This window comes from Corynebacterium sp. LK33, from assembly GCF_014334955.1.
Classification (GTDB): domain Bacteria; phylum Actinomycetota; class Actinomycetes; order Mycobacteriales; family Mycobacteriaceae; genus Corynebacterium; species Corynebacterium jeikeium_D.
In genome coordinates this window covers 57672-115342 of the sequence record NZ_PDGU01000007.1, presented here as the reverse complement: position 1 = coordinate 115342, position 57671 = coordinate 57672, and the positions used below count along the sequence as shown (strand labels likewise).

The following is a 57671-nucleotide window of genomic DNA, read 5'->3' as shown; positions in this document are numbered from 1 at the left end:
CGGAGCGCCTGGAACGTCGGCTGGTACGAGAGCTCCACCAGACGGCTCCGGGGATTCCCAGCCAGGGGGGTTGTACTCGTCATTGCGATCGAAAGTGCGTGTCCGCCCCGCATCCGGGTCGTCGAAATCATCGAAAACGTTTGGTGGTCCCGGTGGTCGGGAAGAAACGGGGCTACCGGGTGCGTCCGTCGAGAAGCCATAGCCGTCGTGACCGAAGCGCTCGGGTGCCGTCTCTGCGGTGCCGTGTCTGTCATCGAAATGGTCGTTGCCCGGTCGGTGGAAGTCCTCTGTGAGCCCCTCCATGGCGGCAGCGTTGGCGGCTGCTGAATTGACGGGCGACGGCACGCGGAATGGTGGCAGCGCGAGTTTGTCCGCAATGTCTTCGAGTGCGTCACCGAATTCCTCGGCCGTCTCAAACCGATCCTCCGGCCTGCGGGAACAAGCGCGGGCGACCAACTCGTCGAACTCCTCGGGAACGCCGTCGATGAACTCCGAGGGTGGCGGGACATCTTCGTTCAATCGCTTCATGGCAACGCCGAGCGAAGAATCGGCGATGAATGGCGTGGTGCCGGTAAGCAGCTCAAAGAGCAAAATACCCGCCGCATACACATCGGATGCAGGGGAGATGGATTCACCCGTGACCTGCTCCGGAGCCAGATAAGCGACGGTGCCGACGATGACCGAGTTAGAGGTCACCTTGGCATCAGCGGCCGCGCGCACTAGACCGAAGTCCGCCAGCTTCACTCGCCCGTCCGAGGCAATCAGCACATTTTCCGGCTTGATATCTCGGTGCACCATGCCGCGGGAATGCGCCACCGATAGGGCGCGTAGAACTGAGCGCATCACGACGGCAGCTGCATGCGGAGGCATCGGACCGCGCTGACGGAGCAGTTCGCGGAGGGTCCCACCGTCGACGAATTCCATAATGAGGAAAACATGCCCCGCCGGGTCCGTGCCCTGGTCGTAGACGTTGACGAGCGACTCGTCATTGAGGTGCGCGACCGCGCGGGCCTCACGTTCGAAGCGGATGCGGAAAGACTCGTCGTCGACAAAACGCGGATCCATGACCTTTGCGGCCACCCTGCGATCGAGCCGCAAATCGGTGGCGCAGTACACGGTGCTCATGCCACCGTGTGCGATGGTGGCTCCGATGCGGTAGCGACCATCGAGAATCTGCCCCTCGACAAGCTGCGACATAAACCAGCCTTCCCTGTTCCAATCAGTTGCTTCTAATAAGTATATGGGGACGTACCTACTGCAAGGCCAACGCGCTAAAGTGACCAGTGTGAGAAAGATTCCAACTTGCCACGATGTCCTGAGCGCCGACGAACCCACTCTTGCGCTGCCCGATGCCGCTGACCTCATTGGCGTCACCGTCACCCGAATTCACGCGTTGCTGCAGGAGGGTCGCCTTATTGCAGTCCACCGCGACGGCATTGCACAAATTCCCGCCCGCTTCTTTGAAGATGATGAGGTCGCGCGTTTTGTACCTGGCGCACTCGCATTGCTTGCCGACGGCGGCTACACGCGAGAAGAAACGCTGGAGTGGCTATTCACCGAAGATGAATCTCTGCCTGGACGTCCGGTGGACGCCCTGCACGGTCACCTTGCACGCGAAGTAATGCGCCGCGCACAGGCTATGGCGTTGTAAAGACCCGGACGGCGTCCTACGCCCGCCGTCCTACGCCCGCGATAGCTCCTGTCGTAATCGCCCGGCCACTGCTGTGAAAAGCAGCGGGAGGGCGATTTTTGCTTTTCGAGCGCGTCCCACTTGAGCGCGTTGCGCAAAGACGTTGTAGTTCATGCGCTCAATTTCGCCGAGAATGTCTGAGTAGAGAATCTCCGCGGCACGGATAGCCTGACGCCCTGGCACCTCTAACATGTCCACGCCGCTGCTGGCTTCGGCATAGAGTGCGCGGTTGCGAGCGATGAAGAAGGCCAATGCCTGACGTACCGCCGGGGTCGCCTGTCCCGTGGCGGCACAGTAGCCGATCTCCTCGGTACCCACTCCGAAGGCCTCCCACTCATTCAGTGGTAGGTAAATACGGCCACGGCGAAAATCCTCGGCGATGTCGCGGAGGAAATTCGTCACCTGAAAGGCTTTTCCCAGGAGCTCTGCGTAGGGAGTGGCTTCCTCGCGGGAGACCCCTGCGCGGGTGCCTAGGATGGGCATCATCTCAAGGCCGATGACTGCTGCGGAGCCCCACATATACGAGTCGAGTTGCTCCCATGTTTCAAAATGCGCAATGTGGCACGATGTGTCGGGCACGTCCATCAACATGGAGTGAACAAAGTCCGCAGAGAGCTGTGGATCGATGTCGTAGTCGCGAAAAGTCTGTGCGGCCGCCGAGATGACGGCACGGTCGCGGTCGCGGTGGACGTCGTCAAGCGAACCGATGACGACAGCTGAGTGGAAAAGCTCGCTTAAACGTGTGACCGTGGCTTCGATGTGCGTGGGGGAGCGGTCGGCGTCGGCGGGGCAGTCGACGTAGTCATCGACGATGCGTGCCCAGGCGTAGAGAGACCACACCGCACGCTGTTGGCGGGGTGCCAATAGTCGCGTGGCCAGGGAATACGTGCGACCGTGGGAGGCCATAATATCGCGGCAGAGCTCGTAGGACTGTGGCAGCGCGATGGTCGAGAGAGGCTGTGGGGTGGGCATGGACAACTATGCGACCTCGGTTGACCGCGACAGGGGTGCCACCGTGGAATCCGTGTCTGCGGCGGTTTTATCGTCGCGCCACGGGTACTTCCAGCTGAATTTTCCAGTGGTCAGCCAGCCGACGGCCAGCCAGCCGAGAACGGTAATGATAACCATCCAGGGCACGTCGTAGAAGCGGTGATTGCCGCCGCCGGCGAAGGACAGCGACAGGATGAATGTGAACAACACGGTGCCTTGAACCACCCATCGTGGCGGGCGAATCGTTCCCATGGGAGTCAATAAGCTGGCGTAGTACCAGGGAAGTGCCACGGCATTAAATACGCAGGCCACCACGTAGGCGGCAATCATGCCAGCGACATTGTTACGAGGGGTGGCTCGGAAGTAGAACCAGGAGATCACGAGTCCCACCAGCATGATGATAGAGGAGACCACGCGTGTGTGGCTGACGATGACATTGAAACCGATGTCGTCGTTGAACCACGCCATGACGCCCGAGATCACACCAGCGACCGCTGACGGTGCTGCCAGGGGGTTAATCACCTTGGTATTGCCACTGATCTCGGAAATCCAGCCCCAGCTCGAGCCGGTCAGCCACGTCACCACTGCAAGCGTGCCGACGCAGACTGCGACCAACACGATGCCCACACCGGCAATCGCCGGAATCTTGCGCAGCATCTCTTGAACCGTGGCGATGGGCTCGCGCCTGGTCAACACAATCCACACGACGAAGGGCAGCGCCAGGACAGCGGTGGCTTTCAGCGCGACGCCGATTCCGATGAGGACAGCAGCGACTAGGCCGCCCCGCATGTGCTCCATGTGCAGTGCGGCGACTAGTGCCAGGCTGACCAATCCGACCATCAGTGCCTCGTTGTGCATACCCGCAATCAGATGCAGTAGCACCAGTGGATTGAGCACACCGAGCCACTGTGCGAAAGCCGGATTTGCTCCAAGCTCCCGGGCGATTCGCGGGATCGACCAGACAATGGCGGCGAAGCCCAGCAGACACACAATGCGGTAGAGAATCACGCCGACGGTGATGTTGTCGCCGACAATCCGCGTGATGACCTCGCCAATTCCCAGATGCAGCGGGCCATACGGGGTGGTGGTATTCCGCCAATCTGCGGATACCTCCAGCAGCATCGGCCCTGGATTAGCTGCAGCTCCCTCGGTGTAGGGATCAAACCCATCGCGGACCATCGCGCCCTGCATGAGATACGAATAGACATCGCGAGAGAACAGCGGTGCGGCCAGCGCGAGGGGAATTGCCCAGGCCAACAGGATTGAATTGAACCGACGCAACGTGGACTCATCGCCGCCAGCGTTCGCTGGAACCGCAGCGTCTGCTGCGTCGCCAGCATGGGCAGAACCGGCCACAATGTCCCGGGTGGTCCCCTTCGAGAACAGCAGTTCCCGCCCGATGCGCAGCCACGAGATAAGCAGCAGGGCGATACCTACCCAAATCACAATCTCACAGAAAATCTGACCGTGACCGTAGGTGATCCAGTCGAGTCCCAGAGCGTGGACAAGGCCGCCACGGTAGCGATTCGCACCGGAACCGTAGGAGCCCAGAGCAATGAGGATGCCACCGTAGACACCCAGCTGAGCACTCCGCGATAAATTCATGTCAACCTAAACAATCGATACATTGCTGATGCATTAATCCTAGTTGGTCAGTGACCACCGGCAGACATCCGGGAGACATTCATGAGCTAAGGCGTTTCAAACCGCTGTGCCGCAAGTCGTCCCGAAATCATGACCGTCGGCACGCCAACCCCCGGCACCGTCGTCGATCCCGCCAGCGTCAGATTCTTTGGCATCTTCGGAGAGAAGTTGCGGGGACGGAACGGCCCCGTCTGTCGGAACAGATGCGCCAGCCCAAACGGCGAGCCAACGCCCATGTCGCGTTCTTGCCACTGCTGAGGGGTATCGATCCGACCGACTCGCCACTTCGTAGAAATCCCGGTCAGTCCGCGCCGCTCCAGCTCAGCGGTTATTTTCGCAACGTAGTCCCCACCGATTCGTGACCAGATCAGATTGGCCGACTGCAAGTTGGGGCACGGCGCGAGCACACTGACGGGCTCCCACTGCACGCCGTTCGCATCTGTGACAATACGCTCCGGCGCGCTCACCGCAGGCCGGGTGACCAGCAATGATGGGTCCGACATTAGCTTTCCATGGCGCGGTGACGAGATCTCCTCAAAGGTTTCGTTCCACTTTTCGCCAAACGAAATCAGGTGATGCCGCTTCGGCCACGTCGCAGTCTCCGAAACCGGAATCAGCCCGTGCGCCACCACCGCCGATGGAGAAAATCGAACTGGGAACAACCGTCGCGCTCCCGTCCGCTTTACGACGCTCCGAAGGCCTCGCCGCTTCGATGAGCTACCGGCGGCAGAGGTAGCCGCGTCGTGAAGCCAGCTCTGCACCACAGGTAAATCGGTCGTAGCGATGACGGCATCGGTGGGACGCTCGCCAGTTGCCGTGGTGATGGCGGAGACAAAGCCTGCTTCGTCAACTTTCAGCCCAGTGACATCAACGCCGAAGTCGATGGTTCCGCCAGCTCGACGGACGGCCTCGGCGAGCAACTCGCTGACGGCGCCTATACCCGAACCAAATGCGGGGGAGTGCGGATAGTAAACCCCCATCGAGGTATCCATGTGGGAAATGCAGCCGTAGACCGCACGGGCCTTAGCGGGAGGCACACCTGCGTAAAGCGCCTGGAAGCTGAAAACGCGAGCGAGATCATTATCTCCGAGGAAGGCACGAATCTTAGGTTCGAGGGCGCCGAAGGCACCGAGTCGGAGGAGCGTAGTGAGGTCGCGAAGCGCGCCGGGCCCGGTGAATAGGTCCGTAACGCGGTCAAAGCTGCGGGACATGAAGTTGTCGAAGCAGGCATTGAAGAGAGTTTGCAGCCACGTGCGAAGTTTGCGGTAACCGGCGACGGTGGAGTCAGAGGCACCGAAGCGCGCGAGTTCATCGGCCATCATGTCTTCGTTGGAAAACACGTCGAGTCCGCCGCGGGTGGCAAATTCCGCACGGTAGGTGGGCGTGATTGGGGAGGCCGAAAAACCCGGGTCGATATCGCGCGCGTAGAGGCCGACGGCGGCGAGGGCATCGTCGACAAGCGAGGGCATGGTCCATACAGTTGCGCCAGTGTCGAAGACTGCGGTGAGCGATTGCTCGTCGATATCGACTGTGATGGGTTCACTGGCGCAGCGTCCGCCGACGAAACTTCCCCGCTCGACAACGGTGACATCGTAGCCATCGGCGATGGCGTAGAGCGCGGCGGTAAGTCCGGACAGGCCTGCGCCGATGATGGTCAGTCGTGGTTTGGAGCCCTTATGAGGACGAGTGACCGCACGTCGCAGACGCGGGGAATTAATGGGGGCACGAGTGGGGGAAGCAGCGGGCATGACTACGCAACACCTGGTCTAATGCTGACGAGCGGTGGCGCGAACGCCCATAGCAATGAGGTTCTCGCGCGACGTTGCAGGCAGGTCGGCATTCTCGATAGTGGAGAAAGCGCGGCTGGTCAGGCGGTCAATTTCACGTTCGACGGCATCGGCAGCGCCGGAATCAGCGATGAGATTTCGTAGCTCATCAATATCTGCAGCAGACGAGACCGCTCCCAGGCGTTCATCGATAAAGCGGGCCTTTTCAGGTGCGGAATCGAGGTAGAGGCTTAAAGCCTGGCCGACCAGTACGGTTCGCTTGCCCTCGCGGAGGTCATCGCCGGCAGGCTTGCCCGTGACTTCGGGATCGCCGAAAACACCCAGCTGATCGTCGCGGAGCTGGAATGCCACACCGATATCGCGGCCGAAGCTGCGGTAGGCCTCAACCAATTCCGCTGGGGCGCCGGCAATCGCAGCACCAATGTGGAGCGGCCGCTCGATGGTGTAGGCGGCGGTCTTGAACAGATTGATTTTCTCAGCGGTCTCGACGCGACTGTCCCGGCTGGCTTCGGCCGTGATATCGAGCAGTTGGCCGCCAAGTACTTCAGTGCGCATCGCCCGCCAGGGGACAAGTGCGCGGGTTAGCGCCTCCGAGCTGAGGCCTGAAGAGTGCATCATGTCATCAGCCCAGGTCAGAGCAACATCGCCAATGAGGATTGCGGCCGAAATACCGAAGCGGTCGGCGGCTCCATTCCAGCTATTGGCCTCGTGCTTGGCCTCGAATACCTTGTGGATAGTCGGTGCGCCACGGCGCGTATCAGCGTCATCGATGATGTCGTCATGAATGAGTGCACAGGCTTGAATGAGTTCCAGGGCGCTCACCGCGTTCATCACAGCCTGGGAATCCTCGGCTGGGGAGAAACGGCCTTCGAGGCCGCCTGCTCCCAACCACCCCTGCCAGGCGAAGGCTGGACGCACGCGCTTGCCCCCATTGAGGACGAAGGAATGGAGCGAATCTATGGCCTCGGTGTACACCGCATCGACCGACGCGACATCGTCGCCACGGCTTTTGAGGTAGTTCTCCAGCGTTTTGGTAACAGCAGCTGGTACTTCGCGGGGCTGCAGCGCGGCCAAATCCAGTTCTTCGCTCATGTGAGCCTCTCGTCGATGACGGGTAATGCTGACTCAAGAATAGGACACCGCTTAGTATGAGTGACTATGTCCTCAACAATGCCACCGTCGCCAGGCCGCCAAGTGACGATCCGCCAGGCGCTTTCAATGCCGAGCGCGGGCAGTATTCCCTTCTCGGTCGAGTTCATGCCCCCGCGTGACGACGCCGCCGAGGAACGTCTTCTTCGAGCAGCTGAGGCTTTCCATGATCTTGGTGCCTCCTTTGCATCCGTGACCTACGGCGCCGGTGGTTCTAGCCGCGACCGCACCCTGCGAATCGCCCAGCGCGTTTCGAGGCAGCCGCTTACAACGCTTGTGCACCTGACATTGGTAGAGCACACTGTCGACGAGCTGCGGGAAATCCTGCGCTCTTATCTCAGCGCGGGGCTGACGAATCTGCTTGTTCTGCGTGGTGACCCACCGGGAGACCCGCTTGGTCCTTGGGTGGAGACCGAGGGCGGTCTGCACTACGCCAGCGAGCTGATTGAGCTGATTAAGGCCGAGCCGGAGTTCGAGAAGTTTGAAATCGGCATTGCGTCGTTTCCGGAAGGACACTACCGCTCGCCGGATTTGGACCATGATACGCAGTACACGCTGGCCAAGCTGCGCGCGGGAGCCGAATACTCGATTACGCAGATGTTCTTCGATATTGAGCACTACTTACGCCTTCGAGACCGCCTGGTGGAAGCCGACCCAGTGCACGGTGCCAAGCCCATCATTCCGGGGCTGATGCCGATTACATCGCTGCGCTCAGTGCGCAGGCAGGTTGAGCTCTCCGGGGCACAGTTGTCATCCGATTTGGAGGAACGCCTGATTAAGGCAGCAGATGGTGACGAGCAGGCCAATAAAGATGAGATTCGCAAGATTGGTATCGAGTTTTCGACCAACATGGCAGAGCGGCTCATCGCCGAAGGCGTGCCGGGGCTGCACTTTATGACTATGAACTTCGCTCGCGCCTCCCAGGAAGTTTTGCACAACCTCGGCATGGCGCCCGAATGGGGCACCGGCCAGGATATGCTGCGCGGCGGTTTTTAATTGCTAAAAGTCCTGCATGTCGCGAACTCTTCGCGCCCACAGGACACCTAGCACTGAGGCTAGGACACCGGCGGCTGTGGTCACACCGGCAAATAATAGGAATTGATTCCGCTTGGTGGATCCAGCCGGCGACGAAGCCCATACATTATGGTTCTCGCCACTGGCGAGCTGCCATTCCACCTTGTTCGGTTCGGTCTGGCGGCCATTGGAGTCAGTAACCTGCTCCGGGAACGCGACGACGAAATCAACCTTCGCGCCGGGCAGGTGAGTCAAATCCATGTGGCCGTTCATCGAAATCTTGCCGCCACCGGTACGGTCTAGGTCGATGTCTACGCGATCGTCGGAAAGCTGTCGGAGCGTATCGGTGAGTTCAATGAAGTGCAGCTCGTTGAACGAGACTTCCATCTTTCCTGTGGAGGAGTCGATTACTCCCTGCGAGACGCGGTCGGAGAGATCTTCCGGTACTTGCCACTGCTCAAATTGGGAACGGACTTCCTCCGTGGGTGTTACGTGAATTGTGCCCGAGACCCTGTCGTCGCCGGAAATGGTAATGCCAGCCTGTGCGTCAAAGCAGCCGCTGAGCGGCAAGATGGCGGCAATTCCGGCCATTGCTGTGGCAATGCGCAGAGGCGAAAGCCGTCGACGTGGTGTGGAAGGTTCACTCGGTGATGATGTCACGGGGAAGATCTACTCCTAGAACTGCGAAGGGACGGGAGTCCCCTGTGAAATAAAAGTTCCTTAAAACATCCTTGAAACCAAATTGGCGGTAGAGCTGCCATGCCCTATTGGCCTCATTCGGGTATTCCGGGGTTGACAACAGAACTCGCGTCTCTGGGCGGGAATCGACCAACTCGCGGAGCAGTCGTTTACCGAGTCCCCGCCCCTGAAAGCTGGGGTGTATGTGAATCTCAGACAGTTCGGCGTAGTTGCCCAAGAGCTTGACGACGTCCGGTAGCGAGCGCCCGTCCATGAGCAGTCCATCTCTTACCTGGCGATACCACCAGTGCGTGTCCAATCCTGTACGGCAGTAGCCGATGCCAACCAACCTGCAGCGCGGGTCGCGGAGAGCCTGGGCAGGGGAGAGCTCTTTGGGGTGAGCTATGGCTGCAGCAGCCATGAAGCCGGGTTGAGTGGTTTGCTTCTGCCATTCGTGGAGACGACCGGGCAAGATTGCGGGGTTGTACTGCATCGCGGTGATGTAGAGAGCCACTGCTTCTTGCAGGCGGAGATTGAAGTCTCCTGCTGTCATCGGAACCACGCTGTATTTCACAGTGACCAGATTAGCGACTTGGACGAACTTAGTTGTGAGATTACTGCAATAACATCGAGTCGAACAGGTGTGCGAAAGTGCGCATGGCGTAGTCCGGGCTTGGGGATAGATTGCAGTCAATCCCGCTAAGGAGAAGCGGAAAATCCGTGCTCATGTGAATGCTGTGTGAAAGGAGAAGCAGGGTGGTGGCAAGGTCGAACGTGGTGGAGTTTAGGGCGATTTCGCAGTCGGGTTCGGTCGCCCCGGTCGGTGTCTCAAGGCAATCGCTGGAGCTGCTGGGGCGGGCAGAGGCTCTGCTAGCGAATGCTCGGAATGCCAGCTCTGATGAGATGTTGGAGCTTTCCTACTGTGCGGCGCTGCGTTGCGCAGGCGCGCTGTTGAATCGCGACGATGTGTCGGTGGCTGGGGGTTCTGGCTCGGGCGCTCGTTCGGGCTCGGTAGTTAAGCGTCGTCGTTCGGCAACACAGAGTGCCTGGTTGCGTTTAAAGAAAGAGCAGCCCGAATTTGATAGCTGGGTCACCAAGTTTGAGCAGTTCACCGCGCTGCGTGAGGAAGTCCGGTTGGGTATTTCGCGTCGCATTGACTCTCGGCGGGCGCAGGAGTTGTGGGATTTAAGTTGTGCATTCTTGGGGGCTGTCCGGGCTGAGCTGGGTGTTCTGCCCGCAGCTGCGTAAGCCGGTGGGGGCGTGTTAGAGCGTTGCTTTCCTAAATAAATGGGGGATTGTTCGGATTCATGGAACAATAGAGGTGAGTCGCCCGTTGAAGGGGTAAGAATGAAGCTAACGGACGCCGCGTTAGCAGCACGTGGCCTGTAATTAACTTTGTTGTATCGGCATTGTTAGTTGAGGGGTCAAGGCTCGCCAGTATCGCGGTGGGCAATGCTCAAGTAGGCGATGGAGGAATTGTGGGACTATCTGAGCACGAACAGCGGATGCTCGACGAAATCGAGTCTGCACTCTACGCTGAGGATCCTAAATTTAGTTCGACGATGGCCGGAAATGCGTTCAGCTTTCCGGAGGAAAACAGCGCACCTCGTGGGTTTTCCATCCAGGTTTTTGCGCTCATGCTCCTCGGTCTGCTGATGTTGATTGGCGGCGTCGCTCTTTTCTCTGTGAGCAATTGGTTCATTGTGTTATCGGTTGCCGGCTTTGGCCTTATGTTCGGTTCCGGCGTTTGGGCTCTGACCGGCGCCGGTAAGCAGGAGAAGGCTAGTTCTGCTTCGGGGCTGAGCTTTGGAAAGACTAAGTCCGGGGCGGCAAAGAGTCGTCGAGGGACCTCGGGTAGCCGTGGCTCCTCTGGTGATTCCACGTTGGAATCGCGTTTCCGTGGCCGCTTCGAGGGGCGTTAGGGGATAAGCCTCAAGAATTAACAAGTGAGGGCAAGCCAGCGATGGCTTGCTCTCACTTTTTTGTTTTTCTAGACGTGAATCGTCTCCACAAGATCTCACCCACTTTGCCCCACCCCGAGTCTCCACTTTCCCCCACTTAGCTATTGGGATGGAGGAATTCTTATCTGCGGTCGTTGTTGGTATCTCCGAAAGTTTGGCTCTGGCGACATAAAATTGCAGGTCAACGCGCTAAGTCTGGCGACCAGGTTGAATCTGGATGGTTTTTAGCAGGTAAGTGGTGGGTAGTGGGGCGTAAACTGCTTTCTGTTAACAATGTGGTTGGTGTGGCGTCGTTATCGGCGTGGTTGCGGGTGGGTGCCCCACTTTTTATTCGCGCTTTAATTGTCGAGGTGATTCTTTAAAAGTCCAGGTCAATTGGGTTAAAGTGGATGTCCTGGCGGCGGGGTTGCGCTGATTCTGTGACTATTTTTCTTCTTCTTGTGTTGATAGTGGAAGATAGTGGGGTAAAGTGGGGCGTGATGTTGATTGAGGTTGGTCAACATTGCAGAAGTGAATATCCGATTTGCGCTTAAAGTTTGGCGAGATTTTGGCACTGCGGTAAAGCACAGCCCTCCGGCTCTGCTTGAAGGCAACGCCTAAATCCCTGAATTCGGTAAGCGTTTGTGCGTTGACATTGAGGTTGACACGGGGATAGGAGGCCAGTGACGCATGTTTCTGGGCACCTATACGCCGAAGCTTGATGACAAAGGGCGCCTGACGTTGCCAGCGAAGTTCCGTGAGGATCTCGCAGGTGGCCTGATGGTCACTAAAGGGCAGGATCATTCTCTGGCGGTGTATCCGAAAGAGGAGTTCGTCAAATTAGCTCAGCGGGCTACTAAGGCCTCTCGTACGAATGCCAAGGCGCGAGCTTTCATCCGAAATCTTGCGGCGAGCACCGATGAGCAGCGTCCTGATGGCTCGGGGCGAATCACGTTATCGATGGATCACCGTCGGTACGCGAATCTCTCCAAGGAGTGCGTGGTTATCGGCTCTATTGACTTTCTGGAGATCTGGGACAAAGAGTCCTGGGAGGCCTACCAGGCGGAGCATGAAGCTGATTTCTCCGAAGGTGAGGATGACTCGCTGTTCGGCGTTTTATAAACCGCTTGGAATAACCGAAAAGAGGGAATGTCCGCATGGACTCTGCCTGATAGCCCCTGGTGTACTTCCCCGATACCAGGTTCTGTCAGGCGGGGCCCTGTGAACATCCCCGCTTTTTGTTTTAAGCACCGATAGCAGCATTCCCAGTAGTGCTCATGAGGTGCGGTCTGGTTGCTGGCGCGGCACTCGTCGTTAAGCAAACCGGGAATACACTCGATAGATTCTCTGACCAGTGCGAACATACCCGGTGAGGAGGGGAAATGAACGGATCGGCACCTGCGGATGATCGCAAGTCCGGCGAGTTTGGTCATGTCCCCGTTTTGCTTCATCGAGTAACTGATTTGTTGCGCCCGGGCATCGAGGCACTGGGTGACGACGCAGTAGTTGTCGACGGCACTCTTGGTGCCGGTGGACACACGGAATACCTGTTGGAGCAGTTCCCGAAGCTCTGCGTTGTTGGACTCGATCGCGATGACAATGCATTGCGAGGGGCAGAAGAACGTCTCGCGCGCTTCGGTGATCGCTTTGTAGGGTTCCGTGTGCGTTTCGATTCGCTCGCCGAGGTGCTCAGTGGTGAAATTTCTGCAGCCGCGGGTGGAAGTGGCGCGGAGGACATTCTCGCCCGCGCCGCTGAGAAGGGCATTGCAGGTGCGCTTTTCGATCTCGGTGTTTCCTCGATGCAGCTTGACCAAGTCAATCGTGGATTCGCCTACCGAGTCGACGCCCCGCTGGACATGCGCATGGATGCAAGCCAGGGGATTACCGCAGCGGATGTGCTCAATACCTATTCGCACGGTGATATCGCGCGCATCCTATCGACTTACGGCGACGAGCGCTTCGCCGGCAAGATCGCCTCGGCAGTCCTGCGTGAGCGGGAGAAGGAACCGTTTACGACCTCCGGTCGTCTGGTCGAGCTGCTCTACGAAACCATTCCGGCGGCATCTCGCCGCAAGGGCGGACACCCGGCCAAGCGTACGTTTCAGGCTCTTCGTATCGAGGTAAATCGTGAGCTTGAAGCTCTGGAAAATGTACTGCCACAGGTCTGCAATGCACTCGCAGTCGATGGGCGTGCAGTGTTCATGAGCTACCAGAGTCTGGAAGACCGCATCGTCAAGAAGGACTTTGCGGAGCGCGTGAAGTCGACAACCCCACCGGGGCTCCCGATGGAGCTTCCGGGGCATGAACCGCACTTTGCTCTCATCACGAGAGGTGCGGAGAAGGCGTCGGCAAGCGAGATCGAAGACAACCCCCGAGCCGCACCGGTGAGAGTTCGCTGTATCGAGCGGATTCGAGCCGATTGACCCAAACCTTTCAACCGCACCAAACGCACCCTTAACGATCTAAGTACTGGGAGAACTTTCGAGCATGGCAACGACAATCACGGAGCACGCCCCCACCCGGCGCACCTCCCGCGGCGCATCTGCAACCGTCGCCGGTGCCAAGACGAAGACTCGTCAGCGCGGTCGCAGCGCCCGCACGAAACAGGATCTTTATCAGCGCCGGCGGTTTGGGCGCACAGGTTCTCAGCAGGTCATCTCGGTGCGTGGGCGTCGCGTTACGACGTCCTCGAGGGATAACCACAAGTTTGCCGGTGCGGCCGTGATGATCATTCTCGTCGTTGCCGGAATCGTGGCGGCGATGTGGCTGTCGGGTATTTCGACCTCGACATCCTTGCAGCTGGATGCTGCGCAGACCAAGGAAAAGGAGCTGCGTAACCAGCTGGAGGTGCTCGAGCGGGATGTTGCTTACATGAAGTCAACCGGTGCTATCGCGCAGCGTGCTGTGGAAGAGGGCATGGTCAATCCGGAGCAGCCTGCCGTTTTGACGACCGATCCGGAAGGCAAGGTCGTGGAAGTGCGACCGGGCGATGAGAAGCAGCAGAAGATTGTCGACCTCAATAACGAGTCGCCGAATATTCCGCATGCGCCGTCGTCGAACCCGAAGGACACCGAGAATGTTCCGGGGATGCAGGCACCGGCCATTGAGGAAGCGCACCCACGTCCGAACGGGTTGCCGGCAACCGCTCCGTATGCGCCGCAGAACCATGAGCCCGCACCAGCACCTGCGCCGGCTCCGGCACCCGCGCCTGAGGCTGAAGCGCCAGCGCCAGCCCCAGAAGCGCCAGCCGCGGCGCCGGAAGCACCGGAAGCTCCGGCACCCGAGCCAGCTCCAGCACCGTAGGAACTTAGAAAACAAACTGGGCCAAACTGGCCAACTGTCCGATATTCTGGCGGTTCCACTGTTTCTGGTCAGTCGACTGTAGACTAATTAATTCAGTACTCGCGATGGCAGGGAATACCGCCTAACGTTATCGCGCGCGGGAGAATCGACTTAGTAGAAAGCACTAGCGCATGATTCGATCTGAAGACGACTACCCCAACCGTGGAGGGGGGTATGACTTCGGCGAACGTGCTTACCGAATTACATCCCGTGAGCGCAGAGGCCAAAGTCGCGTTCGGGATGGTCAGCGCAGCCGGGGGCTCGATGCTAAAACCAACCGAAGCGTGCCCCCGCGCGAAAAAATACGCATTAGTAATAAGGACTTCATCCGACGTCGCAACTGGCTGCAGTTTATAGGCGCTATCGCAGTTGTAGTGCTGGTCTCCCGTTTGGCTTGGGTGCAGCTCGTCGCAGGTCCTGACCTGTCGGCGGCGGCGCAGAATCAGCGCACGGTGGAAGTTGTTGATGCAGCTCGGCGCGGTGCGATTCTCGATCGTAACGGAGCTCAGCTTGCCTTCACTATGGAGGCACGCAGTATTACCGTTCACCCGAACACTTTGCGCAAGTGGATTGGGGACGCCCATAAGCAGCGCCCGGATGATGTCGCTACCTACGATGAACGCCTCGAGCAGATCGCCAAGGATTTGCCGAAGCTACTCGACGTGGCCGACATCGACGCGGAGAAGTCGGGAAGCAGTCGCCGTCGTCAAGCGGAACCCGAAACCGAGGAGAACTCGGTGATGAGCGCGCCGTCCCGGGTGAGCTCGAAGGACATTCTGGAGAAGCTGCGCAATGAGGACAGCACCTATGAGGTGCTCGTGCGTAATGTCGACCCGGACAAGGCCGCTGCCATCGTGGAAAAGTATCCGGAACTGGTGGCGGAGCGTCAGGATATTCGCCAGTACCCGAATGGGGCGACGGCGGCTAACGTCATCGGCAAGATTGGCATGGATGGCGTCGGCCAGTTCGGCTTTGAAGCCTCTCGTGATGCCACTTTGCAGGGTATTAACGGTGGCAAGACCATTGATATCGCCTCTAACGGTGTGGCAATCCCGGGATCCACGCGCGATGTCCACGCAGCTGTGGACGGTACGACTTACGAGCTGACCCTGGACCTCGACATGCAGTACTTTGTCCAGCAGCAGGTCAACCAGGCGAAGGCCAACTCGGGAGCGAAGGATGCGTCGGCAGTCGTGCTCGACGCGAAGACCGGCGAAGTGCTTGCAATGGCGCAGGCGGACACGGCTAACCCGAATAAGGATATGGGGGCCGAGCTCGAAGAGGGGCGCACTATCGGAAACTCCGCTGTATCGAACCCATTTGAGCCGGGCTCTGTAGCAAAGATCATTACCGCCGCGGCCGCTATCGAAGATGGCAAGACCACACCGGATGAGGTTCTGCAGGTCCCGGGCACGATTGATATGGCGGGTGTCACCGTGCGCGATGCATGGGAGCACGGCACGGAAGCTTTCACGACGACCGGTGTATTCGGCAAGTCCTCCAATGTCGGCACCCTAATGCTGGCAGAGCGTTTGGGTCAGGACCGCTTCGCTGAGATGCTGCATCTCTTCGGGCTGGGGCAGTCCACGGGTATCGAGTTGCCCAGTGAATCGTCCGGCTTTGTGCCACAGCGTCCGCAGTGGTCCGGCGGTACATTTGCGAACCTGCCCATTGGTCAGGGTATGGCCATGACACTGCTGCAGATGACAGGAGTTTTCCAGGCAATCGCCAACGATGGCGAGCGCATCCCGCCGCGTATGATTCGTTCGACAATTTCCCCGGACGGCACGAAGACGGCAACAGAGCGCCCGGAAACAGTGCGTGTGGTTAGCCCGGAGACCGCCCAAACTGTGCGCGCTATGTTTGAAGGCGTTATGCAGTCTGATCCCACGGGGCAGCAGTCGGGTACCGCGGCCGGCAATAGTATTGAGGGATACTCGCTCACAGGCAAGACAGGTACGGCGCAGAAGTTTGACCCCGACACCGGCGCGTACTCGAATTCCAAGTACCACATCACGTTTGCAGGCATCGCGCCTGCCGACGATCCCCGTTTTGTCATTGGCATTATGCTTGACGAACCCCAGCGTGGTGTCCATGGTGACGGCGGTCAGTCAGCAGCCCCACTGTTTAAGGACATCGCCGCTTGGGCGCTTAACCGCTACAACGTACCGCCGTCGCCACCCCGCGAGGGCAAGTTGTTGCTGCAGCCGTAACGAGGTCACCACCACAATGAAGTTACCGCGACAGCACTAATACACAGACTTTTATTACTTTGGTTTCTGCAAAGTGAATCTCTTGAATTTTTCCAACCTGTTGTACACCAACGACTGACTTGAAAGAGGGAACAGCCAATGACCGCCACCCTTGCGAAATTGTGTAACCTCGCGCATGGCCGACTTGACGGCATTACCGAATCCGCGGCGGCAGGAGCGGATATCGCCGCAATCGAACTCAACGCTGCCGAAGTGCCTGAAGGCGGAATGTTTGCTGCCGTCCCAGGTACTCGCACGCATGGTGCGCGCTACGCGCAGCAGTCGGCTGCTACAGCGATCCTGACTGATGAGGAAGGTCTGAAAATCCTGCGGGAAGCAGGGGAGACTCGACCAGTCCTGGTTGTCGACGATGTCCGGGCCGTCATGGGGCACGTTGCTGCAGAAATCTACGATCACCCCTCGGATTCACTGACCATCATTGGGGTTACCGGCACCTCTGGCAAGACCACCACGACCTACATGCTGGAGGGCGCGCTCCTGGCAGCTGGATGCTCGACAGGCATCATTGGTACTACCGGCACGCGCATCAATGGCCGTGCCGTTCCGTCGAGCCTGACTACCCCAGAAGCTCCGGCCCTCCAGCGCCTGTTCCACCAGATGCTCTCCGAGGGGGTGACGCACGTTGTCATGGAGGTTTCTTCTCACGCACTGTCGTTGGGGCGTGTAGACGGAGTCAGTTTCGAGGTCGGGTGTTTCCTCAACCTCTCGCAGGATCATCTGGACTTCCACAAGACCTTGGAAGAGTATTTCCAAGCCAAGGCCAAGCTCTTTGATCCCGCAGGTCCGACACATGCACCGAAGGCTGTCGTGTGCATCGACGACGACTGGGGTGTCCGCATGGCAGATATCGCTGCCGGCGACCCGGATGTCCAAGTCACCACTGTCCATACTCAGCATCGCGTAACCGACAAGACGCCAGCTGCCGAGGTCTTTGCAGAATGGCACGCCGCTGCAGCCACTGTCGCCACCAACGGTGTCCAACATGTGGAGCTAACGCGAAATAACACTGACACAGTTGAGGTGGAAGTTCCTCTGCCGGGTGCTTTCAACGTTGCCAATGCCGCAGTCGCATGGGCTGTGCTCGATGCGATTGGGCATGCCAATCACGCGGCCAAGAGCGGTCTGGCACAGGTGCGTGTGCCAGGCCGCATGGAGCGCATCGATCGCGGACAGGACTTCCTGGCTGTGGTGGACTATGCCCACAAGCCAGCCGCAGTAGCTGAAGTGTTGGCCACCTTGCGTGCACAGACCGAAGGTCGCGTGCTGGTTGTCGTCGGCGCCGGTGGCGACCGCGATAGTGCCAAGCGTCCAATTATGGGAGCTGAGGCTGCATACGGTGCCGATGTCGTCATCATCACCGATGACAATCCACGCTCCGAGGTGCCCTCTGAAATCCGTGCGGCCGTGGTCGCCGGTGCGAAGGAAGCGGTTGCCAGCGGCAAGGCCAGTTCTGACACGGTTGTTGAGGAAATCGGCGATCGCGGCCAGGCAATTCGCCGTGTCGTCGAGCTCGCCCACAGCGGCGACAGCATCGTGGTGGCAGGCAAGGGACACGAAACCGGCCAGAATATCGGTGGCGTAATTCACCCGTTCGATGACCGTGAACAGCTGGCCGAAGCACTCACACAGCGACTGGAGGGATCCGCTGATTGAGATTGCTGAAATCGCTGAGGAAGCGCACCACCTGACATGCCTACCGCGAACCATTCGCGGTAGGCGAATAAAATCAAGAAATCATCCTTTACTAGGCGCCTGGAACTCTAACCAACAAGGACTATAGACATCATGATTGCCCTGACCGCCGCGGAAATCGCTCACATCGTGGGAGGTGAACTCGCCCACGTCAATGATGACGCCACAGTGACTCAGCCCGCAGAATTCGACTCCCGAAAGATTCGCGAAGGCTCGCTCTTCCTCGCCCTGCCGGGCGCGCGTGTCGACGGCCACGACTTCATCGATCAGGCTGTAGCAGCTGGAGCGCCGATGGCACTGGCGGCACGAGATGTTGGGCAACCTGCGGTCGTCGTCAAGCCCCTTGGTAAGCAGGACTCCAATGCCGACGCATTTGCACACGATCCGGATGGTTCCGGGGCGGCGGTGCTGGAAGCGCTTGGTAAGTTGGCGCGTTACGTCGTCGACGAGTTGAAGAAGGATCAGCTGCATGTTGTCGGTGTGACGGGTTCGGCGGGAAAGACGTCGACGAAGGACATGATGGCGACGCTGCTGCGTACCGACGGTCCGACGGTGGCGCCGAAGGGGTCCTTTAACAACGAAATTGGGCATCCGTATACGGTGCTGCAGTGCACTCCGGAGACGAAGTACCTGGTTGCGGAGATGAGCGCACGCGGAATTGGGCATGTGGCCCACCTGGCGCGCATTGCGCCACCGACCATTGGTGCGGTGCTCAATGTTGGCACGGCGCACCTTGGTGAGTTTGGCTCGCGCGAGGCAATCGCGCAGGCTAAGGGCGAGCTCGTGGAAGCGCTGCCGGCTGCGGAGCAGGGCGGTGTGGCCGTACTCAATGCCGACGATGACTACGTCACTGGCATGGCTCCGCGTACCCAGGCGAAGGTGGTGTTCTTCTCTGCCGATGAGAACTCCGAACGCCACGCAACCGCGGATTACCGCGCCACGAATGTGCAGCTCGATGATTTTGCTCGTGCATCTTTTGACCTGCATGTACCGGATGGGCGTACATTCCCGATCCAACTGCAGGTCTATGGTGCGCACCAAGTGGCCAATGCCCTGGCGGCGATTGCGGTGGCAGTGGAGTCCGGTATTGATGCTGAGCAGGTCGCAAAGGCGATGGCTGCGCATGTGGCAGCGTCAGAGCGGCGCATGGATGTCCAGCAGCTCACTGGCAATATCGTCGTTATTAACGACTCCTACAATGCCAACCCTGATTCGATGCGTGCGGGGATTGACGCTCTGGCACGTACAGCAGCTGGCCCAACGCACCAGGACGCCTCATCGTGGGCGGTGCTTGGACAGATGGGTGAGCTTGGCGATTCCGCTGAAGATGAGCACTCGTCGCTTGGCGAGTACCTTGTGGGCCGCGGCATCGATCGACTAATTGCAGTCGGAGAGAGTTCTAATGTGCATGCCCTGGCCGACAAAGCGGAAGAGTTGGGGTTAAATACTTCTAGGGTGCCGGATACATCCACTGCCGCGGATTTGGTGGCGGCCGAGGTGCGTCCGGACGATGTGGTGTTAGTCAAGGCCTCCTATGCGGACGGTATGTGGCGGGTCGCGGACTCGCTGGCTGCCAAGGTTGGGACTACGCCCGAAGGTGAAAGCGGAGAGGAAAAGTAAGTGATTCAACTTATTCTCAGTGGTGCGATTGCATTTCTGGTGAGTGTCTTTTTAACACCAGTGCTTATTCGCAAATTCTCTGCTGAAGGTCTTGGCCAGGAGATCCGTGAAGAAGGGCCGAAGAGCCACCTGCGCAAGCGGGGAACTCCGACTATGGGCGGCATCGCCATCATCGCCGCAATCGTCGCTGGCTATTTCCTCTCACACCTCGTTACGTATATCCAGACTGGCGTGGGGCCGTCCGCCTCCGGTCTGTTGGTGATGTTCCTTGTTCTGGCGATGGGCGCATTGGGTTTTGCCGATGACTTCATCAAACTCTACAAAGGACGCAACCTGGGGCTGAACAAGACAGCGAAGCTGGTTGGGCAGCTGGCGGCAGCGCTGATTTTCGGCGTGCTGCTGCTGCAGTTCCCGGATGCGTCTGGCTTGACTCCCGGTTCGACGAGCTTGTCGCTGATTCGAGATATTCCGTTCCTGAATCTGGCACCGGGGCCTGTGTGGTTCGGCATGATTGTCTTCCTGGTATTTGTCTTCATCGTCATTGCCGCATGGACGAATGCCGTCAATCTCACTGATGGCCTTGACGGCCTGGCCGCTGGCGCCACCGCACTGCTACTGGCCACCTACACGCTGATTTCCTTCTGGCAGTTCCGTAACTCTTGCGAGGCTTCGCTGGGCAGCGGTTGCTACAACGTCCGCGATCCACTGGATATCGCCGTTATTTCCGTCGCGGGTCTGGGCGCCTGTTTGGGCTTCCTGTGGTGGAATGCAGCGCCGGCAAAGATCTTCATGGGAGATACCGGTTCGCTGGCTCTTGGCGGTTTGGTAGCGGGTCTGTCATTTGTCACCAAGACTGAGCTGCTGATGGTTATCATTGGCTTCATCTTCGTGATGGAAGTTGCTTCCGTGGCAATCCAGATCGCGGTTTTCCAAACGACTGGCAAGCGCGTATTCCGCATGGCTCCTCTCCATCACCACTTCGAAAACGGAGGTTGGGCGGAGACAACTGTTGTCGTTCGCTTCTGGCTACTCGCAGGCATTTTCAACATGATTGGCGCAGCCATCTTCTACAGTGACTGGCTCTCTCAGGTAGGCGTATTTCAATGATTAACTCACCAGACCCGACCAACCTCACCGATATCCGAAATCTCGACTTAGTCGCTACGGTGCGCTCTGGTCGAGTTCTGGTGGCAGGTGCCGGGGTTTCCGGTCGCGGTGCCATTGCGATGCTTAAGGACATCGGCTGTCCGGAAGTTGTCGTCGTGGACGACTCCGCGCTCGGCGCACTGGTTGCCGCTGACTTTTCGGTTCGGCATGTCACGACCGCAGACGCTCGCGACGAGCTTGCCGACGCGGTTGCGATCGTGACCTCCCCGGGGTGGCGTCCGACCAGTCCGCTGTTCGGCGCCGCCGCTGAGGCCGGTGTCCCGGTATTCGGTGATGTGGCGCTGGCTTTCGCCGGCGACTGTGCCCAGCTGTGGGGTCCGAAACGGACCTGGTTGGTAGTCACCGGCACTAACGGCAAGACCACAACCACCTCCATGCTGGCCGCCATGCTCGGGGAGCAGGGCGCAGCTGTGGGCAACATTGGTGTGGCTCTGTACGACGCACTGACTGCTGAGCCTCGTATCGAGGTGTTGGCCGCAGAGCTGTCCAGCTTCCAGCTGCACTGGGCTCCAAACATTCGCCCAGATGCGGGAGTACTGCTGAACCTGGCGGAAGACCACATCGACTGGCACGGTTCTTACGAAAACTACGGTCTGGACAAGACCCGTGCGCTGCGCGGTACTGTCGCAATCTACGGTGCGGATGACGCAGATGTCGTCGAGCACGTGGAAAAGATGCTGAAAAACGACGAGCTCGGCAACTCCGTCGTGGGCTTTACCGATGGTCCCCCGGAGGCACACCAGGTCGGAGTTCGCGACGGCATGATTGTCGACCGTGCTTTTGGCGGCGGCGATGCCGCAGCTGACGACTCTGGTCCGGGCATTGTCATCGCACCGGTAGCGGGAATTTCTCCTCCCGGCCGGGCAGGTGTTCTCGACGCGGTGGCCGCCACTGCGATGGCGCGCAGTATCGGTACCTCACCGGAGCAAATTGCAGCGGCATTGGAGACTTTCGAAGTTCGGGCACACCGCGGTCAGATTGTCCATAAGGCAAATGATGTCGTGTGGATTGATGACTCCAAGGCCACCAACCCCCACGCTGCCGACGCTGCACTGTCCGGTCATGAGCGTGTCGTTTGGATCGTCGGTGGTCAGCTCAAGGGCGCGGAAATCTCGCCGCTAGTGGCGAAGCATGCTCATCGCCTGCAGGCCGCCGTGGTTCTGGGCGTCGATAGGCAACTAGTCAGCGATGCGCTCTCCCGCATCGCACCTGCTGTGCCGGTCGTTGTCATTGATGACACTGACAAGGTCGATGCCATGGCAAAGGTCTGTATGGCAGCTAGTGAATATGCCAACCCTGGGGATGTGGTGCTGTTGGCACCAGCTGCCGCCAGCTTGGACATGTACTCCGGTATGGCTGAACGCGGCGACTTGTTCGCGCAATGGGCGCAGAAGGTGACGTCAACTGATGGATAACTCCCGCAAGGCTCGTAATTTAAGCGCTAGCGCCGCGACGGCACAAAAGGGGACGAAGGCTACCAGTTCACAGCGGCCCTCGTCGTCAAGCTCTAGTGCTCGAGAGCGGCCGGCGTGGGTGGAGCGTTTTAACGACTGGAAGTCGCGTCCGCTGTTCGACTACCACCTACTGATGATCATCGTCGCGCTGCTGACGTCGATAGGCCTGGTGATGGTGCTGTCGGCATCCATGGCCAGCGCGGGTAACGACTCGGGCAGCGTGTGGTCGGTGTTCATCCGTCAGCTGGTCATGGTGGTGGCGGGTCTTATCTCCATGTGGATCGTGCTGCGAATGCGGGTGGAATTGATTCGCTCGCTATCGACAGCAGCGCTGATTTTGTCCTTTGTGCTGCTGGTTTTGGTGATTATCCCTGGTATCGGCATCGGCCTGGAGGAAACCGGTGCGCGTTCGTGGCTGAGTATTGGTGGTATCACCATGCAGCCATCAGAAATCGCGAAGATCGCGCTGGCACTGTGGGGTTCGAAGCTGCTGGCTGAAAAGGTCCGCACTGCTGTGTCCTATACCGATTTGTTCGGGCTGTTCGGTGCGGTCAGCTTCGTGGTATTGGCACTGGTGATGCTGCAGCGTGACCTCGGCATGGTTGCTTCCATGGCGTTCGTCGTGGTGGCGTTGGCGTGGTTTGCTGGCCTGCCGCGAGTATTCATCACCGGGCTGCTTGCCGCTGCGGCTTTCGCCCTGGTGATTTTTACCGTCACCGCGGGGTTCCGTTCGGCGCGAATCAGGGTCTACTTGGACTCGCTGCTCGGTAACTTCAACGATGTGCAGGGAGATGCCTATCAGTCCTACCAAGGCTTTCTTTCGCTTGCCGACGGATCTCTCACCGGTGTCGGTCTTGGTCAGTCGAGCGCGAAGTGGGGATACCTACCGGAGGCGAAGAATGACTTCATTTTCGCCATTATCGGTGAGGAGACTGGTTTCCTCGGCGCGCTGATGGTTATTTTGCTCTACGCAGCGCTCGGCTGGGTGGGACTTCGTATCGCCGGTCGCCAGAACGATCCGTTTCTCCGTTTGCTCGCGGGCACGATTACTGCTGCAACCGTGGTGCAGGCTTTCATCAACATCGGCTACGTCGTCGGTGCGTTGCCAGTGACTGGTCTGCAGCTGCCGTTGATTTCCGCCGGTGGTACATCGGCGATGGTGACGTTGTTCTCAATGGGCCTGCTAGCCACATGTGCCCGCCACGAATCGGAAGCAGTCTCTGCAATGCAGACTTCGGGACGTCCGGGGCTGGACAGGTTCCTGGGTATACCGGAGCCAATCCCGTATGACGAATCGCGTCGCCACGCGCCGAAGGTGCGTGCCCATCGCGATCCGCAACGCTTCGGTCCTCCCGTGGTGACCAGTGGAGCGCGTACTCCACGCGGCGAGGGGGCGCAGGTGCGGGAAACCTACAGTGGCCGAGCTGACCGACCCAATCGGGCCGGCCGTAGTGGAGGCAGCCGCAGTGGTCGAGGTGCCGCCCCGCAGCGTGGCTCCCGAACCTCCGGCAGCTCCGGAAACTCGGGCAGCGTTCGTGGCCGCGAAGTGGATTATTCCTCTCGTAGTGACAACGGACGGACGCGGGGATTTACAGCGAGGTCGCCGCGGGCTGGACGGTCACAGGGCTCCTGGTCGTCGTCAAGCTCAGGCCGGGGCAGTAGGATTCGGGGCGAAGGCCGTGGCGGACAGTCGCGTTCGCGCCAGCGCCCGGGCCGAAACAATAGGAACGGCGGTTCAGCACCGCGGAGGAGGAATCGATAACACCATGGCAGACAAGAATCTGGGCGCAGCCGCTGGGGCGAAAGGCGCTTCGGAGTCTGAGCAGTTTCTCAAGGAAGATGGCTCTGCTCCGACCATTGTGGTGGCCGGCGGTGGTACGGCTGGCCATATCGAACCCGCATTGGCTGTGGCGGATGCGATTTTGAACCTGCAGCCGGAAGCCCGCGTCATTGCACTCGGTACGAATCGGGGGTTGGAGTCAACCCTCGTACCGGCGCGAGGCTATGACCTGGAGCTGATTCCGCCAGTGCCGGTGCCGCGCAAGCCGACTGCGGATTTGTTCAAGCTGCCTCTCAACGTCGCTCGTGCGGTGCGTGAGACCCGCAAGGTTTTCAAGCGCATTGACGCTGATGCGGTCATCGGCTTTGGTGGCTACGTATCGGCACCGGCCTACATGGCGTGCCGTGCGGGGAAGAAGATTCCGTTCCTGGTTCACGAGGCCAACGCCCGTGCGGGTCTGGCCAATAAGCTCGGTGTCGCACTCGGGGGCGTCGGCTTGGCCGCCGTGACTGGCTCTGGTCTGAAGGCCGAGGTCGTTGGCAATCCCGTGCGTGCCAGCCTCGCGGCGCTGGACCGCGACGCCAAGCGTGCCGAGGCCCGCGAGTTCTTCGGTTTACCGCAGGAGGGACCGGTGCTCTTTGTCACCGGTGGTTCGCAGGGGGCACGTTCCATCAACGAAGCTGTTACCGGTGCAGCCGCAGAGCTCGCCAACGCCGGTGTATCTGTACTGCATGCCTACGGCAAGAAGAATCACGTCGAGGTCGAGGCTATCCGCGAGGACGCTCCCTATGTCGCTGTGCCGTACATCGACCGGATGGATCTGGCATACTCCGCCGCCGACCTGATTTTGTGCCGTTCCGGTGCGATGACGGTGGCTGAAGTCTCAGCTGTCGGCTTGCCTGCGGTGTATGTACCGCTGCCACACGGAAATGGGGAACAGGCGCTCAACGCCACCGATGTCATCGATGCTGGTGGCGGTATTCTCATCGCCGACGAGTCGCTGACTGCGGCATCAGTTTCGGATATCGTGATTCCGCTGGTCACGTCCCCAGAAAAGCTTGCCGACGGGCGCCGCGCCCTGGCCAACATTGGACATGGTAACGCTGCGGAGAACATTGCCCGTCGGGTGCTTTCTGCGGCTGTGAACCCTAAGAAGTAAAGCGAGCATAAACATGAACGTTAATTTCGATGACTTTCAGCCGGTAACGGGAGAGCTGCCCGCAAGTGTCCACATGATTGGCATTGGCGGTGCCGGTATGTCCGGTATCGCTCGCATCCTGTTGGCTCGTGGCATTCGTGTTACCGGTTCCGATGTCAAGGAGTCCCGCGCGGTGGTGGGACTGCGTGCGATGGGAGCCACCATCGCCATTGGCCATGACCGTACGAATCTTGAGCTTGCTGGCGAGGGAGAGCTGCCGGACGCAGTGGTCATTTCCTTCGCTGCTATCCCGAAGACGAATCCGGAGCTGGCCGGTGCACATGAGCTGGACATTCCGGTGCTCAAGCGCTCCGATGTGTTAGCGCTGTTGATGCAGGATTCCAAGGCTCTCCTGATCGCCGGTACTCACGGCAAAACCTCGACTACATCGATGACTGTCGCCGCTTTGCAGGCAGCTGGTTTGGATCCGTCTTTTGCCGTTGGCGGTCTGATGAGCAAGGCCGGCGTCAATGCTCACCAGGGCAGTGGTGACGTTTTTGTTGCTGAGGCCGATGAGTCGGATGCCTCGCTGTTGACCTACCAGCCGGAAGTGGCCGTAATTACCAACATCGAGCCCGATCACCTTGACTTTTTCGGTGACGACGAGACCTACTACGCCGTCTTTGACGCTTTTGCAGAGCGCATTAAGGATGGCGGTCATCTGGTCATCTGTGCTGAGGATCCGCATGCGGCCGCATTGGGCGAGCGCGCGGTGGAGCGCGGCATTAACGTGCTGGCTTATGGTGGGGAAGAAGCCTTGGCTAAACACCCGACGCTGCCGGTCGGTGCCGTTTTGCACGGCTGGACTCCCGTCGGTGGTGGCGCCCGCGTGGAGGCCACTGTTGGCTCGACATCGGTGAGGTTTGAACTGCATCAGCCCGGCCGTCACATGGCGCTCAACGCGCTGGCCGCAATGGTTGGTGGCGACTGCGTCGGGGCAGATTTGGGGCGTATGGCGCGCGGTCTCGGTGAATTCACCGGTGTCCGTCGCCGCTTTGACTACCACGGCAGTATCGGCGAGGGGCCATTTGTTGGCGCTCGTATCTACGACGACTACGCGCATCACCCGACCGAGGTCTCCGCAGTTCTCGGCGCAGCTCGGGAGTTGGTCACCGAGGCCGGTCGTGGCAAGGTCATCGCTGTGTTCCAGCCTCACTTGTACTCGCGTACTCGCAACTTTGCCGACGAGTTCGCTGCCGCCCTGTCTCTGGCGGACAAGGCCGTATTGCTCGATGTCTTCGGCGCCCGCGAGGAGCCACTGCCGGGCGTCGACGGCGCGCTCATTGCCAACAAAATGACCATCCCTGTGACGTATGAGCCGCATTTCACCAGCGTCCCGGCTCGCGTTCGCGAAATCGCCGAACCGCACGATGTCATTCTGACCATCGGCGCTGGCTCTGTGACGATGCTTGCCGACGAAATCGTGCGCGAGCTCAGCGGAGACAACGACGAACAGGTGGAGTCGTAGCACTGTGAAAACCAGCCGAAAGCAATCTCAGCAGACCGACGGTGCAGGCCGGGGCACAACAGCGTCGCGGCGTCGGCGTTCAGCGCGCGCCCCGCGACGCGGCTGGCTCATCGGCGGTGGCCTGGTCGCGATTATCGCCATCGTTGCAGCGGTGGTGTGGTTTTCGCCGTGGCTGGTTGTGAAAAACATCGATGTTGAGGGCGTCGTCCACGGGGATAAAGACGCGATTGTCGAGGCCAGTGGTATCTCCGAGAATCAAAAGCTCATTCGCTTGGACACGGATGCCTCAGCGCGCTCCGTGGCGGGGCAGCCGTGGGTCGATAGCGTGACGGTCAGTCGTTCGTGGCCGCAGGGCGTGACTATTTCGGTACGGGAATTCACCCCGGTGGTGTTTGTCCGTGCCACTGACGGAGAGCATCTGTTTTCCGCAAATGGTCAGGAGTTCGTCACGGCAGCCCCGCCGGCGGGTGTCATCGAGGTTGTTGATGCACCTCGCGTGGATGAGCCAACAGACGGCAAAGTTGACCCCGAACCGCGCGTTATCAAGGCGGTTTTGAACGTCGTCAAGGCGTTGCCAGAGCCCGTTGCACACCGTGTGGAGCGGATTAGCGCTCCTTCCGAGGCAGAAATCAAGCTATTTCTGACCGATGGATACGAGGTGTACTTCGGGTCCTCGGATAATGCGGCAGAAAAGGCACGCGCGACGGAGATTGTGCTGAACCGTGGCGAGAAGATTTGGAATGTCTCCAACCCCCGACTACCCGCTGCTAAGGGAGAGTAGAGAATGGTGGTGTCTGGAGTGATTTCTGTGGCTAAACACTATCCCTCAAGTGCAGGTTTAAGGTAGCGACACGCGCTAAAAGGTCGCTGAATTATTTGCAGTTTTCGACCACAATGGGGTCAACAGCTTTTCGGCCATGATGCACTTCTTCCGTGCGGTGTCATGGAGAGCTGTACTGCCCGGCGGTGCCAATGCTGTCGTGCGGACCATGTGCAACGTGGCTAGATGAAATTATTTAGGACCTATAGGAAAGGGCGAGAAACGCGCAATGACCTCCCCGAATAACTACCTCGCCGTTATCAAAGTCGTCGGTGTCGGCGGCGGTGGCGTCAATGCTGTCAACCGCATGATCGAGGAGGGGCTGAAGGGTGTCGAATTTATCGCAGTCAACACCGACTCGCAGGCCCTGATGTTCTCCGACGCTGATGTCAAGCTCGACATTGGGCGTGAGGCAACTCGTGGTCTGGGAGCTGGCGCTAACCCCGAGGTTGGCCGCACTTCCGCGGAAGACCACAAGGACGAGATTGAAGAGACCCTCAAGGGCGCCGACATGGTCTTCGTTACCGCAGGTGAGGGCGGTGGAACCGGTACCGGTGCAGCTCCGGTTGTCGCGAGCATCGCCAAGAAGTCCGGTGCCCTGACTGTTGGTGTCGTAACCAAGCCGTTCGACTTCGAGGGCAAGCGCCGTGCACGCCAGGCCGCCGAGGGCATTGAAACCCTCAAGGAGGTCTGTGACACCCTTATCACCATTCCGAACCAGCGTCTGCTGCAGATTGGTGAGCAGGATCTGTCCATGATGGACGCGTTCCGCTTCGCCGACGAGATTCTTTACAACGGTGTCCAGGGTATTACTGACCTGATTACCATTCCGGGCATGATTAACGTCGACTTCGCCGACGTCCGCTCGGTAATGGCTGAGGCTGGCTCGGCTCTGATGGGCGTTGGTTCCGCACGCGGCGACGACCGTGTGATGAACGCCGCTACTCAGGCCATTAACTCCCCGCTGCTGGAGTCCACCATGGATGGTGCACAGGGTGTGCTTATTTCCGTCGCCGGTGGCTCCGACCTGGGCTTGATGGAGGTCAACGCCGCCGCGTCCATCGTGGAGGAAAAGGCTGATCCGGATGCCAACATCATCTTCGGTACCATCATCGACGACAACCTCGGTGACGAAGTTCGCGTCACTGTGATCGCTACCGGTTTTGAGCAGGGTAACGGCAACCCGCTGGACAAGCCAGCCGCAGGTGCCGCTGCACGTCCGGCTGCACAGGATGCCGAGGCGCGTCCGGCCGCTGAGCAGGCACCGCGACAGGGCAGCGCACTGCCGGGCGGTGACAACCTCGGCGCTCCGGCCCCGCGTGCGGAGGAAGAGCGCCCGGTCGCGCAGCCGCGCGAGCGTGAGGATCGCGACCGCTTTGTCCCGCGCACCAACCCGAACAGCGGTGGTCTGTTCACCGACAACCCGACACCGCGTACGCAGGAATACCGCAACTACCGTGGTGCTCACCGTTCCGAGGATCGCGATGACCGCGACGACCGTCGTGGCGGCTACCAGGCTTCCAGCGACCTGCCGGAGTGGGGCTTCTAAGAAATCATGACTGAATCCCGCCGCAGCCGAAAAATTCTGACGAATCGGCGCGGCGGGTTTTCGCTGCCACCATATGATTCCTTCAATCTTGGAGATCATGTCGGCGATGACCCGTCCGCAGTCGAACGCAACCGCCAGCGCTTGGCCGATTCTCTGGGAATCGACCGTGCCCGCTTCGTCTACATGGAGCAGCTTCACACCAACACGGTCACCGTCGTCAACGAACCACAAACTGAGCCTGTCTCGGCTACCGACGCCATCGTCACGACCACGCCGGGTCTCGCGCTGGTAGTGCTCGTTGCCGATTGCGTTCCCGTCTTGCTTTCCGACGATTATGCGGGTGTCGCCGCTGCGGTACACGCAGGGCGGACCGGTGCCCGCAACGGAATCGTTCGTAAATCTGTCGAGAAGATGATTGAGCTCGGTGCCACGCCCGAGAATATCCATGCGCTTCTCGGTGCGGCGGCTTCTGGCCACAATTACGAGGTGCCTGAGTCGATGGCCGATGACGTCGATAAGCATTTGCCCGGAGCGAAGATGCGAACGAAGCAGGGGACTGCCGGTGTCGACGTGCGCGCCGGCCTGATGCGTCAGCTCTATGACCTCGGTGTACGGCATGTCAATGTCGAGCCCAGCTGCACTATTGAAAATGAGCAGTACTTTTCCTACCGGCGGGAGGGGAAGACTGGCCGTCAGGCGGGCATCGTAATCCTGCCTGAGCAGGGCTAAGTTTCAAAGTTGTAATTTTGGCGCGCCAAATTTGCGCGTGTCTATGCGATATTGCCAACCCAGCCGGTAGGTTGTGGGTAGCACAGACTTAAATTCGCACACTAAGAAGGACGTAGCAGAAGATGGCTGATTTCTTCCGTGGGGTTTCAAATTTTTTCGGTCTTACCCCGACTGATGACGCGGCTTACGACGAGCACTACGACGAGTTTGACCGCCGTGACGAGGAGCGTTTTGATGACTCCTATGCCGACTCGCTTCGTGCGGAGCGCCACCGCTACGAGCTGCGCGAAGAGGCTCCACGTGAGACTGCAAGTGTGAACTCCCGCGAGGAGGACTACCGCTACGGCAACCTGCACTCCGTTGCTGAGACCAAGGAACCGGAGCAGGTCTTCATCAAGCCGGAAAGTGGTTTCCAGGACAAGTACTCCAAGGCTCCGGACATCGGTTCGCACTTCCGCGACGGTGACATTGTCACCTTCGATCTGAGTGAGCTTGACCCATCTGAGGCTAAGCGCTACGTCGACTTCGTTGCTGGACTGGTTTTCGGTCTGCGCGGTCGAATCAAGGCTGACGGCTCCGTGTTCACCCTGTACCCGCATGGCTGCGATGTCAACGAGGGCCAGTTCGACCGGATGTCCGGCTAGTCAGCCGGCTCGCATGGCTTGTTAGTGTTTCGTATTTCGATTAATTAGCTAGACTGTTTATTCGTGTCTTCACTACTGCTAGTTCTGCTAATCCTGCTGAAGCTTTTCACCTATCTGCTGTTGGCTCGCATTGTGATTGAAATGATTCAGTCATTTTCTCGCTCTTGGCGACCAGGCAGGGTGTTTTCGTCGATTGGCGAAGTTGTTTTTGTCATTACCGACCCGCCGGTGAAGCTGTTGCGCCGACTCATCCCGCCTATGCCGATGGGCAACGTGATGGTGGACATGTCTGTGCTTGTTTTGTTCTTCATCCTTATGATTCTGCGAATGGTGCTGCAGGTAGCTCTCGGCGCGGTGGCGTAAATATCGCTAACTGTTTGCTTGGGATTCACAATGTGGATTTCGGTGGAGCTGTGTTGTTTTGACTGTCCCGAATGCGATGTTCTCGGGCATTGAATTGCCGCCGGGGGTGTTAATCGGGGGCAACAATAGGAACCCGTTGGGGAATGTAATCCCCAATGGGTTTTTATTGTGTCGGGGGTAAAGTTCTGTGGCTAAAGGTGCAGGGTAAGGGCGAGGTTTAACGTTTTACTAGAACTTTGCCATTGGTTAGAACGTGGGGGATGGAGTCCTGCCCAAAATAAATGGGGTGAGGACTGTGACTAGAGCAGGTAGGATTGGCCGGGTAAACAGTACTACTGGAAATAATTCTCTTAAGATTTCTTAAGAACTGTCCGCTCAAAGTGTTAGGGGAACTCACCATGCCGTTGACTCCGGCTGATGTGCATAATGTGGCTTTCAGCAAGCCTCCGATTGGCAAGCGTGGTTACAACGAGGACGAGGTCGATCAGTTCCTCGACCTCGTAGAGGACGCACTGGGTGAGCTCCAGGATGAAAACGCTGAGCTGCGCCAGCGGGTTGAGGACCTTGAGGGTCAGCTAGAGCAGGGTGGCGGCGCAGACTACGCTGCTTCCGGTGCTGCCGCTGCGGCGCCGGCTGTCGATGAGGACAAGCTGCGCAAGGAAATTGAGCAGGAGCTGCGCGCTGAGTACAACGAGCGCCTGAGCGCTCAGCAGCAGGAGATTGAGGCTCACTACCAGGATCGTCTGGATGCTCTTGAGAAGCGTGCTTCTGAGGCAGAGGCTTCTGCACAGCAGGCTTCCTCCGCAGCTGCGGAGCAGCCGCAGGCAGTTGCAGCAAGCACCGGCACCGAGTCGCAGGAAGTTAGCCTCCGCGCTGCTCGTATCCTGCAGGCTGCTCAGGACACCGCTGATCGCGTCACCACTGACGCCGACGCTGAGGCCAACAAGCTTGTCACCGAGGCTCGTGAAAACGCTGACCGCACCGTGGCAGAGGCCAATGAAGAGGCCGAGCGCACTATCACCAACGCTCGCAATGAGGCAGAAGCAACTTTGGCTGATGCCAAGAAGCGCAGTGAGCAGCTGTTGGCTGATGCCCGTAACGAGTCTGAGTCGACCCTCACTGACGCTCGCCAGCGCAGCGAGCAGATGATCAGCGACGCAGACGCTCGCTCTAACGCCACCATCACCGCAGCGCAGCAGAAGGCAACCGCGCTGCAGGACGATGCAGAGCGCAAGCACCACGAGATCATGACCACCGTCAAGGAGCAGCAGACCGCTCTGGAGGGGCGCATCGAGGAGCTGCACATCTTCGAGCGCGAGTACCGCACTCGCCTGAAGACCTTCCTGGAGTCCCAGCTCGACGACCTGAACTCTCGCGAGTCGGCTGCCCCGGCCGACGGCTACAACAACTAGTTATGTAGCCAACACGTAGAAAACCACCACGCTCGGCTCCCCAGGGAGGGGAGGCAGAGCGCGGTGGTTTTTGCTATCTTTCCCTGCGAACCAATCGCATTCTTTGTTCCGGTCAGGGTTGTAGTAGTTGCCTGAGACACTGCTATACTGACACCCATACGCGCAATGAGCCGGCCATCACCGGGGAGCGTTTCGGAAGAACAGTCCAGTAGAAAATGGGCCCAGTAGAACCGAACGGTTTGGCACCGTTACAAAGCCTTATTAAATAAGCGGGCTATCGCGTGAAGCCGCATGGTTCTTGTTCGCAAGAACCGTCGTAAAGCGTGATGCCAAGCGGGGTGGTACCGCGCGAGACTCCTTTTCAGCGTCACCAGTAACAACGCTGAAGGGGCTAGGCATGCGTCCCCGTGGTGAGTATTAATGATGTTCGACCACGGAAGTGACGTAGAAACGGTGTCTAATTCGAACGATGTAAATGCCTCTGCTGAGGCCACTCCGGCAGGTGGCGCGTATCCGCGCACTGCTGACTTTGGTAAGTACACCTCCAGCCCGAAGTTTCCGGAACTGGAGGAAAAGGTTCTGGAGTACTGGGGCAAGGACAGCACTTTCCAGGCCTCTATCGATCAGCGTAATGGTGCTGACGAATACGTCTTTTATGATGGCCCGCCGTTCGCCAACGGTCTACCGCACTACGGTCACCTGCTGACCGGTTACGTCAAGGACATTGTTCCGCGTTACAAGACCATGCGTGGCTACCAGGTTGGTCGCGTCTTTGGCTGGGACTGCCATGGTCTGCCGGCTGAGCTGGAGGCAGAGAAGCAGCTCGGTATTAAGGACAAGGGCCAGATCGAGGAAATGGGTCTGGCTAACTTCAACAAGTACTGCGCTGAGTCGGTGCTGCGGTACGCGGGCGAGTGGAAGGAATATGTCACTCGTCAAGCGCGTTGGGTTGATTTCGACGGCGGATACAAGACCATGGACATGAGTTACATGGAGTCCGTGATTTGGGCCTTCAAGGAGCTCTACAACAAGGGCCTGGTCTACCAGGGATTCCGCGTGCTGCCGTACTCCTGGGCAGAGCACACCCCGCTGTCCAACCAGGAGACCCGCCTGGATGACTCCTACAAGATGCGGCAGGACCCGACCCTGACCGTGACCTTCCCGTTCACCGGCGCCAAGGCAGGCTCGGCAGCGGAGAAGACGCTGGCGGATAACCCGGTGCTTGCTGACACTGCGGCTATCGCATGGACCACCACGCCGTGGACGCTGCCGTCCAACCTTGGTCTGGCCGTGAACCCGAAGGTCACCTACGCCGTAGTTAAGGTCGGCGAGGATTCCTCCGTGCCGGAGTTTGCAGGTAAGACCTTCCTGCTGGCAGAAGCGCTGATTGGTGCCTACGCCAAGGAATTGGGCAAGGAACACGAGGTCGTGGCTACCTTCGCTGGTGCTGACCTGGAAGGTCTGACCTACCAGCCGATCTTCGACTACTTCGCAGATCACCCGAACGCTTTCCAAATCATGGTGGCCGATTATGTCACCACCGAGGACGGTACTGGTGTGGTCCACCAGGCGCCGGCCTTCGGTGAAGACGATATGAACACCTGTAATGAATACGGCATTGATGTCATCATTCCGGTGGACATGGACGGTAAGTTCACTTCGCAGGTGCCGGAGTACCAGGGCAAGTTGGTCTTTGACGCCAACAAGGACATCATCCGTGACCTGAAGGCCGCTGGCCGCGTCGTCCAGCACCGCACCATCGAGCACTCCTACCCGCACTCCTGGCGTTCGGGCGAGCCGCTGATCTACATGGCACTGCCGAGCTGGTTTGTGTCCGTTACCAAGATCCGCGAGCGCATGGTGGAGCTCAACCACAACGAGATTGAGTGGATGCCGGAGCACGTCCGCGACGGTCAGTTCGGCAAGTGGCTCGAGGGCGCACGTGACTGGAACATCTCCCGTACCCGCTACTGGGGATCGCCTATTCCGGTGTGGGTTTCCGACAACGACGAGTACCCGCGTGTCGACGTCTACGGTTCTCTCGATGAGCTGGAGGCGGACTTCGGCGTTCGCCCGACCACACTGCACCGTCCGGAGATTGACGAGCTGGTTCGCCCGAACCCGGACGACCCGACCGGTAAGTCCATGATGCGCCGCGTCCCGGATGTCTTGGATGTCTGGTTCGACTCCGGTTCCATGCCGTTTGCGCAGTTCCACTACCCGTTCGAGAACAAGGAGTGGTTCGAGTCCCACGCACCGGCCGACTTCATTGTGGAATACATCGGCCAGTCCCGCGGCTGGTTCTACCTGCTTCACGTCCTGTCGGTTGCACTGTTCGACCGCCCGGCGTTCAAGAAGGTCGTCGCCCACGGCATCGTGTTGGGCGATGACGGCAACAAGATGAGTAAGTCCAAGCGCAACTACCCGGACGTCAACGAGGTCTTCGACCGCGACGGCTCCGACGCCATGCGCTGGTTCCTCATGTCCAGCCCGATCCTGCGCGGCGGCAACCTGATTGTCACCGAGCAGGGTATTCGTGAGGGCGTGCGCCAGGCGCTGCTGCCGATGTGGAACGCATACTCGTTCCTGCAGCTCTACGCTTCCAAACCGGCCGAGTGGTCGGTAGACTCCGACAACATCCTGGACAAGTACATCCTGGCCAAGCTTGCAGCAACCGTCCGTGCTGTTACTGAGTGCCTGGACAACACTGACATTGCTTCTGCCACCGATGAGGTCCGTCAGTTCTGTGACGCACTGACCAACTGGTACGTGCGCCGCTCCCGCGACCGCTTCTGGGCCGGCGATGTCAAGCACCCAGAGGCCTTCAATACCTTGTACACGGTGCTGGAGGTTCTCACCCGCGTGGCTGCTCCGCTGCTGCCGATGGCCACCGAGGTCATCTGGCGCTCGCTCACTGGCGGCCGCTCGGTGCACCTGGAGGATTGGCCGGACGTCGACAAGCTGCCGACCGATGACGAACTCGTTGAGTCCATGGACATTGTCCGCAATGTCTGCTCGGCAACATCGCGCATCCGCAAGGCCAACCAGCTGCGTAACCGCCTGCCGCTGAAGAAGCTGACCCTGGCATTCCCGGATGCCGAGCGTCTGCGTGAGTACACCGACATCGTTTCCTCCGAGGTCAACGTCGACAAGGTGGAGTTCACCTCCGACGTGGACTCGGTGGGACGATTCGAGGTCTCCGTCAACGCTCGCGTGGCCGGTCCGCGCCTGGGTAAGGACGTCCAGAAGGTCATTAAGGCTGTGAAGTCTGGCAACTATGAGGTTGTCGACGGCGCGGTTGTCGCCGATGGCATTCCGCTGCAGGAGGGCGAGTACACCCGCAACCTGGTCGCGATCTCGCCGGATTCCACCGCTGAGGTCGACGGCGTCAATGGCCTGGTTGTGCTCGACACTGAGCTCGACGAGGACCTGGAGTCCCGCGGTTGGGCCGCTGACCGCATCCGTGGTCTGCAGGATGCCCGCAAGAACGCTGGCCTTGAGGTCACCGACCGCATTTCGGTGAAGTTGCAGGTGCCGGCCGAGCGTGAGGAGTGGGCCAACCGCCACGCTGACCTCATCGCCCGCGAGGTTCTCGCAACCGCTTTCGAGGTCGTCGCTGGCGGAGAGTCGCTGAGCTACGACGTGGCGGACGGCTGCTCGGCGGATATTGCCAAGCAGTAGGGGAGAGTAATCTCTATGCCGACTTCCGGGCGGTGGGTTCTGCACATCGACATGGACGCGTTCTTCGCGTCCGTCGAGCAGCTCACCCGCCCGACTCTGCGCGGGCGGCCAGTCCTCGTCGGCGGACTGGGCGGTCGAGGTGTGGTCGCCGGTGCCTCCTATGAGGCCCGCGCGTACGGCGCGCACTCGGCTATGCCGATGGCTCGCGCACGTCGTCTCATGCCACCGACCGCAGTGACGGTCAGCGCGCGCAAGGGCATCTACGGGCCGGTGTCGCGCCGCGTGTTCTCTGTAATCCGCGAGCGCGTGCCCGTGGTCGAGCAGCTCAGCGTCGACGAGGCTTTCATGGAACCCGAAGAGCTTCAGGGAGCCTCGAAGGAGCAGGTCATTGCCTGGGCGGAGCAGCTGCGGACAGATATCCGGCGGGAGACCGGCTTGGCCTCGTCGATAGGCGCGGGCGCGGGCAAGCAGTTCGCGAAAATTGCTTCCGGCCTGGCGAAACCCGATGGCGTGTACGTGCTGGACCCCGCACGCAATCACGAGCTACTACACCCATTGCCGGTAGAGAAGCTCTGGGGTATTGGCCCTGTCACCGCTGCGAAACTGCACACGCTGGGCGTGGAGACGATCGGTGATTTTGCCGCCATGTCCCAGCGCGATGTCGAGGTTTCGCTGACATCCAAAACCGGTGTGATGCTGTGGCAGCTGGCGCAGGGGACGGACGATCGGCCGGTTAAGGAGCGCGATGTCGCCAAGTCTGTATCGGCGGAGTACACCTATCCTGAGGATTTGGAGTCGCAGGCCCAGCTCCACACCGCCGTCGATCGCGCAGGTGAGTCCGCATTTCGACGGCTCAAGAAAGATGGCCGTGGTGCTCGCACCATCACTTGCAAGGTGCGTCTGTCTGACCTGAGCATCCATACCCGATCTGAGACGCTCGCCTACGCCACACAGGATTTCGACACCCTCATGGCGGTGGCGCACCGAATCGCGTTCACGCCCGCGGAGGTCGGCCCAGTGCGACTGGTGGGCGTCGGTTTCTCCGGGCTGGATTCGCACATACAAGAAGTCCTGTTTCCTGAGCTCGACCGCGCAATCACCGTCGAAGATCGAGTGCCAGCACCTGCGCTTTCCGACGCTCCCGCCGGCCTGGTCGAGCTATCTGGAACCGGTGCGTTGCCGACCGTTCGGCTTTCCGACTCCAAGTGGGCACCCACCTCGGACGTACACCACAGCGAGTATGGACATGGTTGGGTGCAGGGGTCGGGCCACGGGATTGTGACTGTCCGCTTTGAAAGCCGCACCAGCGGCCCCGGGCGCATGATTACGCTGAAGGAAGACGACCCGGAGCTGCGCCCGTGCTCCGCGGTGTGCAGTTTGGACTGGCCGGAGTGGCTGGCATCCGACGAAGCAGCAGCTCTCGACTTGCCGCAACCTGAACGGGAAAGCGAAGACGAACTCGGCCCCGACGCGGATGCTTGATGCGGTTGCCTGCCTCGATGCCGTTCGCAGCGCTCTGTTTATGCGCTGTCCGTAAACTGGGGCATTATGACTACCGCATCCCGCATCGCAGAGCTCGAGGCAGCTCGCCGCGCCTCATTGCGCAACACCGATCGAGATCCGAATCCGTCGACCACACTTCCCGACGACGGTCTGGATAACCGCCAGCGCATGTTGAACGGTCAGTGGTATATCGCCGATCATCCGGAATCACAGGCTCTGAACGCGCGAATTGGCCAGGTGGCTGCTGAATTTGAGGTCGCGTTCCGCGAAGACCAGCAGGCAGCACAGCAAGTGCTGGCACCGGCATTGGGGTCTTTCGGAGAGAGCAGCACCGTTCGCCCGCCCATTTACCTGGACTACGGCGATAACATCCACATCGGCGACAACGTTTTCATCAACTTTGGGCTCACCGCACTTGACGTGGTGAAGGTGACAATCTGCGACTACGCGCAGCTCGGGCCCAACGTGCAGCTACTTCCACCAGTACACCCACTGGGAGCTGAGGCCCGCGCCGCTTATCTAGAGTCTGGAGATGGAATCATCATCGGACGCAATGCCTGGATCGGTGGCGGAGCCATCATCCTGGGCGGTGTACACGTCGGCGACAATTCCGTGGTCGCCGCGGGTGCCGTGGTGACTAAGGACGTTCCCGCGGGCGTAGTCGTGGCTGGAAACCCGGCGAAAATCATCCGCATCATCGAGGCGTGAATTAGAACAGCGTCTGCGGATGCACATTCGCAGCCAGCGCGGCGGCGAGAATGATGCGCGCCTGCGGTGCATGCACGCAACCAGCGCTAATCACACCGTGCCGAGCCAGCGTCGCACCGCCACCGGCACCGCCGTAGGCGGCGTGGACATCACCGCGCGGAACGCGCGTTGCCATCACGACGGTCACATCAGCCGCAATGGCCCGGTCAATGGCAGCGGCAAACTCATCGGAGACATTGCCCGACCCCAGGCCCTCTACGACAATGCCGCGTGCACCGGCGGCGACTGCCGAATCCAGCAGTGATCCATCTGCACCCAAGTAGGCGGGGATAATCTCTACCTTCGAGCCCGCCAAAGCCGCCAGAGGCAGCGGATCTGGACGAACCGGCTCCTCCGGTGCATTAGTGGCAAAAGCCAAAGGATCGGTTGTGTGCCACTTCGTCGCACCTCGTACCGGCAAGACTGCGTGGCCAAAGACAATAAGAACGCCAATTCCCTGCGCAGAGGCATCGGAAGCAATGGTCACGGCCTCAAAGAGGTTCCCCGGTCCGTCGGTTTCCGGATGATCATAGGGAAGTTGTGCACCAGTAAAGACAACCGGACGCGAGTCAGCATGGAAAATATCGGCAGCCATGGCCGTTTCCTCCATCGTGTCCGTGCCATGAGTTACGACGACACCGTCCACGGAGTCGTCGTCAAGCACTTCGTGAATAGTGGCGAGAATACGGTCAACGTCGGTGAACGCGAGATTCGACGAGTCCAGCATCCCGAGCTCACAAACCTCCAGCTCTAACATGCCCTCTGGATAACGCTGCGCGACCGCTGCGACGAGCTCCGTGCCCGAGATGGTCGGGGTTAGCGCACCGCTGCGATCCGTGGTGCAGGCGATGGTGCCGCCGGTGGTGATGACAACGATTCGGCGAGGGGCGGCCGTGCTAGACGAGGCCGAGCTAGCCGGGGAATGATCCTGAGTCGACATGTCCACCATCTTACCTAGGCGATGTTTTGGCCTTGTGTAGGATTATGGAAGGCGTGAAGCCAGCAAATCTTCATGCAGATTTTATTGGAGTAGTGCACATATGAAAGTCCCCTGCAACCAGCGCGTTAGCGGAATGCGTTGGCGCACAGCGCGTGGTGTGACAGTAGCGGCGATGGTCTCGGTCAGCGCACTTGGGATCGCTGCCTGCGGTGGCGGCAATACTGCAGCGCCGACGACTGAATCGAAGACATCCAGCTCGGCGGAACCAGTCATCATGCTGCCGACGCGCGCAGAGCTTAACGACGTCCTCGCACGCCTTATCAACCCCGATTTACCTATCGAGGAAAAGGCGCTGACCATCGAGGACGGAGATACTGCCGGCGATTTCTTCGACATTGTCACCAATAGTGCCAATGAGCAGGAAATCAGCTTTGATGTCATTGATCCGATCACGCCCGGCTTCACGACGAAGCAGGCCGTAGCCGGCGTCAATATCCTCCGCCCGGAGGAAGATCCGATGCTCGTGGATCAGGTGGACTTCATTTACAGGGATGGCCGTTGGATGCTGAGCAAGGAATGGGCCTGCAACCTGGCATCGACGCTTGATCCGGAGCACAAGCCTGGGTTCTGCCTCGCGCCGGGCGAAACCCCTCCGCCGCCGCCTGAGCCGGAGGAAGAAGCCCCAGTTGAAGAGGCTCCGGTCGAGGAGGCCCCAGCACCGGTCGAGGAGCCAGCCCCGGCTCCGGCGCCCGAACCACCCGCTGAGGAAGTTCCGCCTCCTGCACCTGAACCGCCGGCTGAGGAGGTCCCGCCTCCTGCGCCGGCCCCGGCTCCGGCTCCGGCGGAGGACGCGCCTCCTCCGCCTCCACCGGCTTAGGCGCCGTCGGGCCAGGTATCACAGCCTAGTCCGGTCGGGTGCACTGGGGCAGACAAAAGAAAGTGTCTAGGTTTATGACAGTTCCGCCCATTTTTTGGGCAGAAAAGTGACATAAACCTAGACACTTTCTCGTCTTCTAACCTTGCGCTGGCCAGAGCTATTTCTTCTGGGCTACTTCTTCGACCCGCTGCCGTCCTTAAACTCCAGCCCGCGGTGCGTCTGCTGAGTGATGCGCACATCGGAGTTGCCGTCGCCGTAGGTCACGGAGGTCACAAAGTCGATGTTGCCCTTCATCGGAAGCGGCTTAGTCAGGTCGATGGTGACGCGGTCGGCAAGCATGTCAGTCGTGGCCTCGACAACCTTCAGTGCCCCCTCGCCGCCAGTGTCCAACTCGGTGACGGTTGGCACCTGCTTGACATCGACCTTCAAATTAACAATGTCGCCCGCACGGCTGAGCAGGGTATAGGTCACCTTCTGCGTCATCGTGGTCTGGCCTTCGACCTCGCTTTCGACCGTCCAGGTCGCATCCTTTCCGATGTCCTCGGAAGGGAAGACGATAGGTACGGAATGCAGCTGCTGCAGCGCCATCTCCACACCAGCGCGAGCGGTGTCGGTCGCCTTCTCCGGCGCTCCCAGCTTGAGTTCCTTAACCTCACCTGTGGCCGTTGTTGACCAATCAGAGATAAAGCCCTGTGCGGTAGCGATATCCTCATTCAGCTCATCGTTGGAGCCGTGTGGCTTACCCACCTCTGACGTCACCACACGAGTATCGTTATCGCTGGTAACGGCGCTGGTCAGGGGGATTTCCAGGCGGGTGTCCGGGAACGTCTGGTCGCTATCGGCGTTTCCGCCACGCTGCGCGAAGCCCTGCGTCACCGCCACGGTCGACTCCTGCTCTGCACCGTCGTCCTTCCAGCGCACGCTCGCCAGCTCACCGCTACCAGCACTGGTCAATTCGACCTTGGGTTGTGCAACGTCCACGGGTTGTGTTTTCACCGAGCTTTCCGACGAGCACGCGGCCAGTGACACCACAGTGGTAGCGGCAACAACAGCGGTGCCGACCCTCGCCAGCAAGCCACGCTTGGTGTGACCAGGTTGGTCGCTGCGGCTAGGTCGACGGAACCACGAGGAGGTGGATTCTCCTGCACGTCGTAAAGCAGAGGAGGCCGGAACAAACTGAGATTGGAAACGTCGAGTCACACCGGTTAGCGTACCGGTTTCGCGGTGGATAGGAACCACCCGGGCGGTGTCAGTTGGCTGAATATGGGTTTGTTAGGCCATTATGGGACAGTGACTAAGAAGGAAACGAGGACATATTTCCCGCGGCGGGGGATTCTCGCTGTGGTTATTGTGTCAGTTGCGATCATTGATCAGCTGACCAAGATTATCGCTTTGAAGACTCTCGATGGCCGTCCTGCGGTGCAGGTGATCGGCGATCTCTTCGAGTTGCGGCTCGTTTTTAACCCTGGTGCGGCCTTTTCCTTTGGCACGAACGCCACCTGGGTTTTTACCACGTTGCAGCTGGTTTACATCCTGGCTGTGATGTGCTTTTCCCATTGGCTGCGCAGTCCTATATCGGCGACTGCAGCGGGGCTTATTGCTGGTGGTGCGCTGGGCAACCTCATCGATAGGCTGTTTCGGGAACCCGGTTTCTACGTCGGCCACGTCGTCGATTTCCTGTCGGTGAAGGGTTTTGCCGTATTTAATATCGCGGACTCCGCGATTACAGTGGGCGTTATTATCCTCGTTATCTGGATGGTTTTTTCCAAGGAGCCGGATCTCTTCGCTGATCAGATTGCAGCGGAGAAGAAATCTTCCCAGACGGATCAGAAGCAGTCGGCGGAGGGAGGACAGCAGTGAACGACAATGCAGTAAATACCGGTGCAGCACTCGGGGGAGCGCACCAGCCCGACCGAGAAACCCGGCAGATGCCCGTTCCACCGGGCTTGGTCGGTATGCGGGTAGACGCCGGTGTGGCTAAGTTGCTGGGACTCTCGCGCACAGCGGTGGCTGATTTGGCAGCGGCTGGGGACATCACGGTCGATGGCGTGAGCGTTGGTAAGTCCGACCGATTGGAAGAAAACGCTTTCCTCTCTGTGTTGTTGCCGCCGGTGGAAAAGCCATTGGTTCCCAAAGAGGAACTCGTCGAGGGCATGGACGTGCTCTACCACGACTCCGATTTGGTGGCTGTTCACAAGCCTGTCGGTGTGGCCGCACATCCGTCGGTCGGTTGGGAAGGCCCAACGGTTATCGGCGGACTGGCGGCTGCTGGTTTCCGCATTTCTACCTCCGGTCCGCCCGAGCGAAAAGGCATCGTGCATCGCCTCGATGTTGGCACCTCTGGCGTGATGGTTGTCGCCTGCTCCGAACGGGGCTACTCCGTGCTCAAGCGGGCGTTCAAAAACCGTGAGGTGTCCAAGACCTATCACGCTCTGGTTCAGGGGCATCCGGATCCGCTGTCGGGGACAATTGATGCGCCGATTGGCCGTCATCCTTCGGCGGGTTGGCGCTTTGCCGTCCGCCAGGATGGCAAGCATGCTGTGACGCACTACGAAACGCTTGAGGCCTTCGCCCCAGCAACGCTGCTGAAGGTGAATCTAGAGACTGGGCGCACGCACCAGATTCGCGTGCACTTCTCTGCGCTGAATCACCCATGCTGCGGCGATCCCATGTACGGTTCCGATCCGGCATTGGCCAAGCGGCTGGGGCTCAACCGCCAGTGGCTTCACGCGGTCTCGCTTGGTTTCCACCATCCGGCAGATGGGCGCTGGATGGAAATCGAATGTCCATACCCAGATGATTTGAACCACGCATTGGAAGTTTTGAGGCAGAGCGCATGACGCAGACCCCATCGGGATCCAAGAACCCACCACGCCGTGAAACTCGTGCGAAAAGCACTGGTGACGGCAGTATTTCGCCAGTGATGGCACTGATCTCTGGTTTCTGTGTTGTCATATTGGTGATTGTTTTAGCAGTCGCTTCGACTTCCGATCGGGTAAGCAAGCCGCAAAATCTCAACGGCGATGCGCTCGGCCCGGACCCGTGGGAAGCAACCGAGCAGTACGTAGAGCGTGCCGACGAGTCCCTCGCGAATATGAAGAAAGAGGACTACCGGCTAAAGACCGGCCAGCCAGTCGTGGAGGACCCGAAGTTCTGGGCGATGGTGACTTTTGACCGGCTGCTCGATGCGCAAGAAGCGGCACAGGTCTATGAAAAAGAGCCCTCTCTGCGAGTATCGACTGCAATCATCGGCGGTGTGAGCACCCGGTATTTGCCGCAGCCGAGTAAAACAGCGAGCGAAGAAAAGCTGCTGCAAGATCAGCTGGAGTTAGCGGCTGCTTACGCAGACGTCGCGATTGACGACGAACGGCTCGGCTTCAACGGGTTACTGGTCTATGGTGACGCTGAATCGTTGATGGATGTCAAGAAAATGCCCGATGTGAAAGCTGTCGAGGCGCTGCCATCAGATGCGGCGCGTGGCCGTTTTGGTATTCGCCCGGTGCTGAGTTCCGGCTTCACGGATAAAGATCCGCTCTTTGCGCCGGGGCTGAGCCAGAACTAAGCGGCCAGACCTAATAAAAGCCAGGACTAAGCGGCCAAGTCCAAACGACTAGGATGAAGCGGCTAGAACTCTGCCGCCAGTACGCAGTCAGTTTCAACAAGAACGAAAAGGAGTCAGTCAACAGTGATTCAGGCATTCGGTGCGTACCTTTTGTGGGCGCTGTTTCCGCTCTATTTCCCCTTGCTGGAACCAGCAGGGGCCGTAGAGATTTTGGCGCACCGATTCGTCTGGACCCTTGTCTTTATGGTCATTGCCCTCAGCTTCATGCGCGCATGGCCAGAGCTGAAGGCCGCGAGTGCCAAGACCTGGGGCACTATTTTTATTGCCGCACTGTTGATCTCCGTCAACTGGGGTGTGTACGTCTACCTGGTCAACAATGGGCAGGTGGCGGAGGCTGCGCTCGGCTACTTCATCAACCCGCTGGTCAGCGTTTTGTTGGCGATGATTTTCTTCCGTGAAAGCATCTCGCGGTTGCAGCTCGGCAGTGTCATCCTGGCAACCATTGCGGTCATTGTTCTCACAATTGGTGTGGGACATCCGCCGTTGGGTGCGCTGGCGCTGGCGTTCAGTTTCGGTTTTTACGGACTAATGAAGAAGCGGGTATCGCTTTCCTCCGCAGCTTCGCTGACGGCCGAGTCCGCCGTAATCACACCGATTGCTCTGGCCTACATCCTCTGGTTGACCTACAACGGGCAGAGCACGTTTACCTCCGAAGGAACAGGCCACACGCTACTCATGATGAGCGCCGGTGTTGCTACCGCCATTCCGTTGCTGCTCTTCGGCGAAGGTGCCAAACGCCTGCCGCTGGCCACCTTGGGTCTGATGCAGTACCTCACTCCGGTTCTCCAAATCACCCTGGCAGTCACTGTGCTGGGCGAGCAGCTCGAACCGGAGCGCTGGATCGGGTTCTTCATCATCTGGGGTGCCGTCGCGCTGTTCATCTGCGATCTCATCCTGAAGATGCGGCGCCAGAGGCGGGTTCGCCGGGAACTCCGCAAGGCCGGTGTTGAACCGGCCGCGGTTTCCGACGATGCCGCCAACCAGACGGATGGGGCGGTTACCCGGGACGTCGTAAAGCCGGCAGATAATTAGCAGAAAAGTTCGCGCAGGTGCTCGTTGAGGAAGATTCCCTGCGGGTCGACCTTTTCCCGTAGTGCCTGGACCTCGCCGAACAGCGGATAACGTTCCGCGAAATCCTCTGCGCGAAGCGTGTGCAATTTGCCCCAGTGCGGGCGACCTTCGTGGGCCTTGAAAATCGGCTCGATGAGGTTGAAGTACTCTCGGTAGTTTTCCTTCCAGTAGCGGTGGATGGCGATGTAGGCACTGTCGCGACCGTACGCAGTGGACAGGGCCACATCATCGGCTTTCGCGGAGCGCACCTCGATGGGGAAGGAGACTTTCATCCTCTTGCGGGCAATTGCGTCGCGGATTTCCCCGAGGACATCGGAAGCGGCCTCGAGCGGGACGGAGTACTCCATCTCGGAGAAACGCACTCGGCGCGGCGAGACAAAGACCTTGTGCGCCTCGTTGGAATAGCGGCGCTCTGGCACGGTGTTGGTGGCAATCCGGTTGATGGTGTCGGTCGTAGCGGGAATGGCCTTAGCAATCTCGCAGCACGCCAAGAGTCCCATGTTGTTGACGACTTCGTCGTTAAGATACGTACGCGCGCTGCCCAGGCGCTGCTTCAGGCTATTGCGGCTCGGGCGGCGGTGGCGCTGCGGTTCAATGCGAGTATTGTGCTTGACCAGCGTCTCGCGCTGTCCCGGGAACCAGAAAAACTCCAGGTGGTCAGCTTCTTTGCAGCGCTCGGCGAAACTCTTGCGCAGGGAATCAAACTCTTCGCGGTGCTCGTCGGCGTGCAAATCAAACGCTGGCACGACGGACATCGTGACCTCCGTAAGCACGCCGAAGACACCCAGTCCCAGCCGGCCGAGGCGGTAGAGCTCGCCGTCGATTCCCTCAGCGTCCGGATGGCAGTGCCTGACGACGCCATCCGCGGTGACAATCTTGAATCCTTTCACGGTGCCCGCGAAGCCGGTGAATCCAAGCCCGGTGCCGTGTGTGCCAGTAGAGATAGCACCGGCCAGCGACTGCGGATCGACATCGCCCTGGTTGGGAAGTGCCCAACCGAGCGGGCGCAGAATACCTGGAGTGTCGCGCAGGCGAGTGCCGGCACGCAGCGTGGCGGTCTGGTTGGCGGCGTCGAGTTCGACCAGACCAGAGCAGCGGTCGAGTTGAATGCGGTGCCCATCGGTGGTGGCCACGGAAGTAAAAGAATGACCGGCCCCCAGCGGGCGCACCGTAGTCCCTTCGGTCTTCGCCGCTTTAATTACCGAGATGACACCCTCATCATCGTGCGGCTGATGAGTGTAGGACGGGGTGCACGATTGCGTGTGCGCCCAATTGCTCCAATGCGAGTTGGCGACGGCTTTCGCCTGCGCACGCCGACGTACGCGTGGTACTCGGGACTCAACTGTAGAGACTGTGAAGCGGGCGTTGTTGTGTGAATTGCTCATGTGAAGATCAATCCCTTTCCTCGGTACGTGGGCCAGTGGGCGATGATGGTGCCATCTCGAACTGCAATGACTTCTTGTGTGTGTTCGGCTATTTCGCCGGCCTTGGCGTGGCGGAACCACACGGGATCTCCCAGCGAAATTGCGTCGGCGGTCTTGCCGAGCAGCGGAGTCTGCACCTCACCTGGGCCTTCCTCTGCCGCGTAGCGCAGGTCAGTGGGGTACCAGGGGGTTGGCAGCCGGTCAGCTCCCGCCGGCCCAGAGGCAATTCGACCACCGCCGGACACCGTGACCACGCCCTTCTTAGGACGTCGCGTCGCCGGCAACACAAACCAGGACGCCGGGCGCAGATTGAATGCGCGATAGTTATCGAAGAGGGTTGGTGCCAGGAACCCCGACCCCGCCGCTGCCTCGGTGACTGCGGCCTCGGCGCACGTCGACTCCAGCGACCCCGTGCCACCACCGTTGACAAACTCCAGCGGCCCCGCCACTTTCTCGACTGCAGCGACAACCTTCTCGCGGCGCTTCGCCAACTCCTTCTTTGAGACGGCCTGCATCACTCGAATTGCGCGCGCACGCAGGGAGTTTCCGGCATCGCCCACTCCGGCAATGTGTCCCTCATACATCATGATTCCCGCCAGCTGCAGCTCCGGACGGGCAATAATCTGCTTGGCAAACGCCGCTGCCTGCTTCGGCGAGAACAGGCTTGAGCGCAGCGTACCGATATGCACGCCGGGGAGGGGACGAAAGGATGCGTCGACGTCCATGCACACGCGGATTGGCGCATTTTCGCTTGCCGACGACGCCAGCGCCTCCAGATGCTCGGGACGGTCAACCATGACGCAGATGGCGGCACGCGCTGCATCATCGTCGGCAAGCTCTGAGATAGCGCGGGCGTCAAGTGTTGGGTAGGCGACGACGATGTCGTCGCTAATGCCTTCTCGGAATAGGTACAGCGCCTCTGCCAGCGAATATGCCAGCACGCCCTGGAAACCGGGGAAGGCCAGGACGTGCGAAATAAGTTGTGGAATGCGAATTGATTTCGAGGCCACGCGGATAGGCATCCCGTTTGCACGGCGGAGCATATCGCGGGCATTGGCTTCGACCGCCGCGAGGTCGACGACGACTGCAGGAAGGGAAGTGCAGTTAAGCAGCGTGTCGGTAGCTAGTGGCGGGCGGGCTGTCTGGGACGTCTGCGACGGCAGCGCCTCAGGCAGGTGAGACATCGATGTCGGAGCCGGGCGGGATGTACCCGAGGACTCCGGGGCAGAAGCTCGAGAAAGTTTCATGCCCTAAAACGTAATCATTGAAAACCTGTACTGTCTTTGATTTTGAAAAGAAAGTCAGAATTTTGACCGGCAGAGTGTGTTAGGGCGGGCTATTAGCTAGACCAGCCAGCTATAACGGGCGGCGTCCATATCGGAGGTGATGACATCGCCATCGATGAGGTAGCCGGCGGCAACTGGGCGGCGGTCGATGGTTGCAAGAACCTCGTCAAGCTCGGGCTTGGGGAAGTAGGTGAAGTGGCCATCGGAAAGTGGTGCGAACACTGTATTGCTCCTTTGGTTCTTTGCTTGAGGGCAGTGTGTTTCTCTATGGCCGCGAGGAAATATGAGGACTTCCTCACGAACCGTGGTGTTGAGTATTGTCAACTGGTTTTGAAAAGTAAAGGAAAAGTAAGAGTGATGTTGCACACGTCTTTAGCTATAACTGTGCAGGCATAAGGGGCTGCTTCATTTTGGGTGTTCGAAGGAATCTTGTTCAGTCCGGGGGATTGTCTACAATCTGGACTCATGGCTAACTCCTCCTTCGTGCACCTCCACAATCACACCGAGTACTCCATGCTCGACGGTATGGCGAAGATTGATTTGCTTGCCGACGAGGTTGCGCGACAGGGAATGCCTGCGGTCGGTGTCACCGACCACGGCAATATGTTTGGCTCGAATGCGTTCTATCGGCAGATGAAGTCCAAGGGCATCAAGCCAATCATCGGCATTGAGGCATATATGGCGCCGGAGAGCCGTTTTAATAAAAAGCGCATTCAGTGGGGTGAACCGCATCAGCGTCGAGACGACGTCTCGGGTCGCGGTTCCTACTTGCACCAGACCATGTTGGCTGCGAATGCGCAGGGCCTGCGGAACCTGTTCTACCTGTCGTCGATGGCGTCGTATGAGGGGCAGATTAGTAAGTACCCGCGTATGGATGCCGAGTTGGTGGCGGAACGCGCCGAGGGCATTATCGCGACCACTGGTTGCCCGTCGGGTGATGTGCAGACGCGTCTGCGTCTGGGGCAGTTCGACGAGGCTCTGCAGGCCGCCGGTATGTGGCAGGACATCTACGGCAAGGAAAACTACTTCCTTGAACTGATGGATCACGGGCTGGATATTGAGACCCGTGTGCGCAGTGAGCTACTGGAGATTGGCCGGAAGCTGAACCTGCCGCCACTGGTTACGAATGACTGCCACTACGTCACCCGTGACCAGGCCAAGGCTCACGAGGCCATGCTCTGTGTGCAGACGGGCAAGACGCTCAATGACCCGGACCGTTTTAAGTTCGACGGTGATGGCTACTTTATTAAGTCCGCCGAAGAAATGCGCGCGACCTGGGATCACCTAGTCCCGGGTGCCTGCGATAACACGCTGCTCATCGCAGAGCGCGTCGAGGACTACGACGAGCTGTGGGAGGAGCACCCGCACGATCGCATGCCGAAGGCTGACGTTCCGGAGGGGGAGACGCCGACGACATGGCTGCATCACAACGTGATGGAGGGGCTGCGCAAGCGCTTTGAGGGCCGCGAGGTGCCGGAGGAGTACATCCGGCGCGCGGAGTACGAAATTGAGGTGATTGACGGTAAGGGCTACCCGTCGTACTTCCTTATCGTGGCGGAGCTGATTCGCCATGCCCGTGAGGTGGGCATCAAGGTTGGTCCGGGGCGTGGATCCGCTGCCGGTTCTTTGGTTGCATATGCGACGTGGATCACCAATATCGACCCGATTGAGCACGGTCTTCTCTTCGAGCGATTCCTGAACCCAGAGCGTCCGTCCGCGCCGGATATCGATATCGACTTCGACGACCGCCGCCGCGATGAGATGATTCGCTACGCGGCAGATCGCTGGGGCGAAGACAAGGTGGCGCAGGTGGTCACCTTCGGTACGGTGAAGACCAAGCAGGCTCTGAAGGACTCGGCGCGTGTGCAGTTCGGTCAGCCGGGTTACCAGATTGCAGACCGCATTACTAAGGCGCTGCCACCTGCGATTATGGCTAAGGACATTCCGCTGAGCGGCATCGTCGACCCGGAGCACCCACGCTACGGCGAGGCTGCCGAGGTTCGTCAGCTTATTGAAACCGACCCGGATGTGGCTCGAATTTACGAGACAGCCCGTGGTCTCGAGGGCGTCGTTAGGCAGACCGGCGTGCACGCTTGTGCCGTGGTGATGGCGTCGGTGCCACTCTTGGATCACATCCCGATGTGGAAGCGACAGGCTGACGGCGCGATTATCACTGGCTGGGACTATCCGGCGTGTGAGGCCATCGGTCTGTTGAAGATGGACTTCCTGGGTCTTCGAAACCTGACGGTTATCGGTGACTGTATTGAGCACATCAAGTCCAACCGAGGCGAGACAGTTCTGCTCGATGACCTTCAGACCGATGATCCAAAGGTCTATGAGCTCCTGTCACGTGGTGACACCCTCGGCGTGTTCCAGCTCGATGGTGGCGGAATGCGTGAGCTGCTCAAGCGCATGCAGCCAACGGGCTTCGACGACATCGTGGCATCGCTGGCGCTATACCGTCCGGGGCCGATGGGTGTGAACGCGCACTTTGACTACGCGGATATTAAGAATGGTCGCAAGCCTTATAACGCCATCCACGCGGAACTGGATGAGCAGCTGAAGGAAATCCTGGAAGAAACACACGGCCTGATCGTGTACCAGGAGCAGATCATGAAGATCTCGCAGAAGCTGGCGAATTACACCGCGGGCCAAGCAGATGGTTTCCGTAAGGCCATGGGTAAGAAGAAGCCCGAGGTGCTGGCCAAGGAGTTCGTGAACTTCGAAGGCGGCATGTTGGAAAATGGTTTCTCTAAGGATGCTGTCCAGAAGCTGTGGGATATTATTCTGCCCTTCGCTTCGTACGCGTTTAACAAGTCTCACGCGGCGGGCTACGGCCTGGTGTCCTACTGGACCGCGTATCTGAAGGCCAACTACACCGCTGAGTACATGGCGGCGCTGTTGACCTCGGTGGCGGATGATAAGAACAAGCTGGCTATTTATCTGTCGGACTGTCGCCACCTTGGCATTAAGGTGCTGCCGCCGGATGTCAATGAGTCGGGTATGGACTTCGAGCCGGTTGGTGAGGATATTCGCTTCGGCCTCGGCGCTATCCGCAACGTCGGCCATGATGTGGTCGCGTCGATTGTGAAGACGCGCGAGGAGAAGGGCAAGTTCACGTCGTTCTCGGACTACCTGGACAAGATTGAGACGCTGCCGTGTAACAAGCGCATCACTGAGTCGCTGATTAAGGCCGGCGCGTTCGACTCGCTGGGGCACCCACGAAAGGGTCTTGCGCTCATTCACGAAGAAGCTATTGACTCGGTGCTGTCGACCAAGAAGGCTGCAGACAAGGGACAGTTCGACCTGTTTGCGGGCTTCGGTGGGGAAGAGGACACCGGTTCGGAGAGCATCTTTGAAATCCGTGTGCCGGATGAAAAGTGGGATCGCAAGCACGAGCTGACCCTGGAACGAGAAATGCTGGGCCTCTATGTCTCCGGTCATCCACTCGATGGGTTCGAAGAATCGCTGGCCGCGCAGACTGATACCGCTTTGACCACGGTCGTCGGTGGGGAAGTCGCTAACAACACCGAAATCACTATTGGTGGCATTGTCTCTAGCGTTGACCGTCGCGTGAATAAGAACGGTCAGCCCTGGGCGATTATCGGTATTGAGGACCACAACGGCGCGCGCGTGGAAGTCATGGCTTTTGCGAGGACCTACGCGATGATTGCCACCAGCATTGCTGAAGACGCCATTGTGCTTATTCGTGCTCGCGTTCAGTACCGCGATGACCGCATGAGTGTGGTCTGTGATGACCTGAAGCTGCCGGATCTTGGCCGTAATGGCTCCACTTCGGCGCCGCTGCGTTTGACCATGCGCACTGATCAGTGCACTCCGGAGATGATTGCCAAGCTGAAGTCAGTACTGCTGGACAACCCAGGCGACTCCGACGTTTACCTCAAGCTTGTCGACGGCGATTCCCACACCACTTTGGTTCTCGGCGAGCACTTGCGGGTCGACCGGGACGCCAGCTTGATTGGTGATCTGAAGGCGACGATTGGGGCCAGCATTTTGGGGTAGCTTATCGTGGCCCTGATTGTCGCAACCGGTTGTATGACCGAGTAGAGTCATAGCTCATGAGTGAGAATTCCGTGCCTGCTTCCCAGACCGAACGCCGACTTGTCCACGCGGCCGATATTCAGATTGCGCAGGCACGAATTTCTTCGGTTATTGCGGCCACTCCGCTGCAGTTCAGCCCACGTCTTTCCGAAATCACCGGCGCTAAGGTATTCCTCAAGCGGGAAGACCTCCAGGACGTGCGCTCGTACAAGATTCGCGGTGCCTACAACGCCATGGTTCAGGTTACCGACGAAGAGCGAGCAGCAGGCGTCGTTGCGGCATCTGCAGGAAACCACGCTCAAGGCGTGGCATATGCCTGCCGCCAGCTGGGTATTAAGGGGCGCATCTATGTGCCCAATGCCACGCCGAAGCAGAAGCGCGACCGTATCGCTTACCACGGCCGCGATGCCGTTGAGATTGTCGTTGTCGGGGACTCCTTCGATGAGGCCGCTGCTGCGGCGCGTGCTGACGCACAGCGCACTGGTGCCACCATGGTGGAGCCATTCGACTCCTTCAACACCATCGTCGGACAAGGCACTGTCGCAGCTGAAATTATTGCGCAGCTCTCCGGTCAGGGGTTGACTCTGGATACCATCTGCGTACCGGTCGGTGGCGGTGGTCTGCTCAGCGGTGTCACCTCTTACCTGTCGGATATGTCGCCGAACACCCAGGTCATGGGTGTGGAACCTGCGGGTGCGGCCTGCATGCGCGCAGCCCTGGAGAACAATGGCCCGATTACGCTGGGGCACACCGATCCGTTCGTCGATGGCGCCGCGGTGGCCCGTTTCGGTGACCTGCCATGGCACATCCTGGAGGCCAACCGCAACCGCGTTCATCCGATGATTGCGCCGGAGGGCGCGGTCTGTGAGGCGCAGCTGGATCTCTATCAGAACGAAGGGATCATCGCTGAGCCGGCCGGTGCGCTGTCTGTGGCAGCTCTGGAGCAGATGCAGTTTGAACCGGACGAGGTTGTTGTCTGCATCATCTCGGGCGGTAATAACGACGTGCTGCGCTATGCCGAGATCATGGAGCGCTCGCTGGTCTACCGCGGCCTCAAGCACTACTTCCTGGTCAACTTCCCGCAGAAGCCCGGCCAGCTGCGTATGTTCCTCAGCGATGTTCTCGGCCCGGATGACGACATCTCGCAGTTCGAGTACCTCAAGCGCAACAACCGCGAAACTGGCGCGGCTCTTGTCGGTATTGAGCTACGTCGTGCCTCTGACCTCGAGGAATTGCTGGCACGCATGGATGCCTCGCCGCTGAAGTGCCGCCGACTGGTACCCGGCACACCAGAGTATGACTTTTTGACCTAGACTTGCTGGGTCCAGCTGGGAAACCTCCGAGGAAGTCCTCCCAGCTCCGTTAATTAAATGAATCTTTTCGAGCAAGCTTTGTAGCGAAGGGGAGCGTCCACCCACTATGACTGGGGCAAGCAGTGTCGACCAGGGTGTCCGAGTGGAAAATACCGTGATTGTCGAAATGTGGCTGGCTGCCGCAGAGCAGGACCTGGCCACCCGGATTCCGGGTCTGCTGGAATCCGCCACACAGGCCAAAGTTGAGCCACTGTTTGTCTGGTCAGGGCTGGCGATGGACGAGGTTGAGCGTATCGACCGCTTCCTGGGAACGCTCCTGGCCCATCATCTGGTGGGTGGTACTGCTGCCGATATTGAAGCTGCGAAGAGTGTCGTTGACAATCACCCGCTGGTCACCCTTGCCTCGCTGGTAGGACGCGCCGCGCGTGTTGCGTCGGCAAGCGAAATGTGGCTGGACTGGCCAGCCGCTCTGCAGCTGGATCCAGACGCTGACACTACCGGCGCGCTCATCGAGCACCTCGCCGCCGCAGTGCCGACAATGCTGGCCAATGCTGGTTTGCCTAACGACGTCGACAGCAGCCAGGCCGACGCGGATCCGCTGCAGCGGGCAGCGCAGGTGCTTCTTCTGCACGCGGGTGTGCAGCTATCAGTGATGCCACTGATTATCGAGCGCTGTGAGGATCTTGCGGGTGTATCGGAGCTATCCGACCCTTCATCAAATGACTTGGTACAGGCGCTGTCGAAGGTTCATCCGCTGCTCGAGGAGCTGCTGACCGAAATCGCAGAGGCGGAAGATGGTGTCTACCCGCTGGCGCTGCGTCAGTTGGCCAGGACGGCACCTCGTCAGGCGCACAAGTTGTTTAAGGCAACCCTCGGCTATGCCATTGCCACCGCCGCTGATCCGGCCAACTGGGAGGCTCGGGAAGAACTCGGCCAGCTCGATGCGGGGCTGCCGCCTATTCTGGTGGCCGCTGCGCGTGAAGAGCTGCGTATGCGTCCGGCGGGTACTGCGAATCGTCGTGAAGCGGTGGGCGTGGTGGCAACGACCGGCCGCCCGCAGCTGTACTTCGATGAGCTGACGCAGACCGTTGGCGTACAGCTACCGACGCCGCTGGATCCGGCGGGACGGACCTGGCGTGTCACCTTCGGCGGCACGGTAGCAACGACGCCGGTGGTGGGCCTGCAGGATTCGCTGCCGCGTCCAGTGGTGACCATCGATGAGCCGGTGCGCGATGTGCTGGTGGAAATCGGCGATGAGAAGCACTGGCGAGTCCCCGCGATTAGCACTGAGGACCCGATTCTCATTTTCGGTGCCGACGGTCAGTCAGTCACAGACAAGGTCTCGCTACACTCGACGTCCGCTACGGTGGTCTACCCGGTTGATGCCACGCTCGTTGACCCCGTCACGGGTGCTGAGGTGCCATTGCTATCGGACCCGCGCCCATTTAACTGGGAGTTGTGGCAAGTCGCTGAGATCGATCTTCGCGATGTTCATGCAGTTCAGGTTCGTCGGTCTGGGGCGGCCGGCGAGGTTCGGTCGGCATCCCCGCAGCGTCAACCGCGAATGACCATGCCTCACGCGCGTCTCGACGGCACGGTGTCTGCCTACGGCACCCCGGTTTACGCCGGTGGTCCGGTCGCTGTGTTCCCGCCGACGCTGTCCGGTAAGGACGAGTCCTGGCGTGCTATCGTCACCGATTTTGGTGGATATGGTGCGTTTACCACGGATTCCGTCATGGTCTATGACCTCGAGGTACCCGCCGCGGGTGGCGAGGTTGAGATTCTTACCGATGATGATTATCCGTGGGTCGGCGAGTTCGTGGTTCGTCTGGTCAATCCGCGTGGCCGCAGCTTCCAGAAGCACTTCGCCATTGCGGAGCAGGCGGACCTCACGATTACTTACAGCGGTGGTGGTGACGGCTTCCGCATCCCAACCATCGACGGGCTGAGCCCCGCTGACATCCGCGTTGTTTCCGGTGACAAGCCGCTTGACGCCGAGCCGGCTATCGTGCGCCTCGGGGCGGACGAAGTCACAGGTACCGTCGAGCTTTCCACCGAGGAGGGCGCATGGCTGCAGTTGCAGGTCACGCCAGGCACGCTGCAGTTTGAGGTTCCGCTTGCCGACGAATCCGTCGCCCGCCGCACCACTACATTGGTCACCCGCCCGAAGCGTGTCGATGCCTTCGGCAAGATTGTCGTCAATGCCCCGGGCGAGTTGCGCCATGCGCATGTTGCAGTTTCCAGCGGTGAGCGCGACATCTGTCGCGTCCCCATCAAGCGTTTCGGCGATACTGGCTACGCGGAGTTCGGCAAGTTTGCAGACCGTATCTCCCTACTGAAGGCTCTGCGCATCAGTTTGGACTGGACACGTGTGACGGGACGGAAGCGCCTGTCTGTACCACTGGTGGAGGCTTCCTCCCGAGATGCCATCCGCCAGATTGCCTTCAACGATGAAGCCACTGACATCATCGAGGTTGATGTCGCTGACGATGTTTCGCACTTGCCGATGACCCTGTGGCTCTGGGCCGCCGGTCAGCCGTGGCGCGAACCCGTCGCCTTGGAAGTCGTGGAGGGCGAATGCGAGCTTCCCGACGAGCTCCGCGGCCTCGGCCCATTCGTCGCGCAGGTGACTCTCGGTGTGGAAAAGGAACGCCACCCGCAGTGGCCGGCGGCCGGGTCGACCATTCTGAATCATGTCGATGATGCAGAGGCTATCGACCTCGATGGCGAGGACACCGATCCCGTTGCTCGCGCGCAGGAACTGTGGGGCGAGCTAAATCAGGATCAGCTCGCACGTTTGTGGACGCTACTGGCGACCTTGCGCGCTGGTCGTGCAACCGACATGGCGCAGGCGAATCCGCTGCTGGCCGCACCTAGGTTGGGTGCGATCTTGTGTGCCGAACCACGCGCCGGACTGGCAGCGTTGAACCGTTCAGTCATCGCGCTCGACGATCAGCCGGGTATGTTTATCGCCTCCGGACTCGTGCTGGGAGACTTCAGCGCTACTAAGCCAGTGCCGGGGCGTCGCCGTGTGCCGTGGCTCGGTGCATTGGCAGCATTAGCGGATCTCACTGATGAGAGCGTGGACCGTTCTCGTCAGCTGGATTACCTGCGCACAACTGGTGGCCAGGGACTGCTGGACATTGCTGCCAGCGGCCAGGACACCACCCTGGAGTCCGCTACTATCGACCAGAGCTCGGTGCAGATTACCTCGCTGCCGGAAGCACAGGCCAGCGCTATTCTGTCGCAGGTCTTTGATCCTTACCGCATGGTCCCGGGCCCGCTGACCGACGATGACGCTCGTTTCACGGCAATCTATGAAGTGGTACGCAATCGTGCTGAGATTGTGGAATCCGGTGTCATGACCCAGCTTGCCGCCGCCTCTCGGGTGTTGTTTAAGACGGTATCGAAGGCGTCTCCACGACTGCGCAAGGCGGTCAATGTGCGCTTCCACAAGCTCGACGGCATCGATGCGGATGATCCTTCGCTGCACTGGACTCTGGTGCCGGGAACGTCACTGCTTATTGCAGTGGCTGCCCGCGTATTGGCTCGTACTCAGGCTGAGAACTCTGATGCCAGTGTCGCCGCTGTCCGTGAGCTGATTCCGATGTGGGCTCAGCTGGCGGACCTGGTTCCGACGTTGGTGATGAGCGATATTCTCATCGCAGACGCGTTGGTGGCTCACGTCCTCCACGGTGATGTCACCGAGTTGCCGTGGCCAGCACCCGAGTCGGGTGCGGCGGATGAGGAAGAGTCCGGCACCGAGGCTGAAAATCCGGCTGACTAGCTGAGCGAGACGACAGCGTAGCCCCACGCTGGAAGCGAGATTTCGGGACCAGCAGCTTCGTCATTGACGATGCTGGCTGCTGCGTCCTCAAAAGTGTGTAGCAGGTGGGCGGAACCGAACTCGGAATCCAGGCTGACGCTGGTTTCGGCGTCGGAGAAATTCGCAACCAAAGCGACAGTTTCAAAGGCATCCGAGTTTCGGGCACCCATTTCGCGCTCATCCTGGCTGCGCACAACGACGAGGCAACGATTGTCCCCGTCATACTCAGTCACTACAGATGCCGACCACGGAGTGCGAAGCGACGGGTGTGACTTCCGCAGCGCGAAGAGATCGCGGTAGGCCGCCAGAATAGTGGCGTGCGAGCCCTCCGAGACCTCCTGCCAATTGAGCTTCGAGCGGTTAAAGGTCTCTGGATCCGATGGGTCGGATACCTCCTTCGGATCCCACCCGGCACGGGCAAACTCACGTAGGCGTCCCTCGCGCGTGAGCCGCTGCAGCTCCGGATCTTCATGGGAACAGAAGAAAGCAAACGGGGTAGAGGCGCCCCATTCCTCACCTTGGAAAAGCATCGGGGTGAAAGGACTGCAGGCGATAACTGCTGCCTTTAGAACCTGCTGCGCCGGAGTGAGGTTCATCGACGGACGATCACCGACAGCGCGGTTTCCCGTTTGATCATGTGTGGTCGTGTACGTTACGAAAGCATGCATGGGCTGTACAGACAGGTCGAAGAGACGACCATGAGTGCGACCACGGAACGTCGACATTGTGCCCGTATGCCAGAAGCCAGTTTCCAAAGCACTAGCTAGCGCTTCCACCGACCCAAAGTCTGAGTAGTAGGCGTGGTCCTCGCCAGAGACCAGCGTGTGCAGTGCATGGTGGACGTCATCATCCCACTGAGCGTTGAGGCCAAAGCCACCAGCGGCGCGCGGGCGGACCAAACGCGGATCATTCTGGT

The 57671-nt window shown here is 59.5% G+C and carries 45 protein-coding genes (2 of these 45 cut by a window edge); 32 read left to right on the top strand and 13 right to left on the bottom strand.

From position 1 onward, the window contains the following. On the bottom strand, positions 1 to 1197 hold the 5' portion of the coding sequence (locus CRD20_RS01430) for a Stk1 family PASTA domain-containing Ser/Thr kinase (protein WP_187404709.1). 1176 nt of this gene lie to the left of the window's left edge; the window shows 1197 of its 2373 coding nt (coding positions 1-1197); it begins with the start codon at positions 1195 to 1197; the stop codon falls past the left edge of the window. Between the two features lie 79 nt (positions 1198 to 1276). Between CRD20_RS01430 and CRD20_RS01425 the strand changes: the two genes are divergently transcribed. Continuing rightward, the gene (locus tag CRD20_RS01425) at positions 1277 to 1651 is read left to right on the top strand and encodes an Rv2175c family DNA-binding protein (RefSeq protein WP_005510311.1); all 375 of its coding nucleotides are present in this window, start codon (positions 1277 to 1279) and stop codon (positions 1649 to 1651) included. A 30-nt stretch (positions 1652 to 1681) separates the two neighbouring features. On the opposite strand, the gene CRD20_RS01420 is transcribed toward CRD20_RS01425, so the two are convergent. The 4 genes from CRD20_RS01420 to CRD20_RS01405 form a co-directional block, all read right to left on the bottom strand. Next, a complete protein-coding gene (locus CRD20_RS01420; RefSeq protein WP_187404708.1) occupies positions 1682 to 2662 on the bottom strand; it encodes a phytoene/squalene synthase family protein in 981 nt (326 codons plus the stop codon). Positions 2663 to 2668: 6 nt separating this feature from the next. Then, on the bottom strand, positions 2669 to 4285 hold the full coding sequence (locus CRD20_RS01415) for an alpha-(1->6)-mannopyranosyltransferase A (protein WP_048731201.1): 1617 nt from the start codon (positions 4283 to 4285) through the stop codon (positions 2669 to 2671). A gap of 86 nt (positions 4286 to 4371) precedes the next feature. Next, positions 4372 to 6072, bottom strand: a complete 1701-nt coding sequence (gene crtI, locus CRD20_RS01410) for a phytoene desaturase family protein (RefSeq protein WP_048731199.1) — start codon at positions 6070 to 6072, stop codon at positions 4372 to 4374. Between the two features lie 18 nt (positions 6073 to 6090). Then, positions 6091 to 7203 carry a polyprenyl synthetase family protein gene (locus tag CRD20_RS01405; RefSeq protein ID WP_048731197.1) on the bottom strand — a complete coding sequence of 371 codons (1113 nt, stop codon included), beginning with the start codon at positions 7201 to 7203 and terminating at the stop codon, positions 6091 to 6093. 66 nt (positions 7204 to 7269) lie between these two features. On the opposite strand from CRD20_RS01405, the gene metF reads away from it, so the two are divergent. Beyond that, positions 7270 to 8256, top strand: a complete 987-nt coding sequence (gene metF / locus CRD20_RS01400; protein WP_048731195.1) for a methylenetetrahydrofolate reductase [NAD(P)H] — start codon at positions 7270 to 7272, stop codon at positions 8254 to 8256. 3 nt (positions 8257 to 8259) lie between these two features. On the opposite strand, the gene CRD20_RS01395 is transcribed toward metF, so the two are convergent. Beyond that, a complete protein-coding gene (locus CRD20_RS01395) occupies positions 8260 to 8934 on the bottom strand; it encodes a DUF3153 domain-containing protein (protein ID WP_016423011.1) in 675 nt (224 codons plus the stop codon). Continuing rightward, complete coding sequence (locus CRD20_RS01390; RefSeq protein WP_048731193.1) at positions 8915 to 9505, bottom strand: GNAT family N-acetyltransferase; 591 nt, start codon at positions 9503 to 9505, stop codon at positions 8915 to 8917. Before CRD20_RS01390 ends, CRD20_RS01395 begins: the two co-directional genes overlap by 20 nt. Positions 9506 to 9711: 206 nt before the next feature. Between CRD20_RS01390 and CRD20_RS01385 the strand changes: the two genes are divergently transcribed. From CRD20_RS01385 to CRD20_RS01280, 22 genes are all read left to right on the top strand, one after another. Next, positions 9712 to 10200 (top strand): SAV_6107 family HEPN domain-containing protein, encoded by a 489-nt coding sequence (locus tag CRD20_RS01385; protein WP_048731236.1) that lies wholly within the window; start codon positions 9712 to 9714, stop codon positions 10198 to 10200. Positions 10201 to 10430: 230 nt separating this feature from the next. Beyond that, a complete protein-coding gene (locus CRD20_RS01380) occupies positions 10431 to 10874 on the top strand; it encodes a DUF3040 domain-containing protein (protein ID WP_048731191.1) in 444 nt (147 codons plus the stop codon). A gap of 708 nt (positions 10875 to 11582) precedes the next feature. Continuing rightward, a complete protein-coding gene (mraZ, locus tag CRD20_RS01375; RefSeq protein ID WP_005510286.1) occupies positions 11583 to 12014 on the top strand; it encodes a division/cell wall cluster transcriptional repressor MraZ in 432 nt (143 codons plus the stop codon). Between the two features lie 260 nt (positions 12015 to 12274). Then, a complete protein-coding gene (gene rsmH, locus CRD20_RS01370) occupies positions 12275 to 13315 on the top strand; it encodes a 16S rRNA (cytosine(1402)-N(4))-methyltransferase RsmH (protein WP_016423007.1) in 1041 nt (346 codons plus the stop codon). A 64-nt stretch (positions 13316 to 13379) separates the two neighbouring features. Beyond that, entirely contained in the window at positions 13380 to 14195 is an 816-nt protein-coding gene (locus CRD20_RS01365; protein ID WP_016423006.1) for a hypothetical protein, read from the top strand. 170 nt (positions 14196 to 14365) lie between these two features. After that, complete coding sequence (locus CRD20_RS01360; RefSeq protein WP_187404707.1) at positions 14366 to 16447, top strand: penicillin-binding protein 2; 2082 nt, start codon at positions 14366 to 14368, stop codon at positions 16445 to 16447. Positions 16448 to 16585: 138 nt separating this feature from the next. Beyond that, entirely contained in the window at positions 16586 to 18160 is a 1575-nt protein-coding gene (locus tag CRD20_RS01355) for a UDP-N-acetylmuramoyl-L-alanyl-D-glutamate--2,6-diaminopimelate ligase (protein ID WP_049192947.1), read from the top strand. Between the two features lie 132 nt (positions 18161 to 18292). Beyond that, positions 18293 to 19819, top strand: a complete 1527-nt coding sequence (gene murF / locus CRD20_RS01350; protein WP_070854087.1) for a UDP-N-acetylmuramoyl-tripeptide--D-alanyl-D-alanine ligase — start codon at positions 18293 to 18295, stop codon at positions 19817 to 19819. Next, on the top strand, positions 19820 to 20926 hold the full coding sequence (gene mraY, locus CRD20_RS01345) for a phospho-N-acetylmuramoyl-pentapeptide-transferase (RefSeq protein ID WP_016423002.1): 1107 nt from the start codon (positions 19820 to 19822) through the stop codon (positions 20924 to 20926). Then, positions 20923 to 22401, top strand: a complete 1479-nt coding sequence (murD, locus tag CRD20_RS01340) for a UDP-N-acetylmuramoyl-L-alanine--D-glutamate ligase (RefSeq protein WP_016423001.1) — start codon at positions 20923 to 20925, stop codon at positions 22399 to 22401. Before mraY ends, murD begins: the two co-directional genes overlap by 4 nt. Continuing rightward, positions 22394 to 24202 carry a putative lipid II flippase FtsW gene (ftsW, locus tag CRD20_RS01335; protein ID WP_070429549.1) on the top strand — a complete coding sequence of 603 codons (1809 nt, stop codon included), beginning with the start codon at positions 22394 to 22396 and terminating at the stop codon, positions 24200 to 24202. The genes murD and ftsW overlap by 8 nt, the downstream gene beginning before the upstream one ends. A 4-nt stretch (positions 24203 to 24206) precedes the next feature. Beyond that, a complete protein-coding gene (murG, locus tag CRD20_RS01330; RefSeq protein ID WP_069359188.1) occupies positions 24207 to 25379 on the top strand; it encodes an undecaprenyldiphospho-muramoylpentapeptide beta-N-acetylglucosaminyltransferase in 1173 nt (390 codons plus the stop codon). A gap of 13 nt (positions 25380 to 25392) precedes the next feature. Beyond that, on the top strand, positions 25393 to 26886 hold the full coding sequence (murC, locus tag CRD20_RS01325) for a UDP-N-acetylmuramate--L-alanine ligase (protein ID WP_069359187.1): 1494 nt from the start codon (positions 25393 to 25395) through the stop codon (positions 26884 to 26886). Between the two features lie 4 nt (positions 26887 to 26890). Further along, positions 26891 to 27667: a cell division protein FtsQ/DivIB gene (locus CRD20_RS01320; RefSeq protein ID WP_049170266.1), complete on the top strand. Its 777-nt coding sequence runs from the start codon at positions 26891 to 26893 to the stop codon at positions 27665 to 27667. Positions 27668 to 27935: 268 nt separating this feature from the next. Beyond that, complete coding sequence (ftsZ, locus tag CRD20_RS01315) at positions 27936 to 29255, top strand: cell division protein FtsZ (RefSeq protein WP_070566018.1); 1320 nt, start codon at positions 27936 to 27938, stop codon at positions 29253 to 29255. A gap of 6 nt (positions 29256 to 29261) precedes the next feature. Next, on the top strand, positions 29262 to 29984 hold the full coding sequence (gene pgeF / locus CRD20_RS01310) for a peptidoglycan editing factor PgeF (RefSeq protein WP_016422995.1): 723 nt from the start codon (positions 29262 to 29264) through the stop codon (positions 29982 to 29984). A gap of 122 nt (positions 29985 to 30106) precedes the next feature. After that, on the top strand, positions 30107 to 30628 hold the full coding sequence (gene sepF, locus CRD20_RS01305; protein ID WP_069359186.1) for a cell division protein SepF: 522 nt from the start codon (positions 30107 to 30109) through the stop codon (positions 30626 to 30628). A gap of 63 nt (positions 30629 to 30691) precedes the next feature. Beyond that, entirely contained in the window at positions 30692 to 30991 is a 300-nt protein-coding gene (locus CRD20_RS01300) for a YggT family protein (protein ID WP_048731166.1), read from the top strand. Between the two features lie 398 nt (positions 30992 to 31389). Beyond that, the gene (locus CRD20_RS01295; RefSeq protein ID WP_049170271.1) at positions 31390 to 32403 is read left to right on the top strand and encodes a DivIVA domain-containing protein; all 1014 of its coding nucleotides are present in this window, start codon (positions 31390 to 31392) and stop codon (positions 32401 to 32403) included. A gap of 420 nt (positions 32404 to 32823) precedes the next feature. Continuing rightward, positions 32824 to 36084, top strand: coding sequence for an isoleucine--tRNA ligase (gene ileS / locus CRD20_RS01290; protein WP_083276346.1), 3261 nt, complete (start codon positions 32824 to 32826; stop codon positions 36082 to 36084). Positions 36085 to 36099: 15 nt separating this feature from the next. After that, positions 36100 to 37566, top strand: coding sequence for a DNA polymerase IV (locus CRD20_RS01285; RefSeq protein ID WP_049190455.1), 1467 nt, complete (start codon positions 36100 to 36102; stop codon positions 37564 to 37566). Between the two features lie 66 nt (positions 37567 to 37632). Continuing rightward, a complete protein-coding gene (locus CRD20_RS01280; RefSeq protein WP_101687505.1) occupies positions 37633 to 38295 on the top strand; it encodes a sugar O-acetyltransferase in 663 nt (220 codons plus the stop codon). 1 nt (position 38296) lies between these two features. Here CRD20_RS01280 and CRD20_RS01275 read toward each other — a convergent pair whose 3' ends face one another. After that, positions 38297 to 39283: an asparaginase gene (locus CRD20_RS01275; RefSeq protein WP_187404706.1), complete on the bottom strand. Its 987-nt coding sequence runs from the start codon at positions 39281 to 39283 to the stop codon at positions 38297 to 38299. 124 nt (positions 39284 to 39407) lie between these two features. On the opposite strand from CRD20_RS01275, the gene CRD20_RS01270 reads away from it, so the two are divergent. Next, positions 39408 to 40151 carry a hypothetical protein gene (locus CRD20_RS01270; RefSeq protein WP_255468663.1) on the top strand — a complete coding sequence of 248 codons (744 nt, stop codon included), beginning with the start codon at positions 39408 to 39410 and terminating at the stop codon, positions 40149 to 40151. 171 nt (positions 40152 to 40322) lie between these two features. Here the strand turns inward: CRD20_RS01270 and CRD20_RS01265 are convergent, their stop codons facing one another. Beyond that, entirely contained in the window at positions 40323 to 41351 is a 1029-nt protein-coding gene (locus tag CRD20_RS01265; RefSeq protein WP_255468662.1) for a hypothetical protein, read from the bottom strand. A gap of 90 nt (positions 41352 to 41441) precedes the next feature. Between CRD20_RS01265 and lspA the strand changes: the two genes are divergently transcribed. The 4 genes from lspA (at position 41442) to rarD (ending at position 44805) form a co-directional block, all read left to right on the top strand. Then, positions 41442 to 42011, top strand: coding sequence for a signal peptidase II (gene lspA / locus CRD20_RS01260; protein ID WP_070600855.1), 570 nt, complete (start codon positions 41442 to 41444; stop codon positions 42009 to 42011). A 68-nt stretch (positions 42012 to 42079) separates the two neighbouring features. Beyond that, the gene (locus CRD20_RS01255) at positions 42080 to 42991 is read left to right on the top strand and encodes an RluA family pseudouridine synthase (RefSeq protein ID WP_187404749.1); all 912 of its coding nucleotides are present in this window, start codon (positions 42080 to 42082) and stop codon (positions 42989 to 42991) included. After that, positions 42988 to 43713: a hypothetical protein gene (locus tag CRD20_RS01250; protein WP_048734791.1), complete on the top strand. Its 726-nt coding sequence runs from the start codon at positions 42988 to 42990 to the stop codon at positions 43711 to 43713. The genes CRD20_RS01255 and CRD20_RS01250 overlap by 4 nt, the downstream gene beginning before the upstream one ends. A 123-nt stretch (positions 43714 to 43836) precedes the next feature. Further along, positions 43837 to 44805 (top strand): EamA family transporter RarD, encoded by a 969-nt coding sequence (rarD, locus tag CRD20_RS01245; RefSeq protein ID WP_187404703.1) that lies wholly within the window; start codon positions 43837 to 43839, stop codon positions 44803 to 44805. Here the strand turns inward: rarD and CRD20_RS01240 are convergent. The 3 genes from CRD20_RS01240 to CRD20_RS01230 form a co-directional block, all read right to left on the bottom strand. Beyond that, positions 44802 to 46229, bottom strand: a complete 1428-nt coding sequence (locus CRD20_RS01240; protein ID WP_187404702.1) for a D-arabinono-1,4-lactone oxidase — start codon at positions 46227 to 46229, stop codon at positions 44802 to 44804. The two genes, rarD and CRD20_RS01240, sit on opposite strands and share 4 nt — an antisense overlap. Continuing rightward, positions 46226 to 47515, bottom strand: a complete 1290-nt coding sequence (locus CRD20_RS01235; protein WP_187404701.1) for an alanine racemase — start codon at positions 47513 to 47515, stop codon at positions 46226 to 46228. The genes CRD20_RS01240 and CRD20_RS01235 overlap by 4 nt, the downstream gene beginning before the upstream one ends. Before the next feature lie 96 nt (positions 47516 to 47611). Beyond that, positions 47612 to 47776 carry a hypothetical protein gene (locus CRD20_RS01230; RefSeq protein ID WP_181895422.1) on the bottom strand — a complete coding sequence of 55 codons (165 nt, stop codon included), beginning with the start codon at positions 47774 to 47776 and terminating at the stop codon, positions 47612 to 47614. A gap of 243 nt (positions 47777 to 48019) precedes the next feature. Here CRD20_RS01230 and dnaE point away from each other — a divergent pair, with 243 nt between their 5' ends. From dnaE to CRD20_RS01215, 3 genes are all read left to right on the top strand, one after another. Beyond that, positions 48020 to 51577 carry a DNA polymerase III subunit alpha gene (gene dnaE / locus CRD20_RS01225; RefSeq protein WP_016422978.1) on the top strand — a complete coding sequence of 1186 codons (3558 nt, stop codon included), beginning with the start codon at positions 48020 to 48022 and terminating at the stop codon, positions 51575 to 51577. A 56-nt stretch (positions 51578 to 51633) separates the two neighbouring features. Beyond that, a complete protein-coding gene (ilvA, locus tag CRD20_RS01220) occupies positions 51634 to 52929 on the top strand; it encodes a threonine ammonia-lyase IlvA (RefSeq protein WP_049190440.1) in 1296 nt (431 codons plus the stop codon). A gap of 106 nt (positions 52930 to 53035) precedes the next feature. After that, positions 53036 to 56716 (top strand): hypothetical protein, encoded by a 3681-nt coding sequence (locus CRD20_RS01215; protein ID WP_070642459.1) that lies wholly within the window; start codon positions 53036 to 53038, stop codon positions 56714 to 56716. Here CRD20_RS01215 and treZ read toward each other — a convergent pair. After that, positions 56713 to 57671: the 3' portion of a malto-oligosyltrehalose trehalohydrolase gene (gene treZ / locus CRD20_RS01210; protein ID WP_070642464.1), read on the bottom strand. It continues 958 nt past the right edge of the window; only the last 959 of its 1917 coding nucleotides appear in the window; its start codon lies beyond the right edge, outside the window; the stop codon is at positions 56713 to 56715. The genes CRD20_RS01215 and treZ overlap by 4 nt on opposite strands.

What these genes read in the sequence shown, in the direction of transcription:
- ilvA (WP_049190440.1), top strand. Translation starts at nt 51,634, where the DNA reads ATGAGTGAGAATTCCGTGCCTGCTTCCCAGACCGAACGCCGACTTGTC.
- murD (WP_016423001.1), top strand. Translation starts at nt 20,923, where the DNA reads ATGATTAACTCACCAGACCCGACCAACCTCACCGATATCCGAAATCTC.
- CRD20_RS01270 (WP_255468663.1), top strand. Translation starts at nt 39,408, where the DNA reads ATGCGTTGGCGCACAGCGCGTGGTGTGACAGTAGCGGCGATGGTCTCG.
- CRD20_RS01285 (WP_049190455.1), top strand. Translation starts at nt 36,100, where the DNA reads ATGCCGACTTCCGGGCGGTGGGTTCTGCACATCGACATGGACGCGTTC.
- pgeF (WP_016422995.1), top strand. Translation starts at nt 29,262, where the DNA reads ATGACTGAATCCCGCCGCAGCCGAAAAATTCTGACGAATCGGCGCGGC.
- CRD20_RS01255 (WP_187404749.1), top strand. Translation starts at nt 42,080, where the DNA reads ATGCCCGTTCCACCGGGCTTGGTCGGTATGCGGGTAGACGCCGGTGTG.
- ftsW (WP_070429549.1), top strand. Translation starts at nt 22,394, where the DNA reads ATGGATAACTCCCGCAAGGCTCGTAATTTAAGCGCTAGCGCCGCGACG.
- metF (WP_048731195.1), top strand. Translation starts at nt 7,270, where the DNA reads ATGTCCTCAACAATGCCACCGTCGCCAGGCCGCCAAGTGACGATCCGC.
- murG (WP_069359188.1), top strand. Translation starts at nt 24,207, where the DNA reads ATGGCAGACAAGAATCTGGGCGCAGCCGCTGGGGCGAAAGGCGCTTCG.
- crtI (WP_048731199.1), bottom strand. Translation starts at nt 6,072, where the DNA reads ATGCCCGCTGCTTCCCCCACTCGTGCCCCCATTAATTCCCCGCGTCTG.
- CRD20_RS01250 (WP_048734791.1), top strand. Translation starts at nt 42,988, where the DNA reads ATGACGCAGACCCCATCGGGATCCAAGAACCCACCACGCCGTGAAACT.
- CRD20_RS01420 (WP_187404708.1), bottom strand. Translation starts at nt 2,662, where the DNA reads ATGCCCACCCCACAGCCTCTCTCGACCATCGCGCTGCCACAGTCCTAC.
- rsmH (WP_016423007.1), top strand. Translation starts at nt 12,275, where the DNA reads ATGAACGGATCGGCACCTGCGGATGATCGCAAGTCCGGCGAGTTTGGT.
- CRD20_RS01240 (WP_187404702.1), bottom strand. Translation starts at nt 46,229, where the DNA reads ATGAGCAATTCACACAACAACGCCCGCTTCACAGTCTCTACAGTTGAG.
- CRD20_RS01405 (WP_048731197.1), bottom strand. Translation starts at nt 7,203, where the DNA reads ATGAGCGAAGAACTGGATTTGGCCGCGCTGCAGCCCCGCGAAGTACCA.
- CRD20_RS01365 (WP_016423006.1), top strand. Translation starts at nt 13,380, where the DNA reads ATGGCAACGACAATCACGGAGCACGCCCCCACCCGGCGCACCTCCCGC.
- dnaE (WP_016422978.1), top strand. Translation starts at nt 48,020, where the DNA reads ATGGCTAACTCCTCCTTCGTGCACCTCCACAATCACACCGAGTACTCC.
- CRD20_RS01360 (WP_187404707.1), top strand. Translation starts at nt 14,366, where the DNA reads ATGATTCGATCTGAAGACGACTACCCCAACCGTGGAGGGGGGTATGAC.
- murC (WP_069359187.1), top strand. Translation starts at nt 25,393, where the DNA reads ATGAACGTTAATTTCGATGACTTTCAGCCGGTAACGGGAGAGCTGCCC.
- CRD20_RS01235 (WP_187404701.1), bottom strand. Translation starts at nt 47,515, where the DNA reads ATGAAACTTTCTCGAGCTTCTGCCCCGGAGTCCTCGGGTACATCCCGC.
- CRD20_RS01280 (WP_101687505.1), top strand. Translation starts at nt 37,633, where the DNA reads ATGACTACCGCATCCCGCATCGCAGAGCTCGAGGCAGCTCGCCGCGCC.
- CRD20_RS01355 (WP_049192947.1), top strand. Translation starts at nt 16,586, where the DNA reads ATGACCGCCACCCTTGCGAAATTGTGTAACCTCGCGCATGGCCGACTT.
- mraZ (WP_005510286.1), top strand. Translation starts at nt 11,583, where the DNA reads ATGTTTCTGGGCACCTATACGCCGAAGCTTGATGACAAAGGGCGCCTG.
- murF (WP_070854087.1), top strand. Translation starts at nt 18,293, where the DNA reads ATGATTGCCCTGACCGCCGCGGAAATCGCTCACATCGTGGGAGGTGAA.
- ileS (WP_083276346.1), top strand. Translation starts at nt 32,824, where the DNA reads ATGATGTTCGACCACGGAAGTGACGTAGAAACGGTGTCTAATTCGAAC.
- CRD20_RS01295 (WP_049170271.1), top strand. Translation starts at nt 31,390, where the DNA reads ATGCCGTTGACTCCGGCTGATGTGCATAATGTGGCTTTCAGCAAGCCT.
- CRD20_RS01390 (WP_048731193.1), bottom strand. Translation starts at nt 9,505, where the DNA reads ATGACAGCAGGAGACTTCAATCTCCGCCTGCAAGAAGCAGTGGCTCTC.
- CRD20_RS01415 (WP_048731201.1), bottom strand. Translation starts at nt 4,285, where the DNA reads ATGAATTTATCGCGGAGTGCTCAGCTGGGTGTCTACGGTGGCATCCTC.
- CRD20_RS01275 (WP_187404706.1), bottom strand. Translation starts at nt 39,283, where the DNA reads ATGGTGGACATGTCGACTCAGGATCATTCCCCGGCTAGCTCGGCCTCG.
- CRD20_RS01215 (WP_070642459.1), top strand. Translation starts at nt 53,036, where the DNA reads ATGACTGGGGCAAGCAGTGTCGACCAGGGTGTCCGAGTGGAAAATACC.
- sepF (WP_069359186.1), top strand. Translation starts at nt 30,107, where the DNA reads ATGGCTGATTTCTTCCGTGGGGTTTCAAATTTTTTCGGTCTTACCCCG.
- ftsZ (WP_070566018.1), top strand. Translation starts at nt 27,936, where the DNA reads ATGACCTCCCCGAATAACTACCTCGCCGTTATCAAAGTCGTCGGTGTC.